The 56,124-nt window shown below is 58.9% G+C and carries 52 protein-coding genes and 6 tRNA genes (2 of these 58 cut by a window edge); 23 read left to right on the forward strand and 35 right to left on the reverse strand.

Features of this window, described 5'->3' with window-relative positions; genetic code table 11:
* Both ACB031_RS14660 and ACB031_RS14665 read right to left on the reverse strand, forming a co-directional pair.
* A protein-coding gene (locus ACB031_RS14660; protein WP_010636138.1) for a NupC/NupG family nucleoside CNT transporter crosses the window boundary here: on the reverse strand, window positions 1-244 show its start. Its footprint begins 1,031 nt before the window's first position; 244 of the gene's 1,275 nt are visible here — the first part of the coding sequence; its start codon is at window positions 242-244; the stop codon falls past the left edge of the window.
* A 213-nt stretch (window positions 245-457) separates the two neighbouring features.
* Window positions 458-1,246, reverse strand: a complete 789-nt coding sequence (locus ACB031_RS14665; RefSeq protein ID WP_017781074.1) for a TatD family hydrolase — start codon at window positions 1,244-1,246, stop codon at window positions 458-460.
* Between the two features lie 38 nt (window positions 1,247-1,284).
* Here ACB031_RS14665 and tppF point away from each other — a divergent pair, with 38 nt between their 5' ends.
* Entirely contained in the window at window positions 1,285-1,902 is a 618-nt protein-coding gene (gene tppF, locus ACB031_RS14670; protein WP_005305113.1) for a type IVa pilus pseudopilin TppF, read from the forward strand.
* Here tppF and ACB031_RS14675 read toward each other — a convergent pair.
* The 5 genes from ACB031_RS14675 to ACB031_RS14695 all read right to left on the reverse strand — a co-directional run bounded on the left by ACB031_RS14675 (window position 1,871) and on the right by ACB031_RS14695 (window position 6,446).
* The gene (locus ACB031_RS14675; protein ID WP_080631966.1) at window positions 1,871-2,053 is read right to left on the reverse strand and encodes a DUF5363 family protein; all 183 of its coding nucleotides are present in this window, start codon (window positions 2,051-2,053) and stop codon (window positions 1,871-1,873) included. The genes tppF and ACB031_RS14675 overlap by 32 nt on opposite strands.
* A gap of 82 nt (window positions 2,054-2,135) precedes the next feature.
* Window positions 2,136-2,645, reverse strand: coding sequence for a GNAT family N-acetyltransferase (locus ACB031_RS14680; protein WP_010636136.1), 510 nt, complete (start codon window positions 2,643-2,645; stop codon window positions 2,136-2,138).
* A 172-nt stretch (window positions 2,646-2,817) separates the two neighbouring features.
* Window positions 2,818-4,170 (reverse strand): 23S rRNA (uracil(1939)-C(5))-methyltransferase RlmD, encoded by a 1,353-nt coding sequence (gene rlmD, locus ACB031_RS14685; protein ID WP_095591440.1) that lies wholly within the window; start codon window positions 4,168-4,170, stop codon window positions 2,818-2,820.
* A 326-nt stretch (window positions 4,171-4,496) separates the two neighbouring features.
* Window positions 4,497-5,906: an ammonium transporter gene (amt, locus tag ACB031_RS14690; protein WP_010636134.1), complete on the reverse strand. Its 1,410-nt coding sequence runs from the start codon at window positions 5,904-5,906 to the stop codon at window positions 4,497-4,499.
* 454 nt (window positions 5,907-6,360) lie between these two features.
* Window positions 6,361-6,446 (reverse strand) — tRNA-Leu (locus tag ACB031_RS14695).
* Window positions 6,447-6,589: 143 nt separating this feature from the next.
* Between ACB031_RS14695 and ACB031_RS14700 the strand changes: the two genes are divergently transcribed.
* The gene (locus tag ACB031_RS14700; RefSeq protein ID WP_026139162.1) at window positions 6,590-7,111 is read left to right on the forward strand and encodes an RDD family protein; all 522 of its coding nucleotides are present in this window, start codon (window positions 6,590-6,592) and stop codon (window positions 7,109-7,111) included.
* A gap of 167 nt (window positions 7,112-7,278) precedes the next feature.
* On the opposite strand, the gene lptG is transcribed toward ACB031_RS14700, so the two are convergent.
* Together lptG and lptF are read right to left on the reverse strand one after the other, a co-directional pair.
* Complete coding sequence (gene lptG / locus ACB031_RS14705; protein WP_010636091.1) at window positions 7,279-8,349, reverse strand: LPS export ABC transporter permease LptG; 1,071 nt, start codon at window positions 8,347-8,349, stop codon at window positions 7,279-7,281.
* A gap of 141 nt (window positions 8,350-8,490) precedes the next feature.
* On the reverse strand, window positions 8,491-9,603 hold the full coding sequence (lptF, locus tag ACB031_RS14710; RefSeq protein WP_005305138.1) for an LPS export ABC transporter permease LptF: 1,113 nt from the start codon (window positions 9,601-9,603) through the stop codon (window positions 8,491-8,493).
* A 172-nt stretch (window positions 9,604-9,775) separates the two neighbouring features.
* Between lptF and pepA the strand changes: the two genes are divergently transcribed.
* The 6 genes from pepA (at window position 9,776) to pbpG (ending at window position 17,960) form a co-directional block, all read left to right on the forward strand.
* Window positions 9,776-11,284: a leucyl aminopeptidase gene (gene pepA, locus ACB031_RS14715; protein WP_005305141.1), complete on the forward strand. Its 1,509-nt coding sequence runs from the start codon at window positions 9,776-9,778 to the stop codon at window positions 11,282-11,284.
* Window positions 11,285-11,446: 162 nt separating this feature from the next.
* Window positions 11,447-11,902, forward strand: coding sequence for a DNA polymerase III subunit chi (locus ACB031_RS14720; RefSeq protein WP_010636089.1), 456 nt, complete (start codon window positions 11,447-11,449; stop codon window positions 11,900-11,902).
* Between the two features lie 65 nt (window positions 11,903-11,967).
* Window positions 11,968-14,832 carry a valine--tRNA ligase gene (locus ACB031_RS14725; protein ID WP_371139827.1) on the forward strand — a complete coding sequence of 955 codons (2,865 nt, stop codon included), beginning with the start codon at window positions 11,968-11,970 and terminating at the stop codon, window positions 14,830-14,832.
* Window positions 14,833-15,017: 185 nt separating this feature from the next.
* A complete protein-coding gene (locus ACB031_RS14730) occupies window positions 15,018-16,310 on the forward strand; it encodes a hemolysin family protein (protein ID WP_025201157.1) in 1,293 nt (430 codons plus the stop codon).
* A gap of 18 nt (window positions 16,311-16,328) precedes the next feature.
* Entirely contained in the window at window positions 16,329-16,994 is a 666-nt protein-coding gene (locus tag ACB031_RS14735; RefSeq protein WP_005305157.1) for a DedA family protein, read from the forward strand.
* 138 nt (window positions 16,995-17,132) lie between these two features.
* A complete protein-coding gene (pbpG, locus tag ACB031_RS14740) occupies window positions 17,133-17,960 on the forward strand; it encodes a D-alanyl-D-alanine endopeptidase (protein WP_005305161.1) in 828 nt (275 codons plus the stop codon).
* 485 nt (window positions 17,961-18,445) lie between these two features.
* On the opposite strand, the gene ACB031_RS14745 is transcribed toward pbpG, so the two are convergent.
* The 11 genes from ACB031_RS14745 to pncC all read right to left on the reverse strand — a co-directional run bounded on the left by ACB031_RS14745 (window position 18,446) and on the right by pncC (window position 25,972).
* Window positions 18,446-18,522, reverse strand: a tRNA-Arg gene (locus tag ACB031_RS14745).
* A gap of 28 nt (window positions 18,523-18,550) precedes the next feature.
* A tRNA-Arg gene (locus ACB031_RS14750) sits at window positions 18,551-18,627 on the reverse strand.
* Between the two features lie 28 nt (window positions 18,628-18,655).
* Window positions 18,656-18,732 (reverse strand) — tRNA-Arg (locus tag ACB031_RS14755).
* A gap of 99 nt (window positions 18,733-18,831) precedes the next feature.
* Window positions 18,832-18,908, reverse strand: a tRNA-Arg gene (locus ACB031_RS14760).
* A 3-nt stretch (window positions 18,909-18,911) separates the two neighbouring features.
* A tRNA-Ser gene (locus ACB031_RS14765) sits at window positions 18,912-19,004 on the reverse strand.
* 214 nt (window positions 19,005-19,218) lie between these two features.
* Entirely contained in the window at window positions 19,219-19,407 is a 189-nt protein-coding gene (gene csrA / locus ACB031_RS14770) for a carbon storage regulator CsrA (RefSeq protein WP_005305164.1), read from the reverse strand.
* A 93-nt stretch (window positions 19,408-19,500) separates the two neighbouring features.
* The gene (locus ACB031_RS14775) at window positions 19,501-20,748 is read right to left on the reverse strand and encodes an aspartate kinase (RefSeq protein ID WP_005305167.1); all 1,248 of its coding nucleotides are present in this window, start codon (window positions 20,746-20,748) and stop codon (window positions 19,501-19,503) included.
* Between the two features lie 16 nt (window positions 20,749-20,764).
* Window positions 20,765-23,389, reverse strand: coding sequence for an alanine--tRNA ligase (gene alaS / locus ACB031_RS14780; RefSeq protein ID WP_206865878.1), 2,625 nt, complete (start codon window positions 23,387-23,389; stop codon window positions 20,765-20,767).
* Between the two features lie 396 nt (window positions 23,390-23,785).
* On the reverse strand, window positions 23,786-24,295 hold the full coding sequence (locus ACB031_RS14785) for a regulatory protein RecX (protein ID WP_139724933.1): 510 nt from the start codon (window positions 24,293-24,295) through the stop codon (window positions 23,786-23,788).
* Window positions 24,296-24,336: 41 nt separating this feature from the next.
* On the reverse strand, window positions 24,337-25,401 hold the full coding sequence (gene recA, locus ACB031_RS14790) for a recombinase RecA (RefSeq protein ID WP_010636082.1): 1,065 nt from the start codon (window positions 25,399-25,401) through the stop codon (window positions 24,337-24,339).
* 79 nt (window positions 25,402-25,480) lie between these two features.
* Window positions 25,481-25,972, reverse strand: a complete 492-nt coding sequence (gene pncC / locus ACB031_RS14795; protein WP_042006153.1) for a nicotinamide-nucleotide amidase — start codon at window positions 25,970-25,972, stop codon at window positions 25,481-25,483.
* A gap of 1,052 nt (window positions 25,973-27,024) precedes the next feature.
* Here pncC and ACB031_RS14800 point away from each other — a divergent pair.
* Entirely contained in the window at window positions 27,025-28,716 is a 1,692-nt protein-coding gene (locus tag ACB031_RS14800) for an exonuclease domain-containing protein (RefSeq protein WP_371139828.1), read from the forward strand.
* A 211-nt stretch (window positions 28,717-28,927) separates the two neighbouring features.
* On the opposite strand, the gene ACB031_RS14805 is transcribed toward ACB031_RS14800, so the two are convergent.
* Window positions 28,928-29,542 (reverse strand): hypothetical protein, encoded by a 615-nt coding sequence (locus tag ACB031_RS14805; RefSeq protein WP_323582688.1) that lies wholly within the window; start codon window positions 29,540-29,542, stop codon window positions 28,928-28,930.
* Window positions 29,543-29,966: 424 nt separating this feature from the next.
* Here ACB031_RS14805 and ACB031_RS14810 point away from each other — a divergent pair, with 424 nt between their 5' ends.
* Together ACB031_RS14810 and ACB031_RS14815 are read left to right on the forward strand one after the other, a co-directional pair.
* A complete protein-coding gene (locus ACB031_RS14810) occupies window positions 29,967-30,137 on the forward strand; it encodes an AlpA family transcriptional regulator (RefSeq protein WP_232097938.1) in 171 nt (56 codons plus the stop codon).
* Between the two features lie 14 nt (window positions 30,138-30,151).
* Entirely contained in the window at window positions 30,152-30,925 is a 774-nt protein-coding gene (locus ACB031_RS14815) for a hypothetical protein (protein WP_323582689.1), read from the forward strand.
* A gap of 114 nt (window positions 30,926-31,039) precedes the next feature.
* Here the strand turns inward: ACB031_RS14815 and ACB031_RS14820 are convergent, their stop codons facing one another.
* Window positions 31,040-32,338: a tyrosine-type recombinase/integrase gene (locus tag ACB031_RS14820; RefSeq protein WP_371139829.1), complete on the reverse strand. Its 1,299-nt coding sequence runs from the start codon at window positions 32,336-32,338 to the stop codon at window positions 31,040-31,042.
* 190 nt (window positions 32,339-32,528) lie between these two features.
* Between ACB031_RS14820 and mutS the strand changes: the two genes are divergently transcribed.
* Window positions 32,529-35,105, forward strand: coding sequence for a DNA mismatch repair protein MutS (mutS, locus tag ACB031_RS14825; protein ID WP_371139830.1), 2,577 nt, complete (start codon window positions 32,529-32,531; stop codon window positions 35,103-35,105).
* 72 nt (window positions 35,106-35,177) lie between these two features.
* Here the strand turns inward: mutS and ACB031_RS14830 are convergent, their stop codons facing one another.
* Together ACB031_RS14830 and ACB031_RS14835 are read right to left on the reverse strand one after the other, a co-directional pair.
* The gene (locus ACB031_RS14830) at window positions 35,178-36,776 is read right to left on the reverse strand and encodes a BCCT family transporter (RefSeq protein ID WP_017778335.1); all 1,599 of its coding nucleotides are present in this window, start codon (window positions 36,774-36,776) and stop codon (window positions 35,178-35,180) included.
* 9 nt (window positions 36,777-36,785) lie between these two features.
* The gene (locus ACB031_RS14835; RefSeq protein WP_005305191.1) at window positions 36,786-37,313 is read right to left on the reverse strand and encodes a hypothetical protein; all 528 of its coding nucleotides are present in this window, start codon (window positions 37,311-37,313) and stop codon (window positions 36,786-36,788) included.
* Between the two features lie 164 nt (window positions 37,314-37,477).
* Here ACB031_RS14835 and ACB031_RS14840 point away from each other — a divergent pair, with 164 nt between their 5' ends.
* A complete protein-coding gene (locus ACB031_RS14840; protein ID WP_005305194.1) occupies window positions 37,478-37,957 on the forward strand; it encodes a MarR family winged helix-turn-helix transcriptional regulator in 480 nt (159 codons plus the stop codon).
* A gap of 48 nt (window positions 37,958-38,005) precedes the next feature.
* On the opposite strand, the gene ACB031_RS14845 is transcribed toward ACB031_RS14840, so the two are convergent.
* Window positions 38,006-38,587, reverse strand: coding sequence for a YjaG family protein (locus ACB031_RS14845; protein ID WP_005305197.1), 582 nt, complete (start codon window positions 38,585-38,587; stop codon window positions 38,006-38,008).
* Between the two features lie 162 nt (window positions 38,588-38,749).
* Between ACB031_RS14845 and ACB031_RS14850 the strand changes: the two genes are divergently transcribed.
* The gene (locus ACB031_RS14850) at window positions 38,750-39,694 is read left to right on the forward strand and encodes a D-2-hydroxyacid dehydrogenase (RefSeq protein ID WP_017778336.1); all 945 of its coding nucleotides are present in this window, start codon (window positions 38,750-38,752) and stop codon (window positions 39,692-39,694) included.
* A 66-nt stretch (window positions 39,695-39,760) separates the two neighbouring features.
* Here ACB031_RS14850 and mepM read toward each other — a convergent pair whose 3' ends face one another.
* On the reverse strand, window positions 39,761-41,098 hold the full coding sequence (gene mepM / locus ACB031_RS14855) for a murein DD-endopeptidase MepM (RefSeq protein WP_005305203.1): 1,338 nt from the start codon (window positions 41,096-41,098) through the stop codon (window positions 39,761-39,763).
* A gap of 259 nt (window positions 41,099-41,357) precedes the next feature.
* Between mepM and ACB031_RS14860 the strand changes: the two genes are divergently transcribed.
* Both ACB031_RS14860 and ACB031_RS14865 read left to right on the forward strand, forming a co-directional pair.
* On the forward strand, window positions 41,358-42,650 hold the full coding sequence (locus tag ACB031_RS14860; protein WP_206865879.1) for a LapD/MoxY N-terminal periplasmic domain-containing protein: 1,293 nt from the start codon (window positions 41,358-41,360) through the stop codon (window positions 42,648-42,650).
* Window positions 42,650-43,591, forward strand: a complete 942-nt coding sequence (locus ACB031_RS14865; protein ID WP_268037541.1) for a TAXI family TRAP transporter solute-binding subunit — start codon at window positions 42,650-42,652, stop codon at window positions 43,589-43,591. The genes ACB031_RS14860 and ACB031_RS14865 overlap by 1 nt, the downstream gene beginning before the upstream one ends.
* Here the strand turns inward: ACB031_RS14865 and ACB031_RS14870 are convergent.
* Window positions 43,586-44,260, reverse strand: a complete 675-nt coding sequence (locus ACB031_RS14870) for a transglutaminase-like cysteine peptidase (protein ID WP_017788145.1) — start codon at window positions 44,258-44,260, stop codon at window positions 43,586-43,588. The genes ACB031_RS14865 and ACB031_RS14870 overlap by 6 nt on opposite strands.
* Before the next feature lie 85 nt (window positions 44,261-44,345).
* Entirely contained in the window at window positions 44,346-45,260 is a 915-nt protein-coding gene (gene znuA / locus ACB031_RS14875; RefSeq protein WP_019838978.1) for a zinc ABC transporter substrate-binding protein ZnuA, read from the reverse strand.
* Between the two features lie 94 nt (window positions 45,261-45,354).
* Between znuA and znuC the strand changes: the two genes are divergently transcribed.
* The gene (znuC, locus tag ACB031_RS14880; RefSeq protein WP_019838979.1) at window positions 45,355-46,119 is read left to right on the forward strand and encodes a zinc ABC transporter ATP-binding protein ZnuC; all 765 of its coding nucleotides are present in this window, start codon (window positions 45,355-45,357) and stop codon (window positions 46,117-46,119) included.
* Between the two features lie 21 nt (window positions 46,120-46,140).
* Window positions 46,141-46,920, forward strand: coding sequence for a zinc ABC transporter permease subunit ZnuB (gene znuB, locus ACB031_RS14885; RefSeq protein WP_010636072.1), 780 nt, complete (start codon window positions 46,141-46,143; stop codon window positions 46,918-46,920).
* A gap of 109 nt (window positions 46,921-47,029) precedes the next feature.
* On the opposite strand, the gene ACB031_RS14890 is transcribed toward znuB, so the two are convergent.
* Entirely contained in the window at window positions 47,030-47,920 is an 891-nt protein-coding gene (locus tag ACB031_RS14890) for a LysR substrate-binding domain-containing protein (protein WP_017778342.1), read from the reverse strand.
* A gap of 91 nt (window positions 47,921-48,011) precedes the next feature.
* Here ACB031_RS14890 and ACB031_RS14895 point away from each other — a divergent pair, with 91 nt between their 5' ends.
* Window positions 48,012-48,869: a DMT family transporter gene (locus tag ACB031_RS14895; RefSeq protein WP_005305226.1), complete on the forward strand. Its 858-nt coding sequence runs from the start codon at window positions 48,012-48,014 to the stop codon at window positions 48,867-48,869.
* Window positions 48,870-48,879: 10 nt separating this feature from the next.
* Here the strand turns inward: ACB031_RS14895 and ACB031_RS14900 are convergent, their stop codons facing one another.
* On the reverse strand, window positions 48,880-49,461 hold the full coding sequence (locus ACB031_RS14900) for a uracil-DNA glycosylase family protein (protein WP_017778343.1): 582 nt from the start codon (window positions 49,459-49,461) through the stop codon (window positions 48,880-48,882).
* A gap of 102 nt (window positions 49,462-49,563) precedes the next feature.
* Between ACB031_RS14900 and rarD the strand changes: the two genes are divergently transcribed.
* On the forward strand, window positions 49,564-50,472 hold the full coding sequence (gene rarD, locus ACB031_RS14905; RefSeq protein ID WP_017778344.1) for an EamA family transporter RarD: 909 nt from the start codon (window positions 49,564-49,566) through the stop codon (window positions 50,470-50,472).
* On the opposite strand, the gene ACB031_RS14910 is transcribed toward rarD, so the two are convergent.
* Window positions 50,454-51,188 (reverse strand): ABC transporter substrate-binding protein, encoded by a 735-nt coding sequence (locus ACB031_RS14910; RefSeq protein ID WP_005305238.1) that lies wholly within the window; start codon window positions 51,186-51,188, stop codon window positions 50,454-50,456. The genes rarD and ACB031_RS14910 overlap by 19 nt on opposite strands.
* A gap of 44 nt (window positions 51,189-51,232) precedes the next feature.
* On the opposite strand from ACB031_RS14910, the gene ACB031_RS14915 reads away from it, so the two are divergent.
* A complete protein-coding gene (locus tag ACB031_RS14915) occupies window positions 51,233-51,634 on the forward strand; it encodes a GIY-YIG nuclease family protein (RefSeq protein WP_017778345.1) in 402 nt (133 codons plus the stop codon).
* Between the two features lie 95 nt (window positions 51,635-51,729).
* On the opposite strand, the gene pspG is transcribed toward ACB031_RS14915, so the two are convergent.
* The 4 genes from pspG to ACB031_RS14935 all read right to left on the reverse strand — a co-directional run bounded on the left by pspG (window position 51,730) and on the right by ACB031_RS14935 (window position 53,797).
* Entirely contained in the window at window positions 51,730-51,948 is a 219-nt protein-coding gene (gene pspG, locus ACB031_RS14920) for an envelope stress response protein PspG (RefSeq protein ID WP_010636066.1), read from the reverse strand.
* A 42-nt stretch (window positions 51,949-51,990) separates the two neighbouring features.
* Window positions 51,991-52,197 carry a PspC domain-containing protein gene (locus ACB031_RS14925; protein WP_005305247.1) on the reverse strand — a complete coding sequence of 69 codons (207 nt, stop codon included), beginning with the start codon at window positions 52,195-52,197 and terminating at the stop codon, window positions 51,991-51,993.
* A gap of 2 nt (window positions 52,198-52,199) precedes the next feature.
* Window positions 52,200-52,862 carry a phage shock protein PspA gene (gene pspA / locus ACB031_RS14930; RefSeq protein ID WP_017782532.1) on the reverse strand — a complete coding sequence of 221 codons (663 nt, stop codon included), beginning with the start codon at window positions 52,860-52,862 and terminating at the stop codon, window positions 52,200-52,202.
* Between the two features lie 206 nt (window positions 52,863-53,068).
* The gene (locus ACB031_RS14935; protein WP_005305253.1) at window positions 53,069-53,797 is read right to left on the reverse strand and encodes a 1-acylglycerol-3-phosphate O-acyltransferase; all 729 of its coding nucleotides are present in this window, start codon (window positions 53,795-53,797) and stop codon (window positions 53,069-53,071) included.
* A 177-nt stretch (window positions 53,798-53,974) separates the two neighbouring features.
* Between ACB031_RS14935 and ACB031_RS14940 the strand changes: the two genes are divergently transcribed.
* Window positions 53,975-54,355, forward strand: coding sequence for a hypothetical protein (locus ACB031_RS14940; RefSeq protein WP_371139831.1), 381 nt, complete (start codon window positions 53,975-53,977; stop codon window positions 54,353-54,355).
* A gap of 54 nt (window positions 54,356-54,409) precedes the next feature.
* A protein-coding gene (locus ACB031_RS14945; protein WP_371139832.1) for a protein-disulfide reductase DsbD family protein crosses the window boundary here: on the forward strand, window positions 54,410-56,124 show its 5' portion. It continues 340 nt past the right edge of the window; 1,715 of the gene's 2,055 nt are visible here — the first part of the coding sequence; its start codon is at window positions 54,410-54,412; the stop codon falls past the right edge of the window.

A 56,124-nucleotide genomic window follows, 5' to 3' on the forward strand; every position in this document is an offset into this window, starting at 1 on the left:
CCAGACCACCGAACAGGAATTCGATGCCGTTCTGGCCATAACCGATGACGCTGGAAACAGCATCGGATACACCTACCAGGATGTCACGACCAACCGGGACGTACAGCACGAAGGCACCCAGGCCAGCTTGGATTGCAAAGGCACCGGCAACGGTGCGCACTCTTATTGCTTTGCGATTGCTGGAGAACAGCACCGCGATAAGGACGAGCGTTGCCATCCCTACCAGACCCATTATTAGATTCATTATTTACACTTCCTCTTTAGTAGCACCTTCCAGCTTGTTAACAACTTGTATCTCAAAGCCATCAATCAAGGGTGCGCATTATACTAATTACGGTGCGACAAAGTAGAACGCTGGTCACATTTTATAAGCATGAAATGCGCTAGAGGTCGTCAAATTAGACCGCAAACGATTTTTACTCCCCCCATTTTTTATCATGTCGCTAGCAACAGTTAATCAGGTGTTAATTTTCGACTTGCCCAACTGGAAGGTATGCAGAGTGGATTCATGTAACACCGAGGCAACATGTGCCAGCGGTTGCTGCCGCAAATCGGCCAGCAGTTGCGCAATGATTGGCAGATTGGCGGGGGTGTTGGGCGCCCCTTGCTGACCCTGCAGCGGCATGTCGGGGGCGTCCGTTTCCAGCAGCAGGGCCTCCAGCGGCATGTCGCGCACCGCCTCCCGGGTCTTGTTGGCCCGCTCAAAGCTGATGACCCCGCCGATGCCGAGCCGAAATCCCAATTGCCAGAACGCTTCTGCCTGCTGCAGGGAGCCGCTGAAGGCGTGGATGACGCCCCCGCAGGCAGGGCGCAGACGTCTGAGGATCTTGGCCACCGTGTCGTTGGCACGCACCGAATGGACAATAAGGGGCAACTCATGCTCCTTGGCCAGTTCGACCTGGGCCTCGAACATCTCGAGCTGTCCCTCCTGCGGCACGTGGGAGCGCAGATCCAGCCCGCATTCGCCCACCGCCACCAACCCGCGGGGGCGCTCCGCCAACCGTTGCTGCAACCGGGTCAGCACCGCCGGCGTCTGACCGCCCACATACCAGGGGTGCACGCCAAGGGCATAGGAGATGCCGTCATGTTCTGCCGCCAGCGCCATCACCCGGCCCCAGTTTTCCTCTCCCACCGCGGGAATGATATACTCGCCCACCCCCAGCTGACGGCACTCGGCCAGCAGCGCCGCCCGATCGGAATCGAAGACCGGAAAATCGAGATGGCAATGGGTGTCGATCAATTGCATGTCACTCACCTGTTTGTCGTAATTAATGGGTCCATATCATGATGAAACGCACAAGCCACGGCTTTACCCTGATAGAACTGGTGCTGGTCATCATAGTGCTGGGGATCCTGGCCGTGACCGCCCTGCCCCGCTTCATCAATCTCAAGGATGACGCATTAAAGAGCACGGTCGCGGCAACGGCGGCCAGCTTTGCCAGCGCGGTCCAGCTGGCTCATGCCGGCTGGGCGGTCAAGGCGCAGGATCAGGCGCTCTACAATCTCGGCAGCATGGGGCAACGCAATCTCGACATCAACCGCTATGGCTGGCCCGCCGGCACGGATGAAGATCAGGGGCGCAAGGGGATCGACGAACCCTATGTCGCAGGTCAGGGCGACTACATCTCGGTGAGCAACCAGTCAGACTGCCGTCTGCTGTTTCAGGGACTGCTGGACAGCAGCTACACCGTCGCCTCGGTCGATCAGGATCCCGATCAGCAACTCAACGCCGACTACCTGTCCAGCGAGCTGACCGCCAACCAGATAGATGAAGAGGGAGAGCCGCACAGCAACTGCCGCTACACCCTGCGCGACTCCATCGGCCGCTTCCCCGCCTATCCCGACGGTCTATCCTTCGACTACAACAGCGTCACTGGTGCCGTGACCCGCAATTTCCAGTGAGCGGATCCGACTCGGCTTGCGGCTCTGCCTGCGGAGCCTCATCCTGTTCCCGGCGCACCGGCACGCAGCAGCGCCGGTTCTCCGGCGTGAGCCCCCACTCCTCGCACCAACCATCGTAGCGAGCCAGCCAGCGTAACAAGATACCTTTCATCCGCGCGTTCCCCTCTTCATCAAGTCGACGGTTGCTCCGTCATATACCCGCTCGCCGCCAGGAGCAAACCGGGCCCGCCGCATCATGGCGCCCCGGGCGACAGCAGCAACCCCATGCTGATCTCGTCCACGTAGCCATCGTCCAGCCGATAGGCCTGTCGCCGCAACCCCTCGTCCCGGAAGCCGCACTTGCGATAGAGGGCGTGCGCCACCTCGTTGTGGGCCATCACCCCCAGCTCCAGCCGCTGGATCCCTAGCTCGCCGGCGGCCGCGATCAGGGTGCGCAGTAACCGCTCACCCCATCCCAACCCGCGTGTACTCGACCGCAGCCCCATCACCACCAGGGCGCAGTGGCGGTTGCGCGCTAGGCCACCGCCGATGAGCACGGCAAAGCCCTGCACCTCCCCGGCCAGCACCAGCAACCACATGGCCTGATTGGGGGCAGCCACCATGGCCTCGAGCCGCTGGCGCTGCCCCTCGATGTCCGAGGGGCGCTCCCCCGCCTCATACAGCATGAAGCGGGTCTCCCTGTCCAGTTGCCCAAAGAAGTGATCCAGCGCCGCCGCATCCTCCGCACTCGCCAAACGAATCATCACCCTCGCTCTCCCTGCCTAGTGGTTGCGCCGATCCACGGCCATAAAAAAACGACTCCATTTGGAGTCGTTTTTATCAGAGCCATCTGGCTAATTCAATTCACGCCTGGGTGGGCAGGCTTAGACGAGCAACCGCTTCGACGTCCATGGCGCGAGTGGGGACCAGCGACGATCAGGCCTTGGCAGGCAGGCTCAGGCGGGCGACAGCCTCTACGTGCATCGAGTGCGGGAACATGTCCACCGGCTGCACCTCGTCCAGCACGAAGCCCTGCTTGACCAGCCAGGCGAGATCACGGGCCAGGGTCTGCGGGTTGCAGGAGACATAGACCAGCCGGCGCGGCGCCATGGCCACCAGGGTCTGCAATACCGCCTTGTCGCAGCCCTTGCGCGGCGGATCCATCACCACCACATCGGCGCTCACCCCTTCGGCGTGCAGGGCGGGCATCAGCTGCTCCGCCTTACCGACGTGGAACTCGGTCTGCTCGATTCCGTTGAGGGCCGCATTGCGGCGGGCGTCGCTGATGGCGCTCTCCACCGATTCGATCCCCACCACCTTGGCGGCCTTGCCCGCCAGGAACAGGGAGATGGTACCGATACCGCAATAGATGTCGAACACCGTCTCGTTGCCGGTCAGCTCGCAATACTCCAGCGCCTTGGAGTAGAGCACGTCGGTCTGGCTCGGATTGTTCTGGAAGAAGGAGAGCGGCGAGATCTCGAATTCGAGCTCGTGGATCTTGTCGCGGATCACCCCGCTGCCCAGCAGCACCCGGTTGTTGTCACCCAGGATGCGGTTGGTGCGCGCCTCGTTGATATTCTGTACCAGAGTCGTGACCGGCAGATCCTGCAGGGCGGCCAGCAACTCGGCTTCGAACGGCAGCTCTTCGCCCAGAGTCACCAGCACTACCATCAGCTCGCCGCTCTTGAACCCCTTGCGGGTCATCAGGTTGCGCACGCAGCCGGTGTGGGCCACTTCGTCATAAGCCGCGATGTCGTACTCGCGCATCCAGTTGCGCACCCGGGCGTTCAGCTCCACGTGCAGAGAATCTTGCACCGCGCAGTCATCGGCGGTGATGAGATCGTGGGAGTGCTTGCGGTAGAAGCCGATCTCGGCGCCGGCCTCGCAGCCACGCACCGCGTACTGCGCCTTGTTGCGATAGGCGAACGGCGTCTCCATGCCGAGGATGGGATTGACCACAGCCTCACCCAGCCCGACCTGCTCCAGAGCGCTCTGCACCAAGCTCTGTTTGAGCTTGAGCTGGGCCGGATAGGCCAGCGGGCGCACCTGGCAACCGCCGCATTCTGTGTTGGGGCAGAAGTCGGCAACCCGGTCGGCGGAGGGCTGGAGCAGCTCGGCCACCTTGCCGTGCAGGTAGTTGGGCTTGACCTCGGTCAGTTCGACCAACGCCTGCTCACCCGGCAGCAGACCTTCGACAAACAGGGGGCGGTCGAACAGGCGTCCTTTGCCATCTCCTTTGTCGGTCAGTTCCAGGATCTCGATCTGGTGTTGATGTCCCACTAGCGGCATGAGCGGCTCCAAAAGTACATATATAAGAGGGTGATGAGCCGGCCCAGCCGACCCATCAAGAAAAGGTGGCAGAGTTTAGCGGAGATCCGTCCAAATTGCAGGCATAAAACAGCAACAAGACAGAGGACATTGCCGCTGCCCGCCTTGTCTGCCGAAAAATGCTATCGCCGGCGACGATCTCGGGGATGCGCTCTATCGGGGGTGATGGCGTCAGAGGCGAGCCGCCCCACCACAGGCAAGGACATCAGAGTTGGTCCCCGGCAAACGGACATAAAAAAAACCGCCGGCATGGCCGGCGGCAATATGGCTGACTAACAGATGGCGGATTACAGGCTGTAGGCCTTCTCGCCGTGGGTGGTGACATCCAGCCCTTCCCGCTCAGCATCCTCTTTCACCCGCAGGCCGATCAGCATATCCACCAGCTTGTAGGCTACTACCGAGATGATGCCGGACCAGAGGATGGTCACCCCTACCCCGATGGCCTGGATCTTGACCTGATCCAGGATGGAGTAGCCCTCCGCCACTTGGTTGGTGACATAGTCCCACACCCCGGTGCCGCCCAGATCCGGGCTGGCGAACACCCCGGTCAACAGGGCGCCGAGAATGCCGCATACCCCGTGCACACCGAACACGTCCAGACTGTCATCGGCACCCAGCAGCCGCTTGAGACCGTGAACCCCCCACAACCCCGCGACACCGCTGATGAGGCCCATTACCAGACCACCACCGACACCGACGAAACCGGCCGCCGGGGTGATCACCACCAGCCCGGAGACGGCGCCGGAAGCCGCGCCCAGCAGCGAAGGACGGCCCTTCATCACCCACTCGGCCAAGGTCCAGGAGAGGGCCGCCGCAGCCGGCGCCACCCAGGTGTTGATGAAAGCCAGTGCCGCCGTGCCGTTGGCTTCCAGCGCGGAGCCGGCGTTGAAACCGAACCAGCCGAACCAGAGCAGAGAGGCCCCGATCATGGTCATGGTGAGGCTGTGCGGGGTCATGGGGTCACGACCATAGCCCAGGCGCTTGCCCACCAGATAGGCGCCGACCAGACCGGCCACCGCCGCATTGATGTGCACCACTGTGCCGCCGGCAAAATCCAGCGCGCCGTGCTGGAACAGATAACCTGCCGTCGCCGTGGCCGCTGCCGCGGCATCGGCCGTGGTATAGGCATCCGGACCCGCCCAGTACCACACCATGTGAGCCAGCGGAATATAGGCGAAGGTGAACCAGATCACCGAGAACAGCAGCACGGCAGCAAACTTGATGCGCTCGGCAAAGGCCCCCACGATCAGGCCACAGGTGATGGCGGCAAAGGCCCCCTGGAACACCACATAGATGAACTCGCTGATCCCGACTCCCTTGCTGAAGGTGGCGGCGATGGAGTCGGGGGTCACCCCCTTGAGCAGCGCCTTGCTGAAGGAGCCATAGACGCTGTTGCCTTCGGTAAAGGCCAGCGAATAACCGTAGATCACCCACAGCACGCAGATGAGCGAGAACAGGGTGAATACCTGCATCAGCACGCTCAGCATGTTCTTGGTGCGCACCAGACCGCCATAAAACAGGGCCAGGCCCGGAATGGACATCAGGATCACCAGGGCTGCCGACAGCAGCATCCAGGTATTGTCCCCCTTGTTGATGGTCACCACCGCAGATGCGGTCACCACCTCTTCGGCCCAGCTGGGGGCGGCCAGCAGGGCAATCAGCGCCAACAGGCCAGTCATCACGAGTCTCTTGAGCATACAGCCATCTCCTTCCCTGTCGTCCCGGCTCCAGGCCGGGTCCATTTCCTGATATGAACATCGACACCGATGATTCACGTACATTTCCATTCGGTACACACTGGTTACCGCTCCCGGTCAGATTCCCTCTACGGAGCGGCATCATGGCGACATAACTGCTTAAAAGCACAAAGCGGGCCAACTTAATAAGTTATTTAAAATCATAATGTTATTCTTATGACAGAGAGGAGGTGCACCAGATTGGCGCATGGGACGCGCTAACATGAGCGAATGCGCACTTCTGCTGTGCAGGCAGAGCAAGCCGCACCGAAATGGAGCAAGGCGGGACATGGCATGACCACAGAAGTGTACCCGGCTTGCCGATATCAGCCGGAGAACAGAAGCGTGACAAGGAAGGGGAAAGGCGGAAAAACAAAAGGCCATCATTGCTGATGGCCTTTTGTCATGAATTTGATGGTGCCCGGGGTCGGACTCGAACCGACACGGTTATTCACCGGCGGATTTTGAATCCGCTGCGTCTACCGATTTCGCCACCCGGGCAACTGCGAGGGATTATACGAATGGCGCTTGGGCATGCAAGGTGTTTTTCTTGTGCCCACAGTCGTTTGCTCATTTATTCAACGCCTTGCCGAGGCAAGGTCAGTTACATAGAATGCCCGCATCATATTAATGGAATAAGAACGATGGCCAAGCGTAAACCCGTCCAACCGACCACTCCCCCTCCTCCCACCCAGCGTCACCCCTCCGCCGGTCTGCTGCGCCGGCTCGGCGCCCTGATCTATGACTATCTGGTGGTCATCTCATTGCTGATCATCGCCGGCTTTATCGGGATGGGGGTGGCCCATCTGCTGCTGGCAACCGGCATGGCAAGCGTCCCCGAGGGTAAAGACGCCGCCTGGCTGCTGACCAGTCCCGTCTACAGTGCCTGGCTCGCTCTCGTCATCTGCGGTTTCTACACCTGGTTCTGGACCCGCGCCGGCCAGACCATCGGCATGCGGGCCTGGCGTCTGCGCATCCAGAATGCCGATGGCAGCAACATCCGCATCACCCAGGCGCTGATCCGGCTGGCAACGGCGGCCTTTGGCCTCGGCAACCTGCTCTGCCTGTTCAACCGCAAGTCACCCCGCGCATTTCAGGACATCTGGTCCGAGTGCGAAGTGATCGTGCTGGGCAAACAGGAAAACCTGGAACAGCTCAATCGCTGATCCCAAAAGGCGGCAACGAAAAAGGGCACCCCAGGGTGCCCTTTTTGCTGGCCGATGCGCTTGCTGCTTGCGGCTCAGAATCTAGAAGGAGATGCCGCCGAACAGCAGGCTGGGCGCGATGGCCGCCTTTGTCAGCAGCGCCACCGCCCTCACAACCCTTCAGGCAGCTACTGCTTGCGGCTCAGGATATAGAAAGAGATGCCGCCAAACAGCAGGCTGGGCGCGATGGCCGCCAGGATCGGTGGCACCGCGTACACCAGGCTGATGGGGCCGAACACCCGATCGCTGACGTAGACGGCGAAGCCGGTCATGATCCCCATCAGCATCCGCGCGCCCATGCTGACCGAGCGCAGCGGGCCGAAGATGAAGGAGGAGGCCAGCAGGATCATCGCCACCACCGAGAGCGGTGACAGCAGCTTGCGCCACATCTCCAGCTTGTAGCGCCCAGCATCCTGCTTGTTGGCATCCAGATAGCCGATGTAATCCAGCAGTCCCGCCACCGGCAGGTTTTCGGGATCGACGCTCACCACCCCGAGCTGTTTGGGGGTGAGCTCGGAGCTCCACTCCATCTGGGGCTGGGTCTCGCTCAGGATCTGTTTGGGATCATCAAAACGGGTCACCTGCACCTGCTTGAGCAGCCAGTGATGCTGCTCGAACACCCCTTCCTGCGCCTGCAGGATATCGATCAGCTTGCGCTCCGGGGTGAAACGGTAAAGGGTGATGCCGGTCAGCGCGCCATCGTTGCGCACCCCGTTGATGTTGACGAAGTTGTTGCCATCCCGCGCCCACACCCCGTAAGCCGACACGGTCAGCCGCCCTTCCGACAGGGCCCCCGCCTTGATGTCATCCGCCATCCGCTTGGCGATGGGCGCCACGTACTCCCCCATCAGCCCCACCAGGATCATCAGCGGGATGGCGGTCTTGAGCGCCGCCATCACGATACTGATCTTGGAGCGGCCCGCCGCCTGCATCACCACCAGCTCCGAGCTAGTCGCCAGCTGGCCCAGACCGATGAGGCCGCCCAGCAGGGCCGCCAGCGGGAAGAAGAGCACCGCCTCTTTCGGCATGGAGAGCAGCACATAGTAGAGGGCGCTGAGCATGTCGTAGTTGCCTTCCCCCACCGACTTCAGCTGCTCCACGTACTTGATGAGCGCCGCAAGGCCCACCAGCGTGATCTCACACAGCAGGACCGACATGAAAATGATCCGGCCGATATATCTATCGAGAATGCCAAACATCAGCAGAAACTCCCCGGTTGCAGCATCATGCTGATTTTTTCCTCAAATACAGACACATGGAGCGGGGGCGACAGCAAAATGACCCGGTCGCCATGTCTATCGAGAATGCCAAACATCAGTAGAGACTCCCAGATGACAACATCATGCCGATTTTCTCTTGAAATAGAGGGTCTTGACCCCGTTCCACCAGCTGGTGCCCTGCAGGTTGAGCGGCAACCCGATCAGCAGCAGATAGACCAGCGGCACCAGGAACATGCCGGGCCAGTGCGGCAGCCGGCCGCTGTCGATGGCTGAACGGGCGGCGCTGAGCAGCAAGAAGTAGGAGAGGTAGAGCAGGATGGCCGGCAACAGCTTGGCATAGCGGCCCTGACGGGGGTTGACCCGCGCCAGTGGCACCACCAGGAAGGTCAGCACCAGAATGGAGAGCGGCAGCGACAGGCGCCACTGCAGTTCGGCCATCAGCTGGTTGTCCTGGGTGCCCAGCAGCTCCATGGTCGGCTTGGCCGCCGCCTTGCGGTTGGAGCGCTCCATCTCCTGCTGGCGGATCACCAGGCTGTACTCGTCGAATTCGGAGATCTGGAACTGGCGGGTATTGAAGTGCCCCTCGTAGCGGGAGCCATCCTTCAGGGTCAGCCACTGCAGACCATTGCTGTCGACCGTGACCACCCCTTCGGTCGCCACCACCACCGACGGCGGTTTGCCATCCTGGGAGCGCTGCAACACGAAGATTTTCTGCAGTTTGGAGCCCTTGTCGTTCAGGTCCTGGATGTAAGCTACCAGGCGCCCCTTGTCGAGCTCCATGAAACGGCCGGCCTGCAGGAAGGAGATCCCCGGATCGGCCTTGAACTCGTCGATCACCTGGTACTCGCGCTCCTTGGCCTGCGGGGCCACCCAGCCGGTGTTGAAGGCGGCGACGGCCGCCGTCAGCAAGGCCAGCACCATGGCGCTGCGCATCACGAAACGGTGGCTGAAGCCCACCGCATGCATCACCGTCATCTCGCTTTCGGCGTAGAGGCGCCCGTGAGCGAACAAGATGGCCAAAAACAGGCTGATGGGCAGCATCAACAGGGCCATGTTGGGCAAGTTGAGCAGCAGCAGGGTGGAGACCAGGCGCGTCGGCACCTCACCATCGGCGGCATCGCCGATGATCTGGATGAATTGCTGGCTGACGAAGATGAGCAGCAGCACGAATAATACCGCCAGCTGGGTTTTCAGGGTTTCCCTGAACAAATATCGGAAAACGATCACAGTCATTCCCAAGTAAACTTGTGTTTTTAGTCGAATGCCTGAAAAATAGGGCCGTATATTGGATTTTTACCAGTTTGAACTGCGGGGCCAGTGCCTGTTCGCTCCGCCTCTGATACCCCAACAAGCACCGCATTATTCAATAAAAGGTGCCTTTTGTCTTTAGGATGTAGGAGATTCCATGGAGTTCAGTGTAAAGAGTGGCAGTCCTGAGAAGCAACGCAGTGCCTGCGTCGTGGTCGGCGTATTCGAGCCGCGTCGCCTCTCTCCGGTTGCCGAACAGCTGGACAAGATCAGCGATGGCTACATCAGCTCGCTGCTGCGCCGTGGCGACCTGGAAGGGAAACCAGGCCAGATGCTGTTGCTGCATCAAGTACCGGGCGTGCTCAGCGAGCGCGTGCTGCTGGTCGGTTGCGGCAAGGAGCGGGAACTCGATGAACGCCAGTACAAGCAGATCATCAACAAGACCATCACCACCCTCAACGAAACCGGCTCCATGGAAGCGGTCTGCTTCCTGACCGAGCTGCACGTCAAGGGGCGGGATACCTATTGGAAGGTGCGCCAGGCGGTAGAAACCACCAAGGCGGGCCTCTACAGTTTCGACCAGTTCAAGACCAACAAGGCCGAGCCGCGCCGTCCGCTGCGCAAGCTGGTGTTCAACGTGCCGACGCGTCGGGAACTGACCATTGGTGAAAAAGCCATCGCCCACGGCCTGGCCGTGGCGAAAGGGGTGCGCGTCTGTCGCGACGTGGCCAACATGCCGCCCAATGTCTGCAATCCGGCCTATCTCGCCTCCCAGGCCCGTCGTCTGGCCGATGCCTTCGACAACATCACCACCAAGGTGATCGGCGAGCAGGAGATGGCCGAGCTCGGCATGAACTCCTACCTGGCGGTAGCCCGTGGCTCCGACAACGAAGCCATGATGGCCATCATCGAATACAAGGGTCATCCGGATGCCAAGCCCATCGTGCTGGTCGGCAAGGGATTGACCTTCGACTCCGGCGGCATCTCCATCAAGCCGGCCGACGGCATGGACGAGATGAAGTACGACATGGGTGGTGCTGCCTCCGTGCTCGGTACCATGCACGCCCTGGCCCAGCTGCAGCTACCCATCAACGTCATCGGCGTGCTGGCGGGCTGCGAGAACATGCCGGGTGGCAACGCCTATCGCCCGGGTGACATCCTCACCTCCATGTCCGGCCAGACCATCGAAGTGCTGAACACGGATGCGGAAGGCCGCCTGGTGCTGTGCGATGCGCTGACCTACGTGGATCGCTTTGATCCGGAAACCGTGATCGACGTGGCCACCCTGACCGGTGCCTGCATCATCGCCCTGGGTCACCACACCACGGGTCTGCTGGCCAACCACAACCCGCTGGCCCACGAGCTGCTCAATGCCTCCGAGCAGGCGGGTGATCGCGCCTGGCGTCTGCCGCTGTTCGACGAGTATCAGGAACAGCTGGAGAGTCCGTTTGCCGACATGGCCAACATCGGCGGTCGTCCGGCCGGTACCATCACCGCCGCCGCCTTCCTGTCACGCTTCACCAAGAAGTACAACTGGGCCCACCTGGATATCGCCGGGACCGCCTGGAAGAGCGGCAAGGAGAAAGGCTCCACCGGGCGTCCGGTGCCCTTGCTGACCCAGTTCCTGCTGAACCGGTCAGGGGTGGACATCGAAGAGAAGGAGTAATTTCCGCACCTCGCCCGGCGATGCCATCGGGCGAGCGGAAGTTGCCCTACACCACAAGGAAGAGGCCCGCCTCTTCCTTGTTTCATTGAGGGTGGGCAGGAATACCCCCTGCCCGTCCTTACCGGCGGTCAATTATCCGTCACCGCAAACGGGATCAACCTGATGAGCCAAGTGACCTTTTACCTGATGAGCGAACAGGATGACGCGCAGGCCTCTGCCGTCGAGCGACTCGCCTGCAGCCTTGCGGCCGAGTCGTGGGGGGCGGGCCACCTCTATCTGTTCTGCGACGATGAGGCTCAGGCCCTGCGCCTCGACGAGCTGTTGTGGCAGCTGCCGCCGGAGCGCTTCGTGCCGCACCAGTTGCAGGGGGAGAGCGGTCAGGCACCGGTGGAGATCGGCCACCAGCCGCCACGGCGGCGCTACGCCCGCCTCATCAATCTGGCCAAACAGACACCTTTGTTTGCAGGACACTTCGCTCAAGTGGTAGATTTTGTCCCCACTGACGAAACGCAAAAGCAGCAAGCCCGCGAGCGCTACAAGCACTATCGCCAGGCAGGCCACACCCTCGAGATGAGGGATCAGCCCGTCCTTGCCGCACCGGATCCGGCGCAGCCCTGACTGCGCCGCCTGTGATCCACCACGAATCAACACCAGAATCCATCCATCCAGATTACGGCGAGACCATGGAAAAGACTTTTAATCACAACGCCATCGAACAGGCGCTCTACCAGCACTGGGAAGCTCAGGGCTACTTCAAGCCCCACGGCGACACCAGCAAAGACTCCTTCTGCATCATGATCCCGCCGCCGAACGTCACCGGCAGCCTGCACATGGGTCACGCCTTCCAGCAAACCCTGATGGATACCCTGATCCGCTACAACCGCATGCAGGGCAAGAACACCCTGTGGCAGGCGGGTACCGACCACGCCGGTATCGCCACCCAGATGGTGGTTGAGCGCAAGATCGCCGCAGAAGAGGGCAAGACCCGCCACGATTACGGCCGGGAAGCTTTCATCGACAAGATTTGGCAGTGGAAGGAAGAGTCCGGCGGCACCATCACCCGCCAGATGCGCCGTCTGGGCGACTCCGTGGATTGGGAGCGCGAGCGTTTCACCATGGATGAAGGCCTCTCCGCCGCCGTGCAGGAAGTGTTCGTCCGTCTCTACGAAGATGGCCTGATGTACCGCGGCAAGCGCCTGGTGAACTGGGATCCCAAGCTCAATACCGCCATCTCCGATCTGGAAGTGGAAAACCGCGAGATCAAGGGTCACATGTGGCACCTGCGCTACCCGCTGGCCAACGGCGTCAAGACCGCCGAAGGCCAGGATCACCTGATCGTCGCCACCACCCGTCCGGAAACCATGCTGGGTGATACCGCCGTCGCGGTGAACCCGGAAGACCCGCGCTACAAGGCGCTGATCGGTCAGCACATTCTGCTGCCGCTGGTGAACCGTCTGATCCCCATCGTCGCCGACGAGCACGCCGACATGGAGAAGGGCACCGGCTGCGTGAAGATCACCCCGGCCCACGACTTCAACGACAACGAAGTGGGCAAGCGCCACAACCTGCCGATGATCAACATCTTCACCCTGGACGCCCACGTGCGCGCCGAGGCCGAAGTGGTTGACTCCAACGGCAACCCCAGCACCGCCTATGACGCCACCCTGCCGACCGAGTTTGCCGGGATGGAGCGCTTTGCCGCCCGCAAGGCCATCGTCGCCAAGCTGGACGAACTGGGCCTGCTGGCCGAGATCAAGGATCACGTGTTGCAGCAGCCCTACGGCGATCGCGGCGGCGTGCCCATCGAGCCGATGCTGACCGACCAGTGGTACGTGCGCGTGGCCCCCATGGCCAAGACCGCCATCGAGGCGGTGGAAGATGGCCGTATCCAGTTCGTGCCGAAACAGTACGAAAACATGTACTTCTCCTGGATGCGCGACATTCAGGACTGGTGCGTCTCCCGTCAGCTGTGGTGGGGTCACCGCATCCCGGCCTGGTATGACGACGCCGGCAACGTCTACGTGGGCCGCAACGAAGATGAAGTGCGCGCCAAGCACAGCATCCCGTCCGTGACCGTGCTGCGTCAGGACGAAGACGTGCTCGACACCTGGTTCAGCTCCGCCCTGTGGACCTTCTCCACCCTGGGCTGGCCGAATAACACAGAGGCGCTCAAGACCTTCCACCCGACCGACGTGCTGATGAGCGGCTTCGACATCATCTTCTTCTGGATCGCCCGGATGATCATGATGACCATGCACTTCATCAAGGACGAAAACGGCCAGCCGCAAGTGCCGTTCAAGACCGTCTACATCACAGGCCTCATCCGTGACGAAGAAGGCCAGAAGATGTCCAAGTCCAAGGGCAACGTGCTGGATCCCCTCGACATGATCGACGGCATCTCGCTGGAAGATCTGCTGGAGAAGCGTACCGGCAACATGATGCAGCCGCAGATGGCCGAGAAGATCGGCAAGCGTACCGCCAAGCAGTTCCCGGAAGGGATCGAGGCCCACGGTACCGATGCCCTGCGCTTCACCCTGGCGGCGCTGGCCTCTACCGGTCGTGACATCAACTGGGACATGAAGCGCCTGGATGGCTACAACAACTTCTGCAACAAGTTGTGGAACGCCTCCCGCTACGTGCTGATGAACACCGAAGATCAGGATTGTGGCTTCTCTTCGCAAGGGAATGGTGGCGAGATGCAGTTCAGTTTGGCGGATCGCTGGATCCAGTCCCAGCTGCAGGTGGCCATCCGTGACTTCCGTACCGCCCTCGATACCTACCGCTTCGACATCGCGGCTGGCGTGCTGTACGAATTTATCTGGAACCAGTTCTGTGACTGGTATCTGGAGCTGACCAAGCCGGTGCTGACCAAGGGTTCCGAGGCCGAGCAGCGCGCTGCCCGCCACACTCTCGTGACCGTGCTGGAAACCCTGCTGCGTCTGGCACACCCGATCATCCCGTTCATCACCGAGACCATCTGGAAATCGGTCGCCCCGCTGGCCGGCGTACACGCCGACACCATCATGATTCAGGCCTTCCCGGAGTTCGACGCCGCCAAGGTGGACGACGCCGCGATGGCGGATCAGGAGTGGGTGAAGGAGTTCATCGTCAGCATCCGCAACATCCGCGCCGAGATGAACGTAGCGCCGAGCGTCCCGCTCAACGTGCTGCTCCAGTGCGATGCCAAGGATGCCGAGCGTGCAGCCGACAACGAGGCCTTCCTCAAGTCGCTGGCCCGTCTGGAATCCATCCGCGTGCTTGGCGAAGGTGAAGCCGCGCCACTGTCGGTGAAGAAGCTGATCGGGGCCACCGAGCTGCTGATCCCGATGGCCGGTCTCATCGACAAGGATGCCGAACTGGCCCGTCTGGCCAAAGAGGTTGCCCGTCTGGTAGGCGAGTGTGGCCGTATCGAAGGCAAGCTCGGCAACGAGGCCTTCGTCGCCAAGGCACCGGAAGCGGTCATCGCCAAGGAGCGCGAGAAGCTGGAAGATTACCGTCTCCAGCTGACCAAGCTCGAAGCCCAGCAGGCCGAGATCGCCGCGCTGTAAGCCGGCATCCGCCTCGCAAAGCCCCCTCCTGCAGGGGGCTTTTTGTTACCCGCCCGCCACCATTCCCCCTCATTTCGCGCCTTGTCATACAAAATTAGCGAGCCAAATCACCCGCTTTCACAAGCGCAGCGCCCCCAAATTCATTACACTGCCAGCGATCTTTCTACTAGGAGTGCTGCCGCAGTATGGAAATATTGATCCTGTTTGGATTGATTTTGCTCAATGGCGTTTTCGCCATGTCGGAAATCGCCATCGTCACCGCACGCAAGGCACGCCTCAGCAAGATGGTCAGCGAAGGGAGCCGCTCCGCCGCCATTGCGCTCAAGCTGAGCGAAGATCCCACCCATTTTCTCTCCGCGGTGCAGATCGGCATCACCAGTATCGGTCTGCTCAACGGTATCTATGGCGAATCCCTGCTGGCCCAGCCGCTGGCGCTCTGGCTGCAGGAGTGGGGCATGACCCCCAAGAGCAGCGGCCTCATCGCCACCGTGCTGGTCATCGTAGTGGTCACCTATCTCTCCATCGTCATCGGCGAACTGGTGCCCAAGCGGCTCGGCCAGATCAGTGCCGAGCGCATCGCCTGCCTGGTGGCCCGCCCCATGTTGTGGCTGGCCGCCCTTACCCGTCCCTTCGTCTGGCTGCTGTCGGCCTCCACCAAGGCCAGCCTGCGACTGCTGAGAGTCAGCCAGGATGCCAGCGCCAACGTGACCCAGGAGGAGATCCACGCCATGCTGGTGGAGGGTTCGGAAGCCGGGATCATCGAGGATCATGAGCACACCATGCTGCGCAACGTGTTCCGGCTCGACGAACGCAGCCTCTCCTCGCTGATGGTGCCGCGCAGCGACATCCGCTATCTCGACCTCGCCCTGCCGCTGGAGGTCAACCTGCAGCGGCTGGTGGAGTATCGCCACAGCTTCTTCCCGGTCTGCGACGGCAACCTGTCGGAACTGGTGGGCATCATCAACGTCAGCAAGGTGCTGCACGCCTATATCAAGGGTGAGCCCATCGATCTGGCGGCATTGACCCAGGATGGCAGCCTGCTGCCTGAAACCCTCAACGGCCTCGAGCTGCTCAACCACTTCCGCACCCACTCCGAGCACATGGTGCTGGTGGTGGACGAATATGGCGAGTTGCAGGGACTGGTCACCCAGCAGGATCTGCTGGAGACCCTGGCCGGCGACTTCCAGCAGGAAGATGGCGACGACAACTGGGCTTTTCAGCGTACCGACGGCAGCTGGCTGCTCGACGGCCTCATTCCACTGCCGGAATTGAAGGACTGTCTGGGACTGGTTCGGCTACCGGAGGAAGAAAAACATCACTATCACACCCTCGGAGGGCTTATCATGCTGCTCCTTGGTCGTGTTCCCCAGACGGGAGACCTGGTCACCCTGGAACAGTGGCAACTGGAAATCGTTGACATGGATGGTTTGCGCATCGACAAGGTGCTTGCCATGCCCTTGCTTGATCAACCCAGCTAACCTGCGGAGTTTGCAACTATGGAACAGTTTTACCAACTGGCCCACGCCTTTATGCATCAGGATCTGGTGACGCTATCCGATCCCAAGATGGCCTTCATGGTCTGCGGTGTGTTATTGACCTTTCTGGTGCTGGAGAACGGCTTCATTCCCACCGCCTTTCTGCCTGGCGACAGCCTGCTGATCCTGACCGGCGTGCTCATCTATCAGGACGTGCTCTCCCTCGGGGTGATCCCGCTGCTGATCCTGGCCACCTTCGTCGGCACCTGGCTCGGCTACATGCAGGGGCGTTTCCTGGGCCATACCCAGCTCTACCACCGGCTGCTGTCTCATGTGGAAGAGAAGCACCAGCAGAAGGTTTACTACCTGCTGGACAAATACGGCATCGTGACCCTGATCACCGCCCGCTACATCGCCTTCGTGCGCACCGCCTACCCCTATATCGTCGGTGCTACCGAACTGCCCCAGGGGCGCTTTCTCATCGTCAATCTGGTCAGCTCCATCATGTGGATCTGCCCGCTGGTGGGTTTCGGCTACTTCCTCAGTCACACCAAGCTGGCTGCAGAGTACCAGTCCCAGTTCCTCAGCATCATTCTCTGCCTGCCGATCGTGCTGCTGGTCGGCGGTTTGATTGCGCTGATCTGGCGCTGGCTGAGCAAACGCAAAGCCAGTGCGCCACGGGATTGAGGCAAAGAGAGAGGGTCATCGAGAGATGGCCCTTTTTTTAGCGAAATAATGGTGATTTACCCGCTGGCACTCTTGTCAAGCGAGGGTAAAAATGAGTGAATCTAGCGCCTTTTTTTCCATGTGAACGGAGTCGGTAGTATGCGGTGTCGGGTTAGCGCTATGGCGCTGGTTTATGCATTGGTTGGACTGCTGGGACTGCCAGCAGCATTGGCTGCCCCCAACCCGGCCAAACTGCAGCTGCAATCGAGCAGCGCACTGGTGATGGATGTCAGAACGGGCAAGACCCTCTACCAGAAGAATCCCACCCAGGTGCGTCCCATCGCCTCCCTCACCAAGCTGATGACGGCGCTGGTGGTGCTGGATGCCCGCCAGGATCTCGGCCAGACCCTGACCATCGACCAGAACGACAGAGACGCCATCAAACACACCTATTCGCGGGTTCGCATGGGCACCCAGGTGACCCGCCGCGATGCCCTGCATCTGGCGTTGATGTCCTCTGAAAACCGCATGGCCTCGGCGCTTGCCCGCCACTACCCAGGGGGCCGTCCCGCCTTCATCCGAGCCATGAACAACAAGGCCAAACAGCTGGGCATGCGCAACAGCCGCTTCTACGACTCCACCGGCCTGTCGACCCGCAACGTCTCCACCGCCCAGGATCTGGCCAAGCTCATCGCGGCGGCCTACCGCCAGCCGCTGATCCGCGAGTTCACCCAGGACACCAGCAAGGACATGCGCTTTCGCACGCCGGCCTACAGCCTGATGTTCAACAACACCAACCCGCTGGTGAAGAACCCGGATTGGGACGTGCGCCTCTCCAAGACCGGTTATACCGACGAAGCGGGCCGCTGCCTGCTGATGCGGGCCAAGCCGGACAATCAGGAGCTGGCCATAGTGCTGCTCAACTCGGTGGGCAAACGCACCCCCATCGGCGATGCCAACCGCATTCGCAAATGGCTGAAAAGCTGACACCCGGACTGCGGGGATGAAAAAGGATGCCGCGGCATCCTTTTTTATTGCCTGCAAACCGCCTCTGCCCGCCTCTGAGCGGGTTTATCAGCGGAAAGGGGCGTGGGTTGACCGAGAACCAAGGGATGCACACAGGACGCGATAACGCGAAAGTCGGCGCAGTGGGCCGCAGGAGGCAAAGAGAGGCGCCAAGCGCCCGTCATGCTGGCTTGGAAGCCCTTGTGTCACAGGGCTGCAGGTTGCCGGATGGGTGAGCGCGATCTCAGCAGCGAAGCCACAGAACTGAAGCAAAGAAGCGAAGAGGTGAAGAGACGAAGAGACGAAGAGACGAAGAGACGAAGAGACGAAGAGACGAAGAGACGAAGAGACGAAGAGACGAAGAGACGAAGAGACGAAGAGACGAGTATCAAGCCACCCGGGTCGTATCCCATACCTGGAGCGGCCATATAAAAAAACAGCCCCGACCGAAGTCGAGGCTGTCTGTATGGTGCGCCCGAGAGGATTCGAACCTCTGACCACCTGGTTCGTAGCCAGGTACTCTATCCAGCTGAGCTACGGGCGCTCATCAACTTTTGGTACTGCTTTCAAAATGGTGCGCCCGAGAGGATTCGAACCTCTGACCACCTGGTTCGTAGCCAGGTACTCTATCCAGCTGAGCTACGGGCGCTCACAAACTTTTGGTATTGCTTTCAAAATGGTGCGCCCGAGAGGATTCGAACCTCTGACCACCTGGTTCGTAGCCAGGTACTCTATCCAGCTGAGCTACGGGCGCCCTGATTTAAAGCGATAAAAAAAGCTTACTCAACAGTAAGCCTTTTTCAGTTGTACCGGCTTGCTGATTGCCAGTACATGACTCATCGTGAGTCTAATATGGTGCGCCCGAGAGGATTCGAACCTCTGACCACCTGGTTCGTAGCCAGGTACTCTATCCAGCTGAGCTACGGGCGCAAATGGCGGAGAAGGGGGGATTCGAACCCCCGATGCGGGTATAAGCCGCATACTCCCTTAGCAGGGGAGCGCCTTCAGCCTCTCGGCCACCTCTCCGTTTGCGGGGCTGATAATACTTCACAGGGATTTTTAGTCAAACACTTTTTTGGAGAAAAAAGTGCGTTCGCTCGGTATTTGGCCAAAGCGTGGAATATTCAAGCAATATCGACACTTATCCCGCTCTTTCGCCCCCTGCGACACCATTTTCGGCGCTCCGAAAAAACAAAAGGCGACACATGAGGTGTCGCCTTGTCACAGCCATTGATGCCGCTTAGAAGCCGGATTGACCCGGTACTTTCTCGGCCTGGATGCGCTGATAGATCTCTTCGCGGTGCACGGAAACTTCTTTCGGTGCGTTCACGCCGATACGAACCTGGTTGCCTTTCACGCCCAGCACGGTGACAGTCACTTCGTCACCAATCATCAGGGTTTCCCCTACACGACGAGTCAAAATAAGCATTCGCTTGCTCCTGTATCCTGTTTTGTATTTATATCGATATGCGACATTATCTTACAAAGATACCGATATGGTAAATGGTTGAAACTAAATCAATCAGGGATTGTTTCCCAAGGGCTGCTCATGAGGCTCCTGATCCAGCCCAAAAGCGGAGTGCAAAGCACGCACTGCCAGCTCCAGGTACTTCTCGTCAATCACCACGGATATCTTGATTTCAGAGGTGGAAATCAACTGCATGTTGATCCCCTCCTCGCCCAATACCTTGAACATGGTGCGGGCGACGCCAGGATGGTTCCACATCCCGACTCCGACGATGGAAACCTTGGCGATCTCACCGTTGCCCTGCACGCAGGCGGCCCCCAGCTCGCTGGCGGTCTCCTCCAGCAGGGCGCGCGCCCGGCGATAGTCATCGCGATTCACCGTGAAGGTGAAATCGGCGGTGCCATCGCCCAGCGTGTTCTGCACTATCATGTCGACATCAATGTTGGCGTCGCTGATCGGATTCAGGATCTGCGCTGCCACGGTGGGCCGGTCCGGCACACCCAGAATGGTCAGGCTGGCTTCGTTGCGATTGAACGCTATCCCGGATACCAGGGGAGCTTCCATCCTCTCACCTCCATATGTGATTAACGTTCCCTCTCCCTCGACAAAGCTCGACAGCACCCGCAGCGGCACGCGGTACTTGCCCGCGAACTCCACCGAACGGATCTGCAGCACCTTGGCGCCCAGGCTGGCCATCTCCAGCATCTCCTCGAAGGTGATGGTGTCGAGACGACGCGCCTTGGGTTCGATGCGCGGATCCGTGGTATAGACCCCGTCCACGTCGGTAAAGATCTGGCACTCATCGGCCTTGATGGCCGCCGCCACGGCGACCGCCGTGGTGTCGGAGCCACCGCGCCCCAGGGTGGTGATGGCATTGTGCTCGTCACGACCCTGGAAGCCCGCGATCACCACCACCTTTCCCGCGCCCAGTTCAGCCTGAACCCGGTCGGTGTCGATGTGGGTGATGCGCGCCTTGCCATAGGCGGAATCGGTATGAATGCGAACCTGATCACCGGTCATCGAGACCGCGGGGCAACCGCGTTTGTTCAACGCGATGGCCAGCAGCGCTATGGTGACCTGTTCACCGGTGGAGACCAGCACATCCATCTCGCGCCGGTTGGCATCAGGATCCAGCTGCTGGGCCATGCCCAGCAACCGGTTGGTTTCGCCCGACATGGCGGAGACCACCACCACCACGTCATGTCCCTGGGCGCGGGTCTGTTCGACCCGCTCAGCTACCGCCTCGATCCGCTCCAGCGTGCCGACCGAGGTGCCGCCGTACTTCTGTACATAGAGTGCCACAGATCACCTCGCCCGCTTACAGGCGCTCTTCCAGCCAGGAGTGTACGGATTGCAGGGCCGCCGGCACTGCCTCAGGCTGGGTACCACCCGCCTGGGCCATGTCGGGACGACCACCGCCCTTGCCACCCACCTGCTGGGCCACCAGATTGACCAGCTCACCGGCCTTGACCTTGCCGGTCAGGTCGTTGGTGACGCCCGCGATCAGGTTGACCTTGCCCTCGCCGCTGGTTGCCAGCAGCACCACACCGGACTTCATCTGGTTCTTCAGTTCGTCCAGCATGCCGCGCAGGGATTTCGGATCGGCCCCTTCCAGCGCTGCAACCAGAACCTTCTGACCCTTGATCTCGATGACCTGACCCAGCAGGTCGTTACCGGCCTGAGCGGCCAGCTTGGCCTTGAGCTGCTCCAGCTCGCGTTCCATCATCTTGGCCTTGTCCAGCACCTGGCGAACCTTGTCAGCGATGCTGAACTGATCGCCCTTCACCAGCGCGGCAGCCTCTTCGATCTGTTCACCGACCTGATGCATGAAGTCGATGGCGGCCTTGCCGGTCACCGCTTCGATGCGGCGCACGCCGGCGGCGATGCCACTCTCGGCGATGATCTTGAAGAAGCCGATGTCACCGGTGCGCTTGGCGTGGGTACCGCCGCACAGCTCAGTGGAGTAGTCGCCCATGCGCACAACGCGCACGTCGTCTTCGTATTTTTCACCAAACAGCGCCATGGCGCCGGCCGACTTGGCCTCTTCCAGGCCCATCAGCTGGGTGATGATTTCGTGGTTGGCGCGGATCTGGTTGTTGACCAGCTCCTCGACCCGGCGAATGGTCGCCATGGTCATCCCCTCGAAGTGGGAGAAGTCAAAGCGCATGCGCTCGGCACCCACCAGAGAGCCTTTCTGGGTCACGTGCTCGCCCAGCGCCTGACGCAGGGCCGCGTGCAGCAGGTGAGTCACCGAGTGGTTCAGGGCGATGGCCTGACGCCGGTCGCCATCGACCACAGCCTCGACCTCGGCCCCTTTCTCCAGGGTGCCCAGCTCCATGTAGCCCTTGTGGATGATCGCCTTGCCCGCTTTAACGGTATCGGTCACGGCAAAGATGCCGTCATCCACTTTCAGGGTGCCGCTGTCGCCGATCTGGCCGCCGGATTCGGCGTAGAAGGGGGTCTGCTCCAGCACGATGACAGCTTCGTCACCGGCGATAAGACCGCTCACCTCGTCCACGCCCTTGTAGATGCCGACCACACGGGTGCGCTCGGTCAGGGTCTTGTAACCGGTGAAGGGGGTCTCGAAGTCGAGCTTGAGCATCTCGTTGTAGTTCACGCCGAAGCTGGATGCTTCCTTGGCACGAGCACGCTGCTTCTCCATCTCGGCCTTGAAGCCCTCTTCGTCGATGCCGATCTCGCGCTCGCGCACCACGTCGGCAGTCAGGTCGGCCGGGAAGCCATAGGTGTCATACAGCTTGAACACCACTTCGCCCGGAATGACCTTGGCATCGCCCAGGTTGGCCAGAGCGTCTTCCAGCAGCAGCAGACCGCGGTCCAGGGTGCGGACGAACTGCTCCTCTTCGATGCGCAGCACGCGCTCGACCAGCGGCAGCTGGGCGATCAGCTCGGCAGCGACATCCTTCATCTGCACGGCCAGCTCGGCGGCCAGTTTGTAGAAGAAGACATCGGTGGCGCCCAGCTTGCGACCGTGACGCACGGCGCGGCGGATGATACGGCGCAGCACGTAGCCGCGACCTTCGTTGGAGGGCATGACGCCGTCAGCCACCAGGAAGGCGCAGGAGCGGATGTGGTCCGCGATGACGCGCAGGGACTGGTTGCTCAGATCGGTGGTGCCGACAATCTCGGCCGCTTTCTTGATCAGCGCCTGGAAGATGTCGATTTCGTAGTTGGAGTGAACCCCCTGCATGATGGCGGAGATTCGCTCCAGACCCATGCCGGTATCCACGGACGGGCGCGGCAGCGGCTCCATGGCGCCGTCAGCCTGACGGTTGAACTGCATGAACACCACGTTCCAGATCTCGATGAAACGGTCGCCATCCTCTTCCGGTGAGCCGGGACGGCCACCCCAGATGTGATCGCCGTGGTCATAGAAGATCTCGGTGCAGGGACCGCACGGGCCGGTATCGCCCATGGCCCAGAAGTTGTCGGAAGCGTACGGGGCGCCCTTGTTGTCACCGATGCGCACGATGCGATCGGCCGGCACACCGACCTCTTTTTCCCAGATGTCGAAGGCTTCATCGTCAGTCGCGTAGACGGTCACCAGCAGGCGTTCTTTCGGCAGTTGCAGCACCTCGGTCAGGAAGCCCCATGCAAACTTGATGGCATCCTGCTTGAAGTAATCGCCGAAGCTGAAGTTGCCCAGCATCTCGAAGAAGGTGTGATGACGAGCGGTATAGCCGACGTTTTCCAGATCGTTGTGCTTACCACCGGCACGCACGCAACGCTGGGAGGTCGTCGCGCGGTTGTAGGCACGCTTGTCTGCGCCAAGGAACACGTCCTTGAACTGGTTCATACCCGCGTTGGTAAACAACAGGGTCGGGTCGTTATGCGGTACCAGCGAGCTGGAGGAGACAACCTGGTGCCCCTGGGAACGGAAATACTCGAGAAACGCAGCGCGTATCTCAGACGTGGACATATACATGGAAAATCCTGCTTGATTCGAATACGGACTTTTAACCGCATTAATGTAAGTTTTCTGCGGGGTAAAGTAAAACGGACAGGGCCGCCACGGGCGAAAAAGCGCACATAAACGGGCCGGAAAAGCGCCCCGCTGCCAACCGCGGCTTTTTTCACCGTCAACAGGAGAAAAAGCGGCATGAAAAGAGGATCAAGACGGGGAGAACCCGGCTTTCGTCAATCTGAGCTGACAAGCCTATGAACAGGCAGGGAAAATCTTGCACAGGTGTCATAATGGCCTGGTCGGCCGGTGGAAACCGGCGACCAGGCGCCGGCAAACCGGAAATGAAGAGAGCGGGTGTGCGGCGATGGGGCCTCGTCTCTCGAATCATCTCAAGATCCCAGCACAAACATCGCCGTTCTACTTCTCCCGCTCCTGCAGGGCAGAGATGGCGTAACGGGCCTGATCCTGGCTAAAGCCACGCCCCAGCAGATACTTGAGCCACTTCATCCGCAGCTTGAAGTCGGCCAGGTCGGCTAGGTTGGCCCGTCGTTCCAGCAGCGCAAAGGCGAGTTCGAACCAGTCCAGCTCGGGTTGCTCGAAGGCGGCATCGATCTGGCCATCGTCCAGCCCCTTGCGGCGCAGCTCGAAACGGATCTTGAGCGGGCCATGCCCCTTGGCGGCGCCCGCCCGCACCGCCATGGCACCATAGCGCTCGTCATTGACCCAGTTGTAACCGCGGCAGTAGTCGAGCACCGCCTCAATCACCTCTTCCTGATAGCCCTGCTGACGCAGGCGTCTGGCCAGCTCCGACTCGGCACTCTCGCGACGGGCCAGACTGCGCATGGCGTAGGCACGGGCGGCCGCCAGCTGCTCTGCAAAGCTCGGTTCGGCGGGCTCAACCGGTTCGGTAACAGATTCATCGACCATAAATGACAAGGCCGGGTATCAACCCGACCTTCCTTTCGCTCTTATTCGAACTCTTGTTCGTTTTCGGCTTCAAACTCGTCGTACTCGGCAGCGGAGGGCTTCTCCTCCACCGGCGCGGCGCCGGAGAGCAGCAGCTCGCGCAGTTTGGCTTCCACTTCGCCAGCCAGCGCCTTGTTTTCGGAGAAGAGCTTCATCACGTTGGCCTTGCCCTGACCGATCTTCTCGCCGTTGTAGCTGTACCAGGCACCGGCCTTGTCGATCAGCTTGTGCTTGACGCCCAGATCCACCAGCTCGCCCTCTTTGGAGATGCCAGCACCGTAGAAGATCTGGAATTCGGCCTGCTTGAAGGGAGGGGCCACCTTGTTCTTCACTACCTTGACGCGGGTCTCGTTACCGACCACTTCGTCACCTTCCTTGATGGCGCCGGTACGACGGATATCCAGACGCACGGAGGCGTAGAACTTGAGCGCGTTACCACCGGTAGTGGTCTCCGGGCTGCCGAACATGACGCCGATCTTCATCCGGATCTGGTTGATGAAGATGCATAGGCAGTTGGCGTTCTTGATGTTGGCGGTCAGCTTGCGCAGCGCCTGAGACATCAGACGAGCCTGCAGGCCGACGTGGGAGTCACCCATTTCGCCTTCAATTTCCGCTTTCGGGGTCAGGGCCGCCACGGAGTCGACGATGATGACGTCAACTGCATTGGAGCGCACCAGCATGTCGCAGATCTCCAACGCCTGTTCACCGGTATCCGGCTGCGAGATGAGCAGGTCGTCGACGTTGACACCCAGCTTGGCGGCATAAATGGGGTCGAGTGCGTGCTCCGCATCGACGAAGGCACAAGTCTTGCCCTTCTTCTGGGCTTCGGCGATCACCTGCAGGGTCAGCGTGGTTTTACCGGAAGATTCCGGGCCGTAGATCTCGACGATACGACCGCACGGCAGACCACCGATCCCCAGCGCAACGTCCAGAGAGAGGGAGCCGGTGGAGATGGCTTCGATATCCATGGTCTTGCTGTCGCCCAGACGCATGATGGAACCTTTGCCGAACTGCTTTTCAATCTGACCCAGCGCAGCCGCCAGTGCCTTCTGTTTGTTCTGATCCATGCCAATCTCCGCTGGAAATCGTGAGTAAAAATGAAGTTGGGCTAAGTATACTGTCTATTCATACAGTATCAAGCCCAATTTATCTGAGCAGGGCCAACAGACCCGACAAGGCCTGTCTCACCGCTTGCTGACGCACCTGCCGGCGATCCCCGTCGAAACGGGCCAGCAGGGAGTGGTGGCGGCCGTTGCAGTCGGCCCAGGCAAACCAGACGGTGCCGACCGGTTTCTCCTCGGTGGCGCCACCGGGGCCGGCGATGCCACTGATGGCGACACTGATGGAAGCCGACGAGTGAGCCAGCGCGCCGCGGGCCATCTCCAGCACCACCGCCTCGCTCACCGCTCCGTGTTGCTCCAGGCTTTCGTCACTCACCCCCAGCATCTGCTGCTTGGCCTCATTGGTGTAGGTGACAAAGCCACGATCGAACCAGCCTGAGCTGCCCGCGATGTCGGTGATGGCCGTTGCCACCCCACCGCCGGTACAGGATTCGGCGGTGGCCGCCAGCCAGCCTCGCTGGCCAAGGGCTCGCCCCAGCTCGATGGCGAGGTTCTCTATCTCTGCGTCCAGTTTCATCGCGACTCCCTCTGATGCGTGCAAGAGCACATTATGCGATCCCGCCGCCGCCTGCCGCAACTGAACGCCGCTCACCAGGCTGATGCCTCTGCCTACACGGAGGGTCGTGATCCCCGACCTCCCCCGCCACGCCGCTTATGTGTAGAATGGCGCCATCAAGCTCAAGGCTCATCACCGCAGACACAGGCCCGCAGAGGCCCCTTCTGGAATAGCACATGACCGCACAACACCAAGCCACCGGCGCCACGCCAGGCGCCAACCTCAGCGCCCACACGCCCATGATGCATGAGTATTACAACGTTGAAATGCAATGATTTTTTATTGAAAATCAAAAAAAGATACGCTATTTAATACGCTTATAAGACTTGCTAGCCAACCTTCATCTATCTCAACCCTCCTACACCACGTCTTTCCCCTCACTTTACTTGAGCCCCTCCTCCCCTGATTACATAGTTGAATCCGCAAAGGGGCTGGCACGATCAAAGTGGCATATTGGCAACCTTCCAAAGAGCGAGTCACCGACTTAGCCATCGACTAGGGCAACCCCAGCAATTTGCTATAAGCGAAAGGAGAGGTATGCCAAACGACACAGAGAAAGTGAGGCTCAAACGCCAGAAGCATCTGGCAGTAAGCTCCGCGGCTAAGGAAATCGTGGCAGCCACGAAATAGCTGTTCCGCATAGTAGATCATTGCTCTCGTATAACTATTTTTTTATGAGAGCTAGCGTCTTCTTGACTGGATATTTCCAATGATGGATCCTGCGTTGAAACAATTCATGGTGAAGGTATATAACGATGTTCAGAAAAATAAAGGAGTGGTGGTGCGGTGAGCTTTATTTTATAAATGGCGTTTATCCGGGTTGCCGTTACAGAACTCATTGGACAGCCAAGGTAGCACATGTAGTTGTGAACTTTTTTATAAAGCACTGGAAATGGCACTTAAGTTTTTTGTTTACTTTAGTAGCCTTTATCACCAGCACATAAACCCTTACAGCTTCTTCATTCAGCCTCAGAAGTATTATTTAAAAAAGATGTTTATAGTGGGTCATTAGTATGAGCGATGGTAAACTTTTTGTTTTTTGTATAGCTATGATTGCAATCCCCATTATTCTATTGATGTTAATTAAGATTGCTAACACTATCAGATGTTCTTCACGTAGAGTCCAAGTGAATGGGCAACGTCAAAATACGCATCATGTTGAACTAAACAATAAGGATCATGAATCATGTAAAGAACGCCATTCAATCAAAGACGCAAAGCCTATTGATATCAATACCTTATCACCACATAGCACCGCTCGTGAAGCTCAAAGCCCCATAAAAAATCTAGAGACAACTCAACGACAAGCCCAGCTAAATCCTTTGCCTTCTGAAAAGGCCTTATTGGAGTTAAAACATATTAATTCAGTGTTAACTAAAAATGCTTTTATATCAACTTCCACAGCAACACCAAATGCTCTCTATGCTAATAAAAAACTGCATCTGTTAGATTCAACCAACATTGGAATAAGCGAAGATAAATTCGGTGAGAGCATTTCAATAAGTGAAGCGCTTGAGGATATAAAACTCAATAATTGTTTATGGTTGGACACTGAAACTACGGGCCTATCTAATACAGATCAGATAATTGAAATATCAATATGCACATATGATAAAAAGGTGGTATTTAACTCAATCTTAAACTCAAAAGTAAAATGCAGTGAGCAGGCTCGCGCCATACACCACATAACAGATGAACAGATTGCTGATGGCATGCCAATACAATCAGCAAAAGCTATCTTACTGACTTTGTTAGAAGGCAAAACGATCATATCGTTTAATGCCGACTTCGACTGTAGAATGCTATATCAAACATTTGGGTTTATAGATATAAAAAGATTCTGTGTCATGAAGTGGAGTAAATCGGTCCTTGATTACGAAAAATGGCCTCGACTTGAAAAAGTATGTACGCAATTAAACATTAAGCAAACAGAAACTCACCGCTCACTTGTTGACACAATGACAACAATTGAATTATTCAACAAGTTACTTGATTTAACAAGTAATCATAAATCTCTTCTACGAGACTTCGCCTCCATTGACCTCAACGCAATCGATAAATTGGAAGATGGAGAAACTCTATTTTTATCCCCTAATGGTAATGTATTCAATTTTGATTGTCTCATAGACAGATATGGAAATGACATAATAAAAATAAGGTCAAACGCCTTAAAAAGAATGCTCAAAAAAGAAGGGACAAGAATTTTTGTTAAAAACAATAAAAAAGGGAAGACATTAAAAACTCAATATATGGATCAAATTGATTTTCAGTTACCAATATCTACAAGTGAATTAAAAAACAGATTGCACGAGCTAAAACTCAAACACACAAAACCAAATAAATATTTGAGTTTAAGAGCAACTCTCACGCCATCTGATGTAATCAAAGCCACAAAAAATACTATTGATGGCACCTACTACTTTCCTTCAATCGCTATTAATCCACAGATATATGATGTTTTAGAAAACCTCCCGATCTTCTATAACAACAGCAGAAAAAGCGTTGCATTTACTATTATATGCCCCAAGAACACACTAAAGAAAATGTTTGCCTTGGGATTGCAAGGATACTCATCAATCATAACCGCTGTTGAACAAAATGATACAATAAGCATTACGGCTTACCACTTGTTAGATGCGCAACAAATATCTATTTTACGTAGTTGGGAAATCGATGGAGAAAAATCGTGGTCTGGTGATTACTAGATCTGTACATTCAATATATACTATAGCCTAGAAACAAGCATTACATTGACATGTAGACCCAAGGCACTATGATAAAAAATCAATATTTCATATGTTTTGGGGTGATAATTTTTCATTTTACTTCGCAACGACTCAAGACAGTGACACCCCCATAATGATGGGCTGGTGGTCAATATATCCATGTATATTGACCACCAACACATTCTCATATTTATCTTACTTTCTTCTTATGACGAAGAACCCGCCGTTTCTTTTCTGCAAGCGTCGAGATGATGCTAGATACCTCCTCACTTTCATAAAAGATCTTTATATTATCTTCGTTCCATTCGTCACCGTATCGCTCTCTGTATGTCAGTTTATTAAAAAATTTATATTTCCTTTTGTTTAAAAACTGACATATTGATTCACTTCTATCTCCAAGCTCTTTTTTTCTGTACTGTATTATGGAATACATACTATATAGGTATGTTTTATATCCGAATAACGAATCGAAACTTACATTTCCAGAATTGACGAAGAGAAAATATGACAAGGCAGCAGATAAATCTGCTGTTTTGAAACTGTCTCCATCACCTCTATCTATATATTCAAACCCTGCCTTTTCATAAATATTCTTCAAGTGTTCATGAAGAACGGAGTCAACATTCAGCTTTATTGTCTTCATCCCAGATTCGACAATCTTATTCACTGAATTCTGCTTTCTCAAGGTAGCAGCATAGCGGTCTATTGATTCAGGTGATTCGATACCAGAAAAATCATCACCAAATGTCTTATCTAACGCATCAAATACCTCATCTAAAGTTCCCTCCGATTTTATTCCTTTCATTCCCCATTCCCCATGTGAAAAGGCGCACAACTAGAAAGATGTCACCTTACCTCACGGGACTGATGAGATCCAAGAAGATGTAACAACAGTGATGTGAACATCACAAAAGGCATCCTCCTTGTAAGAGAGGCAGTAGTTTGTGAGCCTCACAAACCAGATTCGTAATCTGCCGTGACGTACATATCAAAGCACTCTGCCATCTTAATTTGTGAGCATCACAAAAAATTTCACATCAACAAAAGACGGCAAAAAACACATTAAGGCATTGAATTATATGAGAAGTATCTCCACCCCCCATATCTAATTACCACTCTGGCGATAGAGAAAACCCGCTCTTTGTGAGCATCACAATCACTAAAAGACTCCATCTGTAAAGGGGACATGAACTCTGCAAAGGAGAAAGTTCATGCTCTCAGACAAAATCATGCGGATCAAAGAAGTTAGCCAAGTATGCGGCATATCCATCCCGACTATTTACCGGAAGATCAAAGCAGGCACATTCCCCTCTGGCCGAAGACTCAGTAGTAAAACCACAGGATGGCTTTCTTCCGAGATCTCCGAATGGATGCAGTCACTACCTAAAACGGATGTTTAGAAAGAGGAATAGCCATGAGAAATGACAGATATATAAATGAGAATTGGGATGAGCTTAGCCATAAAATAAGTTGGAAAGAGCTTATGTTTAGAATAAATGCCTTGCGGAACTCCAAGAGTGATGAGGCAGAAAAACTCATGCATAAGCTTCTAGATTGCTCCCCTGAAGAGCGCTGTTGCAGCCTAGCGTGCCCTATATGCATATCAATTGATAGAGAAGAATATACCAGAAACATAGTAGAGCTATTTGCTGACTCTCCAAATATGTTGTTTGTAACTTATATCCCCTATCCCATTCTGTCCTCTGACAAAAGGATATACGATATAAACTTTAAATTTGTCAAGGATAAGTTTCGATGCTACCTAAAGAACTCTAACATAACCTCATGTGCTGTAGGTTGTTTAGAGGTAGATTATGATTACGAAATTGGAATGTGGATTCCTCACATTCATGTGATCAGCGAACAAATTTCAAAGTCAAAATTTAAACACATGCGTGGCAAAATTAATAAAAAACATATTCCAGCCAGAACGGAGGCTAAAGGAAGACCATTATTAAAAAAGAAAATATATAACTTACGTAAGCTATGTAACTACGTTTATAAATTTATGTGGCAGAACAAACCAAAGAAAAACAACCGAGATTTAATGATAGATAAAACGAGAATCCCACATGATTTATTTATAGAATACTTAGTATGCATAGATGGATTAACCATGCAAGAACTGGAGTTTCGCTATCGGTTAAGAAGGAATAAAAATGGCCTGTATAAAATTCCTCGAAATTAACTATAATTCTCTATTCTTATATGATTCTTCATACTATCTGCTTACTACTAAGCTATATCCATAGATACTAACTAACAACACTGGTGAGTTGGAAAGGGAGGTTCTCCTCCCTGTTTAACCTGTAGTTTCTATTAGTTCATCTAAGTGATTTGCCCATTTCTGGAGCCACTCGCGACATTCTGAGTTATATCTATGAAGATTATAAGTCCCAACGATTCCTTTAGGCGCATGCCCCAAAACAGCCTCAGCTATTTCAGATGGACACCCCATTTTTGCCAATCCCGTTCTAACTGTCCTTCTTAGGTCATGCGCCGTCCAATCTGCAATATCGATCATTCGGCCTTCAGACCTTAATCTCCAAGCTGTTTCACTTAGCGATTTTTGTAAAATGGGCTTTTTGGTTGATAATGAAGGAAAAACACAAAGATTATTGTTTAACTTTAACACCTTTAAGTATGCCACTGCTTGGCTGCACAACTGCACATCGCGTGACGTACCATTTTTAGAGTCTTTAATATGAAATACATTATTATTTAAGTCGATATCTTCCCAAAATGCCTGACATAGCTCTCCAGTCCTGCATCCCGTCCACAGGGTCATTCTAAGAATACTTTTTTGGGTGTCAGGAAAACCCGAACTTGGTAACCATTCTAAAAACCTCTTAAGTTCATTATCATCCAAGACTCTTGAGCGTTTCTTTGAGGTGATTTTCACATTTGCAAATTTTATAACTCTCTTGGCCAAGAATGCTGGGTTTACGAAATCATCATTTAACTTACCAACCCCAATAGCATAATCATAACTGGAACATAGTTCTCTTAGAACAGCACCAGCCTGAACACTAGCACCACGGTCAATTATCCCGTGAATTAACTTCACAATGTTTTTACTATTAACTGATTCAACAGGAAAATCGCCTAAGACTTCAACAACGTCACGGTACAACATTCTCCTTACTTCCAACTGCCCTTTCTTTTTCCTTGCACCGGCAATAACTTCACCTGATGCGGTATACCGATCCTCAATTCTCCCTGAAAGGTAGAGCTCAACCATATCACCAACAGTAAACGTGTCTGCGGGCTTTACCTGTGTCTCATTTCTTCTTAGAGACCGTTCTTTGGTCTTTTGTTCACGAACGAATGTTGCTGGACAGATCCCTTGGGCTCTTAATGACTTTAATTCAGCCAGCCTGACCCTAGCTTCTGACAATGTTAGGGAAGGGAAGGCGCCTATAGGTGCATTCTTTTGCTTCCTAGGATCATCCAAGCTATTGAATCTGTAGAAAAATGTCTTTTTACCGCTTTTACCACATCTAACCCTTAAGCCGCGAGACTCCCCTGTATCAGACTTCTCTGCATCCCCAGGCTTCATTGCCTCAATTGCTTTGGTAGTCAGCGGTTTGTTACCCTTCATAAATGCACCTCTATGAATTGATCTTTAGCCGTCACGTCACTCACAAACGTATCTTTTTCTGTAACACCTAGATTATACGCTAAAAAAGATACGCCAAAAACTACGCTTTTAAGTAAGAAGCTCTGACATGCGATGACATGAACTGACATGGCTAGACACACACAACAAACAAAAAGCCCTTTAAAAACATATGAATACAGAAGAAAACTCAATTAAAATCATAGGAAACCTATCATCTCACACCCCTATGATGCAGCAGTATCTGACCCTCAAGGCCGAGAACCCGGAGATCCTGCTGTTCTACCGGATGGGCGACTTCTACGAGCTGTTCTATGACGATGCCCGCAAGGCCTCCCAGCTGCTCGACATCTCCCTGACCAAGCGTGGCCAGTCGGCCGGCAGCCCCATTCCGATGGCAGGCGTGCCCTATCACGCCATCGAAGGGTATCTCGCCAAGCTGGTGCAACTCGGCGAATCGGCCGCCATCTGTGAACAGGTGGGGGATCCCGCCACCAGCAAGGGACCGGTGGAGCGCAAGGTCATTCGTATCATCACCCCGGGCACCGTCTCCGACGAGGCGCTGCTCAGCGAGCGGCAGGACAACCTGATCGCCGCCGTCTACCACGATGGCCGCAGCTTCGGCTATGGCACCATGGACATCGGCTCCGGCCGCTTCTTCATCAACCAGTTCGAGAGAGAAGAGACGCTGCTGGCCGAGCTGCAGCGCACCAACCCGGCCGAGCTGCTCTACCCCGAATCCTTCGCCTTCCTGCACCACGTCGAGGGTCGCCGCGGTCTGCGCCGCCGCCCGGAGTGGGAATTCGAGCTCGGCACCGCCCGCAAGCTCTTGTGCCAGCAGTTCGGCACCCAGGATCTGGTGGGCTTCGGGGTCGAGCAGAGCGAGACCGCCCTGTGCGCCGCCGGCTGTCTGATGCAGTACGTGAAAGACACCCAGCGCACCGCCCTGCCCCACATTCGCAGCGTGCGCCTCGAGCAGCCCGATCATGCGGTCATCATGGATGCCGCCACCCGCCGCAACCTGGAGCTGACCCAGAATCTGGCCGGCGGCCATGACAACACCCTCTCCGCCGTACTGGACTGCACAGCTACCCCCATGGGGAGCCGGCTGCTCAAACGCTGGATCCATCAGCCGATCCGCGACCGGGTGATCCTCAAAGGGCGCCAGAGCACCATCAAAGAGCTCATCGAGCAGAACCTTTACGACGAGCTGGGCGGTTTGCTGCGCCAGGTCGGCGACGTGGAGCGGGTGCTGGCGCGCCTGGCCCTGCGCTCGGCCCGTCCGCGTGACCTCACCCGGCTGCGCCAGGCCTTTTCCCAACTGCCGGAACTGCAGCGCCTGCTTGCGGGCAGCGAGCACGAGGCGGTGCAGCAGCTGCGCGAGCGGGCCAGCACCTTCCCCGAGCTGTTCGACCTGCTGGAGCGCGCCGTGATGGAGGTGCCGCCTGTGCTCATTCGCGATGGCGGTGTCATCCGCGAAGGGTTCAACACCGAGCTGGACGAGCTGCGGGATCTGGCCAACGGCGCCACCGCCAGCCTGGCCCGCATCGAGGAGCGCGAGCGGCTGCTGACCGGCATCAATACCCTCAAGGTGGGTTACAACAAGGTGCACGGCTTCTATATCGAGGTGAGCCGTGCCAACAGCCATCTGGTGCCGGCCCACTACATCCGTCGCCAGACGCTGAAAAACAACGAGCGCTACATCATCGATGAGCTGAAGAAGTACGAGGACAAGGTACTCACCGCTCAGGCTCAGGCGCTGGCGCTGGAGAAACGCCTCTACGAGGAGCTGCTCGATGCCCTGCTGCCGCACCTCGGCGATCTGCAGGAATCCGCTGCCGCGCTGGCGGAGCTGGACGTGCTGGCCAACCTGGCGGAGCGGGCCGAGACCCTCGACTACCGCTGCCCGACGCTCATCGACGAGGATCAGATCCTGATCGAGGCGGGCCGCCATCCGGTGGTGGAGCAGGTGATGACCGACCCCTTTATCGCCAACCCGATCCACCTCGACCGTGATCGCCGCATGCTGATCATCACCGGCCCCAACATGGGCGGTAAATCCACCTACATGCGCCAGACTGCGCTCATCGTGCTGTTGGCCCATATCGGCGCCTTCGTACCGGCCGACAGCGCCCGTATCGGCCCCATCGACCGTATCTTTACCCGCATCGGGGCGTCGGACGATCTCGCCTCCGGCCGCTCCACCTTTATGGTGGAGATGACCGAAACCGCCAACATCCTCAACAACGCCACCGCCCGCAGCCTGGTGCTGATGGACGAGATTGGCCGCGGCACCAGCACCTACGACGGCCTCTCGCTGGCGTGGGCCTGCGCCGAACAGCTGGCGAGCAAGATTGGCGCCTACACCCTGTTTGCCACCCACTACTTCGAGCTGACCCGGCTGCCGGAGCTGATGAGCGGGCTCGCCAACGTCCACCTCGATGCGGTAGAGCACGGTGACACCATCGCCTTCATGCACGCGGTGCAGGAGGGGGCGGCCAGTCGCTCCTACGGCCTGCAGGTAGCGGCGCTGGCGGGGGTGCCGAAATCGGTGATCCAGCAGGCCCGTCACAAGCTGCACGAGCTGGAGAGCGCCACCCCGGTGGCCGCCGGCGAAGTACGCCCTGCCCCGGTCGCCCTGCCGCCCCAGAGCCATCCGGTAGTTGATGAGCTGGAAGCGGTGCGCCCGGACGAGCTGACCCCGCGCCAGGCGCTGGATCTGCTCTATCGCCTCAAGCAGATGCTTTAAACCGTCACCAACACAGCAATAAAAAGGGGAACCGTGAGGTTCCCCTTTTCGTTTTCATGGTTCGGCCTGTCGTCAGGCAGGCCCTATCCTGTCCATCAGGCTCATGTGGCTGGAGCCCTCGTGGCGCTTGAGCTTCTGACGATACTCGAACTGGTGCTGACTCTCCTGCTTGAGGCCCAGCATCAGGGAGTAGCACATGGCCAGCATGATCACCGAGAAGGGCAACGCGGCTATGATGCTGGCGGCCTGCAGGGCGGCCAGTCCGCCGGATACCAGCAGAATGGCGGCCACCAGCCCCTGACCCAGCCCCCAGACGGCGCGGTGCAGCACGGGGGGATCCTGATCCCCGATGGAGAGCAGAGTCGTAATGACCAGGGTGCCCGAGTCGCTGGAGGTGATGAAGTAGGTGCAGATGAGCAGGGTCAGCACCCCCTTGGCGATCCAGCCGAAGGTCTCCCAGTGCAGCAGCTCCACCGTCTTGTAGAGCGCCAGGGTGACATCCTGATTGACCGCGGCCACCACACCACCACTGCCGAACAGCTCCAGATTCATGGCAGTACCGCCGAACACGGTGAGCCAGAACATGCCGAGCAGGGAGGGCACCAGCAAGACACCGAGCACGAACTCGCGGATGGTACGCCCCTTGGATATGCGTGCGATGAACATGCCGACAAAGGGCGCCCACGCAATCCACCAGCCCCAGTAAAACGCGGTCCAGCTCGACTGCCAGGCCGAGGTGCCGTTGGCCTCGGTGTTGGTCCAGAAGCTCAGCTTGACGATGTTCTGCAGGTAGTCACCTATGTTCTGCACATAGGCGTTGAGGATGTAGGTGGTCGGCCCCAGTACCAGGAAGAGGCCCAGCACGAACACGCTCAGCCAGATGTTGAGCTCGGAGAGGATCTTCACCCCGCGTCCGACGCCGGAGACGGCCGACAGGGTGGCGATCAGGCTGATGCCGCCGATGAGCCAGAGCTGGTTCGCCTGCGAGACTTCCATGCCGAACATCTGGTTGAGGCCGGTATTCATCTGGGAGACCCCCAGGCCAAGGGAGGTCGCCACCCCGAACACGGTACCAAACACCGCCAGCACGTCGGCGGCGTGACCCCAGAAACCGTAGATGCGATCGCCGAGCAGCGGATAGAGCACGGAGCGGATGGCCAGCGGCAGCTTGCGCCGGTAGCTGAAGAAGGCGAGCGACAGGCCGACGATCACGTAGATGGCCCAGGGGTGCAGGCCCCAGTGGAAGAAGGTGAGACGCATGGCGATCTGGGCCGCCTCCGGGGTCATCCCTTCGGTGACGAAGGGGTTGCCCTGCAGGTGGTACATGGGCTCGGCGATGCTCCAGAACACCAGTCCTATTCCCATGCCGGCGCTGAACAGCATGGCGAACCAGGCGAAGTAGCCGAATTCCGGTACCTGGTCGTCGTCACCCAGCCGGATGCTGCCGAAGCGGCTGAACATCAGATAGATGGCGAAGAACAGGAACAGGGCGACCACCAGGATGTAGTACCACTTGAACCCGGCAATGATCTTGTCCTTGGCCCCCACGAACCAGGTGGCGGCGGTTTCGGGGACGAACATCCCGAACAGCAGGAACAGGGTGATGACGGTGAGCGCCGTCATGGCCATGGTCGGGTTGAGGCCTTTGAACAGCCCTTTGTTTGCTCTCATCTGGCCTCCTTAGTCGTTGTTGAAAAAGTCTTCACCCACGTGATCACCGGCGCCGCCGATGGCGCGGTAGACCAGCTTGCCGGCCGTCTGCACCCGATGATCCACTAGGCTGACGGAGGGCTGACCGTTCACCGCGTGGCGCTTGCCGAGGAAGATGGCCATGGGCACGCCCAGGTTGGAGATGCCGCTGGTGATCCAGAGCCGGTTGAAGTCGTAGGAGCCGCCGATGAACTCCAGCTGGGCCAGACCGGTATCAAGCCCGGTCAGATAGAAGTTCATCGCGCTCTCGTCCGGAAAGAGGTGCACCAGCACATAGGCATAGCGCAATTCGTTCACCAATTCCTTTAGGTTGAAAGAACCTGTCTCACTGCAGGAGAGCGGCAACTCACCGTCGTAGTGATGCACCTTGAGGTTGTTGGGATCTTCGTCATAGGCGGGCTGGTAACGCACGAAAGCCGAGGTGTCAGGCAGTTCATAGCGGACTCTGACCACTCGAAGGTCGGCCACCAGCGCTTTGATGTCCAGTTCGTCACTCATCATCTTGCTCCTCGAAACAGCAGGGGAAAATAGGGGGAAAGCTCATTACCCTAACACAAAATAATTAGAGCAGAAAAGATTACAGTAAAAACCATATTGACCTTGTGACGAATTAGGCGGAGAATTTTGCGCCTCCCAATCACCCCTCGACGATTTCATACCCCATGGAAAAACATGATGAAGTGTTGGTCGCCCTGCGCCAGATCATTCGTGCCATCGACATGCACTCCAAGCGCTTGATCAAGGAGGCAGGCCTGACCTCGCCCCAGCTCTTGCTGCTCAAGGGGATCGACGAGCTGGGTCAGATCTCCATGCGTCAGCTGGCGGATCACACCAACATGAGCCAGGCCACCGCCACCACCATCATGGACCGCCTCGAGAGCCGCCAGCTGGTGCAACGCATCCGCAGCGAAACCGACAAGCGCAAGGTGCATGCGACACTGACTGACGCAGGCCGAGCCCTGCTGGCCCAGGCGCCGACCCCGCTGCAGGAGCGCTTCATTCAGCGTTTTCAAGCACTTGAGACTTGGGAGCAGACCCTGCTGCTCTCCTCTTTGCAGCGTATCTCCACCATGATGAATGCCGATGAGATAGACGCGGCCCCGGTGCTGAGCGTCCGGCCCCTCACCGAAGAGCGGGCATAAAAAAAGCTCCCGAACGGGAGCTTTTTTTATGGGCCGAGACGAGCGGGATCACTCTTCCAGGCTGATGCCGATATTGGAGACGCCGTCCTGGGCGGCGAAGGCACGCACGGCCAGGATGCGGTCGCTGTCACGCTCGTGGGCAACCCGCTTGAGCAGCTCGACCTGGAACTCCAGCTCGGCCTCCATGTATTCGTGCTCGTAGAGCTCTTCGTCGGTGAGGTCGCGCTCTTCCAACATCTCGATGAAACCGGCGACCGTACCGACCGACGCATGGCTGGCGTCGTTGGCCTCTTCCCCTACCCGGCAGATCACCGAGTTGTAGGCGCAGCCCAAGGCGACACAGGCATCCAGCGCCGGATAGGCACCGTAGGATTCGAACTTGCTGGGTTCCGGAATGTAGACTTCGAACGCTTCCAGAATCGCCCCCAGATTGACCCGGGATCCTTTCACCGTCAGGTAGTTCCACATCTGATCCAGGGCGTGACGAAATGCCTTCGCATCCCCGAAACCGGAGGCCTGGGAAAACAGCGCATAGTTGGGGTACATGCGCTCTGCCAGCGCCAGGGTGTAGACCGTCTGTTGCCAAGGCTGTAGCTCGGCCAGTCGCTTATAAAACTTGTCACCAAACACTGGAGTCGGATCCTTTGCAAAATGTGGGGCAGATTGTAGCCCACGAGGGGCCGCGCGAAAACGAAAAAGCGGCCTGGTCGGCTATGTTGGCCGGTCAACTCGGGTAAGATGAAGGCAGAGCGGCCTCTCTCCCGCGCCGCAAATCTGATAAGGAACAAGAGTATGAGTCAACGTACCCTTCTTTTGCTCAGCCAGGACAATGCTCACTACGAGCGCCTGCTCAAGGCGGCCCACCTCCCTCATCTGCGCATTCTGAGAGCCGACAACCAGAGCGACGCCGAGAAAGTGATCGGCGAGGCCCACATCCTGATGGCCGAACCGGCGCGGGCCAAGCCGCTGCTGGCCAAGGCCGGCAAACTCAGCTGGCTGCAATCCACCTACGCCGGGGTCGACGTGCTGCTGGATGCCAGCTGCCGCCGTGACTACCAGCTCACCAATGTGCGCGGCATCTTCGGCCCGCTGATGAGCGAGTACGTGTTCGGTCATCTGCTCAGCCTGATGCGCCAGATCCCCCTCTACCGGGAACAGCAGAAGCAGCGGCTGTGGCAGAGCCACCCCTATCACGGTCTCAAGGGACGCACCTTGCTGATCCTGGGCACCGGCAGCATAGGCCAGCACATCGCCCACACCGGCAAGCACTTCGGCATGAAGGTGCTCGGCGTCAGCCGCGGTGGTCGCGAACGGGCTGGTTTCGACCAGGTATATCAGCTGCCCGCCCTCAACAAGATGCTGGCGCAGGCCGACGTCATCGTCAGCGTGCTGCCCGCCACCCGCGAGACCCATCACCTCTTCACCGCCGCCCGTTTCGAGCACTGCAAGCCGGGAGCCATCTTGTTCAACGTGGGGCGCGGCAACGCCATCCACGAAGGGGATCTGCTCACGGCACTGCGCACCGGCAAGCTGGGGATGGCGGTGCTGGACGTATTCGCGCAGGAGCCGCTGCCCGCCGACAGCCCGCTCTGGGGCCAGCCCAACCTCATCGTCACGCCGCACAACAGCGCTTACAGCTTCCCCGAGGACGTGGCCCAGATCTTCGTGCGCAACTACATCCGCTTCATCGATGGCCAACCGCTGGACGGCAAGATCGACTTCGATAAGGGCTATTGATGGCCGCCAGCCAACAAAAAGGCCCCGCCAGCGTGGCGGGGCCTTTTTATGTCGGCGAGAGAGGCATCAACCGGCCTCCATCTCCTTGCGATAGCTCTTCACCTTGGCGAGGAACTGGCGTTTCTCCTTGCCGGAGAGCGGCTCCGCCATCGGCAGCTTGACCTTCATGGCATCCACCGGGCGGTTGTTGATCCGCACTTCGTAGTGCAGGTGAGCGCCGGTGGAGCGACCCGTGTTGCCGGAGAGGGCAATCTTGTCACCCATCTTCACCTTCTGGCCAGGTTTGACCAACAGCTTGCTCAGGTGCAGGTAACGGGTCATCAGGGTGCGACCGTGTTTGATCACCACATAGGTGCCGGCCAGCGGGTGGCTGGTCGCCTTTAGCACGACACCGTCACCGGTCGCCATCACGGGGGTGCCGACCGGCAGGGCAAAGTCGGTGCCCTCGTGAGGCCGCACCTGGCCGGTGATCGGGTGACGGCGATTCGGGTTGAAGCTGGAGCTGACCCGGTAGCGGCTGTGGGTCGGGTAACGGCGGAAACCGCGCTCCAGGCTGTTGCCCTGCCCATCGTAGTAGTTGCCATCTTCGGACAGCCAGGCGGAGACGTTCTGACCCTGACTGAACACTTCCACCCCGAGCAGCTGGGTGTTGCCTGTGCTCTTGCCTTCGACCGTCTCCTGGCGCACCAGCACCTTGAACTTGTCGCCCTTTTTCAGATCCTTGGCGAAGTTGAGCCGCCACTGGAACAGGTTGGCAATTTTCTGGATATGGTTGGCCGGGATCCCCGCATTGCGGGCACTCACGTAGAAGCTGCCATTGATGACGCCGTCATAGCTCTTCTTCTGCCATTCCACCTCTTCATTGAGCATGTTGGCGCTGTAGGTGTCGTCGGTACGCTCCAGCACCAGGGTCTGCTTGATGTTCAGACGGATCTTCATCTGCTGCAGTATGTTGTCCTGATCGATCAGCAGCTCGATGGTCTGGCCCGGCTTGAGCCGCGCAAGATTGTTCTTGGTGTCGGCATCCAGCACCTTGTAGAGGGTGGTGGTGGAGAGCCCCAGATTGTTGAAGATGGTGGTCAGATTCTCGCCATTGCGAACCCGGTAATCCTGCCACTGGGGGGTGGCGTCGGCCGGGATGTCATCTTCCGGCGTCGCGGCTTCTACCAGCTCGTGATCCGGGATGTCGTTGAAGTCCGTATTGTCTTCGTTGGTTGCGGTGCCATTGGTGGCGATCGGCAACTCCAGTCGCAGCGGCCGCTCCAGGATGTCACCCGGGGCTGGCAATATGGCTACCGCCGACAGCGTCATGGCCGTCAGCAGTAGCATGGCGTAAAAGTGTTTGCGGGGAACCGGGGGTTCCCAATTGGCGGCCTGCGCTACCAAGGGACGGAGACGTTTCATCCGCTATCCTGTCATTAGATCCAAGGGTGTTAGTGGTCAGTCTGCTTGTTATGAAACCGTATAAAACTGATTGTTTGACCTAAATACTCACAATTAGTTCATAGCAATCTGCATGAACCTCACATTTTATGCATAACATTCCTTCATGGGCAGAAATGATCGTCTTTTTTAACCATTTTTTCCTATTTTTAAGAGCCGGGTCAGCTCACCTCCGACCCCAGGTTTCAACATGTTGCGATAACTTTTCCATGGAGTGGATATGTCGTTAGCGAAACTGTTAAATCGAATCATCCTGATTTTGTTCCTGATTGGCGCCGTCCTGCTGTTCATGCTGGAAGTCACCACGGTGCGGCAATCCATCCTCGATCAGATGTCCGCCAACCTGGAAACCGCCATCACCGCCCTCGGACTGGTGCTGCAAGGCACCCTGCTCAACGATGACAAGGTACTGGCCGAGACCATAGTCAACGCCATGTTCGATGGCGGCTTCGTCAGCGCGGTCACCCTGCTGGATCCGGATGGCCAGGTGCTGTTTCAGAAGATCTTCCACACCGCGCAACAGAACGTGCCGACCTGGCTCCCCTCTGTTATCGACATGCCGCCGGTGAAAATTGAGCAGGAGCTGACCGATGGCTGGCGCATGCTGGGCACCCTCACCCTGGAAGGGCACACGGGCTATGCCTACCAGCATCTGTGGAATGCGATCAGCCGTACCGGCACGGCCCTGCTGGCAGGTCTGCTGGTGTTCACCCTGGTGATCTCCTGGGTCTGCAAACGGCTGCTGCGCCCGCTCGAGCAGATCAATCTGCAATTGGTGAAGATCCGCAAGCGCCAGTTCAGTGGCACCCTGGACGCTCCCTGGCTGCAGGATCTCAAAGAGCTGGCCGGCTCGGTCAACCAGCTGGTGTCCGAACGCAAGCGGGATCTGCTGCAGCAGCGGCTCAAGATAAGCCAGCTCGGCAAACAGATCCCCATGGTCAATGAGCCGCTGCAGACCCTGACCTGCGCAGGAGAGGGGCTGTTGCAACAACACTTCTTCTCGACCCAGGGCAGCATTCGTCTTTACAGCCGCCTCATTCCGGAAGTCATCCCGTCACTGAACAGTTCACCGGACGAGATCCGGCACCTGCTCGATCTCTGGCTGCACCATGCAGTCGAGGGATTGCAGCTGCCGCTCAGCCTGCTCGGCCACCCCGACTGGGCTCAATTCGCACCTCTGCTGGCCAAGGGCAGAGGCAAGACCCTCGATTGGCGCTGGGATCAGGAACATGTGCCACCCCTTGCCCAGGAGCGGCTGGCCGCCTTGCAGGAACAAGGGGTGGAGATGGCCTTCAGCGCCATCCCGATGACCAACGAGACCTTCAATCAGCTCGACCCCATCAATCCCGTTTTCATCAGCTGCCAGCCGACCCAGGCTCCGCTCTATTGGAACCTGGTGGCCCAGTGCCTGCACAGTGCGGGCTACACCCTGCTGGCGGAGGCCGGCGACATTCAGGATATCGACACCCTGCGCAACTGGGGCATCGATGGCTACGCCGGCAAGGAGGCATGATGAACAGGACCGGATTGTTGCTCGCCCTGCTGTGGCCACTGCCGCTGCTGGCCAACCCCACCACCATAGCCACCGGCGGTGAACAGGGGATCTATCACCAGATCGCCAAAGAGTTCTGCCGGCTCGCCAACAAGAGCGATGCCGGACTGCAGTGCAAGCCGCAGGCGACCTCGGGCTCCATCGAAAATCTGCGCCAACTGAAAAGCGGCGAGACAAGCTATGCGCTGGTGCAGTCGGACTGGCTCTATCAGGCCAGTAAGGGCCTGGGTCCGTATGCCAGTCAGCCGCAGCCAGAGCTCAGGGCCATCTTCGCCACTCACGCCGAGCCCTTTACCATAGTGGTGAGGGCCGACGGCGACATCACCAGCCTTGAGCAACTCACGCTGGCCCCCATCGACATGGGGCTCAAGAGTTCTGGTACCCGCCAGACGGCGCTCGCCCTGTTCAACGTGCTGGGCGCCAAGGAGCAGGATCTCGATCTCAAGAGCGTGGCCAATCTGGCCGAGTCCCTGTGCAGCAAACAGATCGACGCCTATGGCCTGGTGATGGGTCACCCCAACCGCATCGTGCTGGATACCGCCAAACGCTGCCCCGTGCGTTTCCTGCCGATCGAGGGGGCAACCCGGGATCAGCTGCTCAAGGGGGTCAAGTATTACCAACGCAGCCAGATCCCTGCGCGTATCTATCCGGGCAACCTCAAGGCGACGCCGACCTTTGCCATCGCCGCCACCCTGGTAACCACCGCCAGCACGCCACAGGCCGACGTTTACCGCCTGACCCGGGCCATGCTGGCCCAGCAAACCAAGTTCAATGAGCAAACCTACGGTTACGCCAACTTGTTTCACCAGGCGCGCAATAAAACCGGCCCGGTGCTGAGCATCGAACAGCATCCGGGTGCGGCAAAATATTTCGAGGAGCTGAAAGCGGCGGGCAAGCTATAGCTGACGGCGGGGGGAGCGCAACTGCTCGCTGGAGAAGCGGGTCTTCATCGAGGTCCACTGCGCCAGCCTGTCGGCACTGCCTGCCAGGGTCCCTTCCCGGCGCGACTTCATGATCCAGATGCTCTTGGCATCAAAACTGTAGACGGGGATAAGATCGGTCCGCTTGCTGCCGGGCAGGATCCGGTTGTTGATGTTGTCGAGCACCATCGGATCCGACTTGGGGGTCGCGAAGTAGAGCGTCACCATATGAAACTGGTTGTACTTGACTGCCTTGACGTAAGCCAGCCGCAGCTTCTTCTCGTCCACCCCAAGCTCCATCAATGTGTAGTACTTGGAGATGCTGTAATCCTCGCAGTCGCCACCACGGGCACCGATAAACTCCAGCGGGTTGGCCCAGTAATCCGTTTCTCCCCACAATCTGGGATCATCGCTGTAGGTCAGGTTGTTGAAGTAGTTGTTCACCAGCTCGATCTTCTGCTGATCCGTGGTGCCGGCCCTTGGCGTCAGCAGGCGCGAGAAGGCCTCCGCCCGCTGGAGGGCTCGACCGCCATAGACCTCCTGCAATTTTGCCTGCAGTGCAGGGCTGGCCATGTATTCGGAGAGGCGGGAAGCCTGCACGCTGGCACAGCAGAGCGCCAACGTGCAGGTGGGAACGAGCAGCCATTTCATACAAGACACTCCCTGTCAGATGCTGGAGGTCAGTATAGTTGCCCCTGGCTGCCCCAGTGGCAAGCACGCGGGTGCTGCGACGCGGTCAACGGCACTCGGCGAAGGCGTCGGCCAGCTGCTGCATGAAGCGGGGATAGCCATCCGGACCGAGTGGCACCTGTTCACCGACTTCGTCCAGCAACAGCACCTTGGCGCCGGTATTGCGGGCGACCGACTCAATAACCGCCGGCGAGAACTGCGGCTCGGCATAGATGCAGCTCGCTTTTTTCTCTTCCAGCGCCTTGCGGATCTCCACCAGGGTCTTGGCGCCGGGGCGTCGCTCCGGGCTCACGGTGAAGTGGCCCTTGGAGCTCATGCCATAGTGGCGCTCCCAGTAGCCATAGGCTTCATGAAACACGAAATAGCCCTTCTGGTTCACCGCCTTCATCTGCTCGGCGATCACCTTGTCCTTGGCCTCCACCTTGGTCTTGAAGGCGAGCAGATTGGCGCGATAACGCTCGGCGTTGGCAGGATCCTGAGCGCTCAGGGTTTCGCTCAGGGCATTGGCGATGACCAGCGCCTGGGTCGGACCCAGCCAGATGTGGGGGTCGACGCCCTCGTGGTGGTGCCCCTCATGACCGTCGTGGTCATGGCCTTCATGCGCTTCGTCGGCGTGCTCTTCATGACCGACCTGCTTGCTGTAGTCAAACAACGGCATCCCTTCGACCCGGGTCAGGGTCAACACATGGAGATGTTTGGCCAGCGGCTTGGCCATGAAACCTTCCAGCTCGGGGCCGACCCACACCACCAGATCGGCCTCGTTGATGCTGCGAATATCAGAGGGGCGCAGGGAGAAATCGTGGGGCGAAGCGCCGGTCGGCAGCAACACCTTGGGCTCGCTCACGCCGTCGGTGATGGCGGCGGCGATGAAACCCAGCGGCTTGATGGTGGTCAGCACCTCGAGGGCGCGGACAGGCAGACTCACCGCCAGCAGGGCAGTGATCAGGGCAAGAATTCGCATAGAGATCTCGTCAGGAAGTGTGTGTGTGATAATATAACAAACCAACGTTATTGTTATATTATAACTCTCACAGGCTGTAAACCCCGGAGCTGTCATGACCCAACTGGTGGAGCTGAAAGAGGTATGTCTTTCATTTGATGGACGACTCGTGCTCGACAAGGTCTCCTTTACCCTGAACAAAGGCAAAATCACTACCCTGGTCGGCCCCAACGGGGCAGGCAAGAGTACCCTGAGCAAGCTGGTACTGGGCCTGCTCACGCCGGATTCGGGCCAAATCACCCGCAGCCGCGACCTGCGGGTCGGCTATGTGCCCCAGCGCCTCTATCTGGATCCCACCCTGCCGCTGACGGTGCGTCGCTTCCTGCAGCTTGGCAAGAATGGCCGCCTCTCCATCGAGGAGGCACTAAACCGGGTCGGTGCGGAAGATCTGCTGGACAACCGGATGCAGAAGCTCTCCGGCGGCGAAATGCAGCGGGTCCTGCTGGCCCGCGCCCTGCTGGTCAAACCCGAGCTGCTGGTGCTGGACGAACCGGTGCAAGGGGTGGACATCAACGGCCAGATCGAGCTCTACGCCCTCATCAGCCAGCTGGCCGCCGAGTTCAACTGCGCCGTGCTGATGGTCTCCCACGATCTGCATCTGGTGATGGCCAGCACCCACGAGGTGATCTGTCTCAATCGCCACGTCTGCTGTCACGGCGAACCGGAGAGCGTGGCCCGCCACCCCGAGTTTGCCCGTCTGTTCGGCCGACCGGAGCAGGAGGTGCTGGCGGTCTACACCCACCATCACCACTGCGACGGCGAACACCATCATCATGAACCGCAGGCCCCCGTCATTCGCCTGCCCTCCCGCAATCAATAACGTACCCGACAGGATCATCAAGTGGACAGCTTTCTGTTATACGCCCTCGCGGCCGGCCTCGGCATCGCCCTGCTGGCCGGCCCCCTCGGCAGTTTCGTGGTGTGGCGCAAGATGGCCTATTTTGGCGACACCCTCTCCCACGCCTGCCTGTTCGGCATCGCGCTCGGCATCCTGCTGCAGGTGGATCTCACCCTGGCGGTGGTGGTCTGCTGCCTCGCCATGGCCATGCTGCTGGTGATCATGAGCCGCAACCAGCAGGTGGCCACCGATACCCTGCTCGGCATCCTGGCCCACAGCGCCCTGTCGCTCGGTCTGGTCACCTTGAGCTTCATGGACAACGTGCGGGTGGATCTGATGGCCTACCTGTTCGGTGACCTGCTCTCGGTGCAGCCGATGGACTTGATCTGGATCTACGGCGGCGGCGCCCTGGTGCTGCTCACCCTGTGGCGGCTGTGGGATCCCCTGCTCTCCATGACCATCTCGGAGGAGCTGGCCCGGGTGGAAGGGGTGAGGGTCGATGTGCTGCGCTGCGTGCTGATGCTGCTGATCGGATTGGTGATCGCGGTGGCGATGAAGTTCGTCGGGGCGCTGATCATCACCTCCTTGTTGATCATCCCTGCGGCAACCGCCCGCCGCTTCAGCCGGACACCGGAGCAGATGGCCGGCTTCGCCGCCCTCATCGGCTGCCTTGCCGTACTCGGCGGGCTGTTGCTCTCTTGGTATCAGGACACGCCGGCAGGCCCGTCTGTCGTGGTCTGCGCCACCAGCCTGTTCGTATTGAGCCAGTTCAAGAAAGCCTGAGCCTAAAGTGGCCTGATCCTTGTAATCAGGTCACTCCACATCCCAGCCCGTCGGTGGTGGTCTGCGCCACCAGCCTGTTTGTGCTGAGCCAGTTCAAGAAAGCCTGAGCCTAGAGAGGCATGCTCTGGCGTGTCTCCATCATCAGCCATTGGCGCAGCCGGCTGATGGCGGGCTCATGGGCCCGCGAGCGCTTGCAGGTGAAGTAGAAAGCATCCCCCGTCTCCAGCTGGTGTACCGGCAAGGCCACCAGCTGGGGATCATCCGGTCGCAGCATGTAGTCGTTCACGAATGCCACCCCCTGATCCCAGGCCGCAGCCTCCATCGCCAGCAACACATGGCTGAAGTGGTGCATCCGTGCCTCCGCCGGGATCACCAATCCCCCGGCCTTGGCCCAACGCTGCCAATCCTCTCCCCGCGCCTTGTAGATGGACTGCACCGACAGCAGCGGCAGTTGCCAGATGGCGTCCGGCCACTCCCCCTCCACCTGTTGCAGCAAGCGGCGACTGCAGACCGGGAAGAGCCGCTCCCGGTAGATGAGATCGTGACAATAGCCCCGACCGTGGGGCGAGACGGTGATGAAGCAGTCCGCCACTCGATCGGAGAGTTCGGGATCCTCCGCCACCATCTCCAGGCTGAGATCCAGCTCGGGATAGAGCTGGCGCAGCCCAGCCAGGCGCGGGATCAGCCACTTCACCGCAAACGAGCTGTAGACCGCGAGCCGCAGCCGCATCTCGCCGCCGCCACGCAGTTGCTCGCTGCTCTGGGCAATCTGGCCGAGCCCGGCGGAGATCCCCTCGAAATAGACCTCGCCCTGCGCCGTCAGCGACAGCAGCCGCCCCTGACGCAGCAGCAGCCGTTCCCCCAGAAAATCCTCCAGCAGGCGGATCTGATGGCTGACCGCGCTCTGGCTGACGTTCAGCTCAAGGGCCGCGCGGGAAAAGCTGAGCAGGCGGGCAACCACTTCGAAGTATTGAACGGCACGCAGGGGAGGCAGCTTCATTATCCAAAATTCTCATGCATGGTGATTTTTTATCATTTTACTGGATAACGAAGCGCGGGCTACCCTTCCCTCATCTGACGCAGGAGGTAGCATGAACGCAGTGGGGATCGGCATCCTTTATCTGGTGCTGGGCAATATGGTGGCAGTCTTTTCCGACGCGCTGGTCAAGGTGCTGGAGCCGGATCAGCCGGTATTTCAGTTTGTCTTCTTCCGCCAGCTCTCCGCCGCCATCCTGCTGACCCCCTGGCTGCTCTGGTCATGGCGTCGCAACCCGCCGGTGGCGCTCAAGTGGCACCTGCTGCGCGCCCATATCTGGGCCATCGGCGTCTGCCTGATGGTGATCGCCCTCACCCGGCTGCCGCTGGCCACCGCCAACGCCCTCTTCTATGCGGCGCCGCTGATGATGGTGCCGCTGGCGGTGTGGCTGGCAGGGGAAGCGATCTCGCGCCAGAAGGTGCTGACCGCCTTCATCGGCTTTGTCGGGGTGCTGATCGTGCTGCGCCCCACCGAGGTGAACTGGGCGGCGCTGGCCGCACTCGGGGTAGCGCTCTCCATGGCGCTCAACAATCTGCTGATCAAGCGGATCCCGCTCCAGCAGCCCATCGCCCAGACCCTGTTCTTTACCAACGTGCTGAGCATGCCCTTCATCCTGGCGCTGGCCTGGTGGGAAGGGGGCGACTGGCAGTGGCAGATGTGGTGGCCCGCCTTCGGCTCTTCGGCGCTGATCATGGTCTATGCGGGGTTGTGCGTGGTGGCCTATCGCAAGGCGGAGGCGAGCAAGATCGCCTCCGCCGAGTACACCGGCCTGCTGATGGCGGTCGCCATCGGGGTATGGCTGTTCGATGAGCAGCCGGGCCTGCCGCTGCTGCTGGGGTGCCTGTGCATCATACTGCCGCTCATAGCCATGGCCCGCAGCAAGCCCAAACCACAGGCCGAACCGGCGCTCTAGCCAACGAGGGTCACCCCAGCAGCGGGGCGACCCTTTGTTGCAGATGGGGGACCACATCCTGCTCGAACCAGGGGTTCTTCTTGAGCCAGAAGGTGTTGCGCGGTGACGGGTGCGGCAGCGGCAACCAGGCCGGACCGTAGTCCGCCCAGCTGCGCACCGTCTCGGTCAGCGACCCTTTCGCCGCATCCCGCAGGTAGTGGCCTTGCGCATACTGGCCGATGAGCAGGGTCAGCTCGATGTTGGGCAGCAGCATCAATACCTTGTCGTGCCAGGTGGAGGCACATTCGGGGCGCGGCGGCAGATCCCCCGACTTGCCCTTGCCGGGGTAACAGAGCCCCATCGGCATGATGGCGATGCGGGATTCATCGTAGAAGGTGGCCTTGTCCACTCCGAGCCACTGGCGCAGGCGATCGCCGGAAGGATCGTCCCAGGGGATGCCGCTGGCATGCACCCGGGTGCCTGGCGCCTGGCCGATGATCAGCAGGCGAGCGTGCTCGCTGCCACGGATCACCGGTCTGGGCCCGAGCGGCAAGTGTGCCTCGCACAGGCGGCAGGCACGGATCTGTGCAAACAAACTGTCGAGTCGGTTCATGGGCCCGATAGTAACAGAGTTTTCCCCCGGATCCTGCTTGTGAAAGATTCAGCAGATACTTATTATGCAGCCACATTTGTTTAATTTAATAAACGGAGCGAAATGAAGAACTGGATGGGCACCGGCAGCGCGGCCCTCTCATTCGTGCTGTGGGGCATGCTGCCCCTCTATTACCAGTTCATGCCCGCGGTCAACATGTGGGAGCTGCTCTCCCACCGGGTACTCTGGTCGGCGGTGCTGCTGGGGATCCTGTTCCTCGTCGTCGGCTACCGGGTGCCCTGGGCGCGGCTGCGCAGCGAACCGCACCAGCTCGGCCTCATCCTGCTGGCCGGCCCCGTCATGTCCATCAGCTGGTGCATGTTCACCTGGTGCCTCACCACCGGCCAGGTGCTGGCCACCAGCCTCGCCTTCTTCATGACGCCGCTGTTCAACATCGTCTTCGCCGTGTTGTTCCTCAAAGAGAAGCTCACCCCGCAAAAACACCTGGCGGTGGCGCTAGCCCTGGCGGGGTTGGCCTACATGCTCTTTTCTTACGGCCAGCTGCCCTGGTTCTCCCTGGTCATGGGGGCCAACTTCGCCCTCTATGGCCTGCTCAAGAAGAAGGTGCACTATGACGCCGGCGTCAGCCTCTACCTCGAGGCGCTGGTACAGCTGCCCGTCGCCCTGCTGATCATCGGCGCTCTGGCGGTGAGCGGCGCCAGCCAATTTATGGCCGGTGACTGGACCGAGCGACTGCTGCTGATGGGCAGTGCCCCCGCCACCCTGCTGCCGGTGGGGCTGTTCTGCTATGGCATGATGCGCACCCGCATGAGCACGGTGGGTCTGCTGCAATATATCGAGCCCAGCCTCGCCTTCCTGCTCGCCATCTTCTGGTTTGGCGAGACGCCGGATCCGGTGAAATCGGTGGGGTTTGCCTTCGTCTGGGCCGGCCTGCTGGTGAGCCTGCTGCCGCTACACAGGCTCGGGCGCCATCTGCGCCGCAACGCCGACGCTCAGGGTCTGCCGCGGTAGGACTCCAGGATGGCGTGCCACTTGGGATCCCGGTCCATCTGCTCGGCGATGTCGTTCAGCCTGTCATGCAGATCGCTGCGGGATTTGGGCAACAGTATGTGGCGGGTATAGCTGGACTGGGCGAAGGGCGAGACGAACAGCTTGCCCTCAAAGGCGGGGTCGTGAGTAAAGAAGGTGAGCGCCGAGCCCGGCACCAGGGTCACGTCGATGCGGCCGCGCACCAGCAGGCTGAAGTTGGTCTTGACCTTCTTGGCATCCACCCGCACCAGATCGCCTCTGGCCGACGCCTCGTCGATCCCCTGATAGTGGTACCCCTCGATGCCGCCGAAGGTCATCCCTTTGAGCGAATCGGGCCCGCGATAGGTGACCGGTCTGTCGGCACTCGAGATGAGCTCGTTGGTATCGCGCATGATGGGAAAGGTCCAGAGGTAGCGCTCGCGCTGGGGATCCCCCACCCAAGCGGGATTAACCCAGGCCACCAGACCATCAAAGCCAGGATCCGACATCTCCAGCGCCAGTCTGGCACGATTCACCAGCCAAAGTTCCAGCTTGGGTTCTCCGCCAAGCTTTTCATTGAGATACTTGACCAGATCCCGGCTCAGACCGCTCTGCTCCCCGGTCATGAAAGGGGGGTGCTGATGATAGTCGTAGAGACGCAGCGTCTCGCCATGAGCCGATATCGACAGCAGACACCACAACCACCACCATGCTCGCATCGCACCTCCTTGGGCTGCTCTTGAGTGTGGCACAGAGAGATCGAATGAGAAAACCCCCTAGCGGCGCCAAACCAACTGCCAGCCCGCCCACCCGCCACTGGTTCATCTACATGGTGCGCACCGCCGGCGGCCTGCTCTATACCGGGATCAGCACGGATCCGCTCCGCCGCCTGCGCCAGCACCAGAGTGGCAAGGGAGCCCGCGCCCTGCGCGGCAAGGGGCCACTGACCCTGGCATGGCAGCAGGCCGTCGGTGAGAAAGGCACGGCGCTGCGCCTCGAATACCGACTCAAGCAGCAGAGCAAGGCCTTCAAGGAGCAGCTGATCAGCCAGCCGGAGCGCTGGCTCGCCTGCAGCGAATCATGGCTGGCCGCCGCCCGGCCACAGAAAAGGCCGCTGCATGCAGCGACCAGGGAAGGATCCGATAACAGGGAGTGTCAACGGTAGGCATTAACCTGCTTGCGCCGACTGCTAATGAGCCAGCAAACGCAAAAAAGGCCGCTGCATGCAGCGACCAAGGAAGGATCCGATAACAGGGAGTGTCAACGGTAGGTATTGGCCTGCTTGCGCCGACTGCTGATGAACCAGCACACCACCAGCAGCACCAGCAACCAGGGCGCCAGCTTGATGATGAGGGCAAACATGCCGGCCAACGCGCCAAACAGCACGAAGACGCCGCTCACCAGCAACATGGCCAGCACGGTGAATCCGGCCAGCGCCATGCCGACCAAGACCAGCATCAAGACGATAAATTCCAGCATGTTGTGCTCCTCACTGGGTTGATGCGGCCAGATGACCCGGGGTCAATCCAGCCAACGCTTCAATTCACGACGGGGCGGCATGATCAGCACCGCCAGCAGATAGATGGCCAGGGCCAGGGGCGGCATCAGGATCAGCGCCATCAGGGCCGCGACCCGCACCGTCACCCTGGAGAGCCCCAGCCCGTTGGCGATGCCGGCGCAGACTCCGGTCAGCTTGCGATGGGCAAGATCCTTCGGCCAGGGCGTCATGGTTATGCCTCCACCTTTTGACCCTTGAGGCGGGCCAGTTCCCGTTCAATCTCGTCGTTCAGCTCCAGCTCGCGGAACTGGGCCTCCAGCGAGGGGTTCTGCCCCAGGGTTGCCGCCTCCAGCTGAGCTTCCAGCTGATCGACTCTGCCCTGAAAGCCGTCAAAACGGGCCATCAGCTCGTGCATGCGCTGGTTGTCCACCTGGGCACGGGCTCGCAGCCGGCTGTGGGCGGTCTGCTCGCGCAGGGTCAGCAGCTTCTGCTTCTCACGCGCCTCGGTCAGCTTGGCGGCCAGCCGCTCGCTGTCGGCGGTGAGCTGGGCCAGCACCTCGGCGACCCGCGCCTTGTCCTGCTCCAGCTGTTCGCATTTTTTGACCTCGGCCAGCTTCTCGGTCAGCGCGGCCCGGGCCAGATCCTCGCGTCCCTTCTGGATGGCGAGCTCGGCCTTGGCCGACCACTCCAGGATCTGGTGTTGCAACGCCTGCTGATGGCGCTCCAGCTGCTTCTGTTCGGCGATGACGCGGGCGGCCTGGGTTCTCATCTCGACCTGGACCTGCTCCATCTCCTCAATCATCAGCCGCAGCATCTTCTCCGGCTCTTCGCTCTTGTCGAGCAGGCTGTGCAGGTTGGCATTGATCACGTCGGTCAGGCGGCTAAATACGCTCATGGTCTGGCTCCTTGTTGATGGGATGGCTATCTCTTCCCATAACATTACAAGAGCCGTGCCAAAATTATTTTTCCTTTACTTACATATAGATGAGGTTTTATCAGATATTTTCAACACCGTCTTGGTGGCGAAAAATACCGATCTGGTGGTGATTTTCACCAATAAAAAAGGGAGCCAACGGCTCCCTCATGCAATCAGTGACAGGCTCAGGCGGCGCGGGTATGGCCAAGCTTGCTGTCCAGTTCGACCAGCTTGGCCTCCATCCGGCTGCGGCAGATTTCGGACAGCTCGCGGATGCCGGCGGCGCCATGCTCCTTGCTGCAGACAGGGGCCATCACTTCCAGCAGCACCTCGCCGTTGTCCCAGCGGTTGAGATCGATCTGGCCGAAGTAGCTGGAGCAGACGATGGGTACCACCGGCACCTCAGCCTGCACCGCGGTATGGAAGGCACCCGCCTTGAATGGCAGCAGGCCGCGCCCCTTGGAACGGGTTCCCTCCGGGAACATCCAGATGGAGGTGCCACGCGCCTTGATGCGATCCACCACCTGGCCTATGGTGCCGATGGCACGGGAGCGGTTGGAGCGGTCGATCAGCACGTTGCCGGAGAGCCAGAAGATGAGGCCGAAGAAGGGCAGCCACAGCAGGCTCTTCTTGCCCACCGCCACCACGCCGGGCTGCACCGCGCCGGTCACGGTGAAGATGTCGTAGTTGCTCTGGTGGTTGCAGACGTAGACGGCCGGCCCCACCGACTTCACCTCGTCGGCCACCGTCACCCGGACCTTGAGGCCGATGAGCGGACAGACAGCGTGATACATGCGGGCAAAGACATAGACGTTGTTGGGATGGCGCGGACGCACCAGGCACAGCAGCAGACCGAACAGGAACCAGAAAATGAGCAGCAGACCAAGCAGCAGCACACGGGCAATTTTGAGCATCGAACACCTCGGATTTTGACTCGGCGCAGTATACTGGTCCCCCTTTTAGCGAACAAGCGTTCGCCAGACAGAACCGACCACCCTTCGCCACTCGCCCCTGAGCCATAAAACGGACGGCGGCTTGCCCCACCCGGCATTGGCCGTTAGGATGTGGCCATCTTGATGAACGGGGCGAGCATGATTCACCAACAACGCGTGGCGAAACGACTCCTGCTGCTGGTCTGCCTGCTGGTGCTCAATTGCGCTGCCCAGCCGCTGGCACGGCTGGCCCTGCTCGATCACGCTCTCAGCTGTCAGGCTCTGCCCTCCTTCGTCACGGCCGACGACCAGGCCGACAAGGGCACGCCCGCCAGCCCGCAGCCCAACAGCTGCCAGCTCAACGGCAAGTGGCTGAGCGCCGCCACCCTGCTCTGCCTTGAGCAACTGTTCTTTGCGGTGGCCCTGCTCATCGCGCTGCTGGCCCCGCTCTGGCGCTACACGCCGCCACTGCCGCCGCCACGGGCCGTGTCGCCCCCCGAACGACGACTTCACCTCACCCTCTGTGTCTGGCGGGAATGAGTTCAGCCACGCTTTTTCAGCCTGCTGTCATTCATTTTTTGCGAGACAACATCTATGTCAACTCTCTTCAAGGCGAGCCTGCTGCTGGGCTGCCTGCTGTGGCAATCCACTGGATTGGCCAGCGATACGGGCTGGCTCACCAGCCCCCAGAACGATCACGCCAAGGTCAGGCTGCAAGCCGACCGCAGCGCCCCTGACCAGACCCGCATCCTGCTCGAGGTGGCCCTCGAATCCGGCTGGAAAACCTACTGGCGCAGCCCGGGTGAAGGGGGCATAGCGCCCCAGATCCTGTGGGAGCAGCCGGTCGGCAACTTCCAGTGGCACTGGCCCACGCCGCGCCCCTTCGAGGTGGCCGGGCTGAGCACCCAGGGCTATCAGCAACAGGTGCGCTTCCCCCTGAGCCTGAACTACCCCGCCGGGCAGCCGCTCAAGGGCACCTTGCGCCTCTCCACCTGCAGCAACGTCTGCATCCTGACCGACTACCCCTTCACCCTGGCGGCGGATGGGCAGGCGCCGGCCGGTTTCGACTTCGCCTGGGCCCAGGCCATGAGCACCCTGCCGCAAACGCTGCCCGCCGATACCCGGGTCGAGCTCGGCTACCAGCACAACCAGCTGCAGCTGCGCGCCGAGCGGGCAGAGGGCTGGCAGGCGCCTGCGCTCTTCATCGATGCCCTGGAGGGGGCCGAGTTCGGCAAGCCGGCGCTCGAGGTGAGCGGCAACACCCTGATCGCCCGGGTGCCGGTCAGCGACGGCTGGCAGGGGGATGCGCCTGACTTGCGTGGCCAATCCCTCGGCCTGCTGCTCGGCAGCGGCGATGAAGCCTGGCAGACCAGCGCCACCATCGCCGGACCTCTCGCCCTGCCGGCCCCAGGCCAGCCACTCATCTGGCTGCTGGGGGCGGCGCTGCTCGGCGGCCTCATCCTCAACCTGATGCCCTGCGTGCTGCCGGTGCTGGCCCTGAAACTGGGTACCGTGCTGCAGCAGCAGGAGCGCGAACAGCGACAGGTACGCAAGCAGTTCCTCGCCGCCAGTGCCGGGATCATGGCCTCCTTCTGGGTGCTGGCGGCCATGAGCAGCCTGCTGCGCGCCCCTAGTTTTGGAATGAGTGGCGCGGTCGGCTGGGGGATCCAGTTCCAGAGCGCCGGCTTCATCGGCTTCATGGTGGCGGTGACCCTGCTGTTTTGCGCCAACCTGTTGGGCTTGTTCGAGATAAGGTTGCCCAGCAATCTCAACACTCGCCTCGCCACCAGCGGCGGCAAGGGGCTCGGTGGCCACTTCCTGCAGGGGAGCTTCGCCACCCTGTTGGCCACCCCCTGCTCGGCCCCCTTCCTCGGCACCGCGGTGGCCTTTGCGCTGGCGGCACCGCTCGGCCAGCTCTGGCTCATCTTCACGGCGCTCGGCCTTGGCATGAGCCTGCCCTGGCTGCTGGTGGCGGCCCTGCCGCGCCTCGCCCTCTGGTTGCCCAAACCGGGCCGCTGGATGGGGCGGCTGCGCATCCTGCTCGGGTTGATGATGCTGGGCTCCAGCCTCTGGCTGGCGAGCCTGCTTGGCAACCATCTGGGCAGCACGGCTACCGGCTGGCTGATGGCCGCCATGCTGCTGACGCTGCTGATTGGCATCCTCTGGCGCTATGGCATGCGCGGTTTCACGCTGGCCCTCTCCCTCTCGGCCCTCATCGGCGGCGCCCTGTTGCTGGGTGGCGCCCTCACGGCGCAGGGGTCGGGCAGGGTCGATCGCATCGCCTGGCAGCCGCTCACCGAGCAGGCCAT

It is taken from the genome of Aeromonas sp. S8(2024) (genome assembly GCF_041403085.1).
GTDB classification, from domain to species: Bacteria; Pseudomonadota; Gammaproteobacteria; order Enterobacterales; family Aeromonadaceae; genus Aeromonas; species Aeromonas dhakensis.

Excerpts from the sequence above, each read along its gene's own strand:
- ACB031_RS14665 (WP_017781074.1), bottom strand. The coding sequence starts at position 1,246 with ATGCAATTGATCGACACCCATTGCCATCTCGATTTTCCGGTCTTCGAT.
- tppF (WP_005305113.1), top strand. The coding sequence starts at position 1,285 with ATGATGAAACGCACAAGCCACGGCTTTACCCTGATAGAACTGGTGCTG.
- ACB031_RS14675 (WP_080631966.1), bottom strand. The coding sequence starts at position 2,053 with ATGAAAGGTATCTTGTTACGCTGGCTGGCTCGCTACGATGGTTGGTGC.
- ACB031_RS14680 (WP_010636136.1), bottom strand. The coding sequence starts at position 2,645 with ATGATTCGTTTGGCGAGTGCGGAGGATGCGGCGGCGCTGGATCACTTC.
- rlmD (WP_095591440.1), bottom strand. The coding sequence starts at position 4,170 with ATGCCGCTAGTGGGACATCAACACCAGATCGAGATCCTGGAACTGACC.
- amt (WP_010636134.1), bottom strand. The coding sequence starts at position 5,906 with ATGCTCAAGAGACTCGTGATGACTGGCCTGTTGGCGCTGATTGCCCTG.
- ACB031_RS14700 (WP_026139162.1), top strand. The coding sequence starts at position 6,590 with ATGGCCAAGCGTAAACCCGTCCAACCGACCACTCCCCCTCCTCCCACC.
- lptG (WP_010636091.1), bottom strand. The coding sequence starts at position 8,349 with ATGTTTGGCATTCTCGATAGATATATCGGCCGGATCATTTTCATGTCG.
- lptF (WP_005305138.1), bottom strand. The coding sequence starts at position 9,603 with ATGACTGTGATCGTTTTCCGATATTTGTTCAGGGAAACCCTGAAAACC.
- pepA (WP_005305141.1), top strand. The coding sequence starts at position 9,776 with ATGGAGTTCAGTGTAAAGAGTGGCAGTCCTGAGAAGCAACGCAGTGCC.
- ACB031_RS14720 (WP_010636089.1), top strand. The coding sequence starts at position 11,447 with ATGAGCCAAGTGACCTTTTACCTGATGAGCGAACAGGATGACGCGCAG.
- ACB031_RS14725 (WP_371139827.1), top strand. The coding sequence starts at position 11,968 with ATGGAAAAGACTTTTAATCACAACGCCATCGAACAGGCGCTCTACCAG.
- ACB031_RS14730 (WP_025201157.1), top strand. The coding sequence starts at position 15,018 with ATGGAAATATTGATCCTGTTTGGATTGATTTTGCTCAATGGCGTTTTC.
- ACB031_RS14735 (WP_005305157.1), top strand. The coding sequence starts at position 16,329 with ATGGAACAGTTTTACCAACTGGCCCACGCCTTTATGCATCAGGATCTG.
- pbpG (WP_005305161.1), top strand. The coding sequence starts at position 17,133 with ATGCGGTGTCGGGTTAGCGCTATGGCGCTGGTTTATGCATTGGTTGGA.
- csrA (WP_005305164.1), bottom strand. The coding sequence starts at position 19,407 with ATGCTTATTTTGACTCGTCGTGTAGGGGAAACCCTGATGATTGGTGAC.
- alaS (WP_206865878.1), bottom strand. The coding sequence starts at position 23,389 with ATGTATATGTCCACGTCTGAGATACGCGCTGCGTTTCTCGAGTATTTC.
- ACB031_RS14785 (WP_139724933.1), bottom strand. The coding sequence starts at position 24,295 with ATGGTCGATGAATCTGTTACCGAACCGGTTGAGCCCGCCGAACCGAGC.
- recA (WP_010636082.1), bottom strand. The coding sequence starts at position 25,401 with ATGGATCAGAACAAACAGAAGGCACTGGCGGCTGCGCTGGGTCAGATT.
- pncC (WP_042006153.1), bottom strand. The coding sequence starts at position 25,972 with ATGAAACTGGACGCAGAGATAGAGAACCTCGCCATCGAGCTGGGGCGA.
- ACB031_RS14800 (WP_371139828.1), top strand. The coding sequence starts at position 27,025 with ATGAGCGATGGTAAACTTTTTGTTTTTTGTATAGCTATGATTGCAATC.
- ACB031_RS14805 (WP_323582688.1), bottom strand. The coding sequence starts at position 29,542 with ATGAAAGGAATAAAATCGGAGGGAACTTTAGATGAGGTATTTGATGCG.
- ACB031_RS14810 (WP_232097938.1), top strand. The coding sequence starts at position 29,967 with ATGCGGATCAAAGAAGTTAGCCAAGTATGCGGCATATCCATCCCGACT.
- ACB031_RS14815 (WP_323582689.1), top strand. The coding sequence starts at position 30,152 with ATGAGAAATGACAGATATATAAATGAGAATTGGGATGAGCTTAGCCAT.
- ACB031_RS14820 (WP_371139829.1), bottom strand. The coding sequence starts at position 32,338 with ATGAAGGGTAACAAACCGCTGACTACCAAAGCAATTGAGGCAATGAAG.
- mutS (WP_371139830.1), top strand. The coding sequence starts at position 32,529 with ATGAATACAGAAGAAAACTCAATTAAAATCATAGGAAACCTATCATCT.
- ACB031_RS14830 (WP_017778335.1), bottom strand. The coding sequence starts at position 36,776 with ATGAGAGCAAACAAAGGGCTGTTCAAAGGCCTCAACCCGACCATGGCC.
- ACB031_RS14835 (WP_005305191.1), bottom strand. The coding sequence starts at position 37,313 with ATGAGTGACGAACTGGACATCAAAGCGCTGGTGGCCGACCTTCGAGTG.
- ACB031_RS14840 (WP_005305194.1), top strand. The coding sequence starts at position 37,478 with ATGGAAAAACATGATGAAGTGTTGGTCGCCCTGCGCCAGATCATTCGT.
- ACB031_RS14850 (WP_017778336.1), top strand. The coding sequence starts at position 38,750 with ATGAGTCAACGTACCCTTCTTTTGCTCAGCCAGGACAATGCTCACTAC.
- mepM (WP_005305203.1), bottom strand. The coding sequence starts at position 41,098 with ATGAAACGTCTCCGTCCCTTGGTAGCGCAGGCCGCCAATTGGGAACCC.
- ACB031_RS14860 (WP_206865879.1), top strand. The coding sequence starts at position 41,358 with ATGTCGTTAGCGAAACTGTTAAATCGAATCATCCTGATTTTGTTCCTG.
- ACB031_RS14865 (WP_268037541.1), top strand. The coding sequence starts at position 42,650 with ATGAACAGGACCGGATTGTTGCTCGCCCTGCTGTGGCCACTGCCGCTG.
- ACB031_RS14870 (WP_017788145.1), bottom strand. The coding sequence starts at position 44,260 with ATGAAATGGCTGCTCGTTCCCACCTGCACGTTGGCGCTCTGCTGTGCC.
- znuA (WP_019838978.1), bottom strand. The coding sequence starts at position 45,260 with ATGCGAATTCTTGCCCTGATCACTGCCCTGCTGGCGGTGAGTCTGCCT.
- znuC (WP_019838979.1), top strand. The coding sequence starts at position 45,355 with ATGACCCAACTGGTGGAGCTGAAAGAGGTATGTCTTTCATTTGATGGA.
- ACB031_RS14890 (WP_017778342.1), bottom strand. The coding sequence starts at position 47,920 with ATGAAGCTGCCTCCCCTGCGTGCCGTTCAATACTTCGAAGTGGTTGCC.
- ACB031_RS14895 (WP_005305226.1), top strand. The coding sequence starts at position 48,012 with ATGAACGCAGTGGGGATCGGCATCCTTTATCTGGTGCTGGGCAATATG.
- ACB031_RS14900 (WP_017778343.1), bottom strand. The coding sequence starts at position 49,461 with ATGAACCGACTCGACAGTTTGTTTGCACAGATCCGTGCCTGCCGCCTG.
- rarD (WP_017778344.1), top strand. The coding sequence starts at position 49,564 with ATGAAGAACTGGATGGGCACCGGCAGCGCGGCCCTCTCATTCGTGCTG.
- ACB031_RS14910 (WP_005305238.1), bottom strand. The coding sequence starts at position 51,188 with ATGCGAGCATGGTGGTGGTTGTGGTGTCTGCTGTCGATATCGGCTCAT.
- ACB031_RS14915 (WP_017778345.1), top strand. The coding sequence starts at position 51,233 with ATGAGAAAACCCCCTAGCGGCGCCAAACCAACTGCCAGCCCGCCCACC.
- pspG (WP_010636066.1), bottom strand. The coding sequence starts at position 51,948 with ATGCTGGAATTTATCGTCTTGATGCTGGTCTTGGTCGGCATGGCGCTG.
- ACB031_RS14925 (WP_005305247.1), bottom strand. The coding sequence starts at position 52,197 with ATGACGCCCTGGCCGAAGGATCTTGCCCATCGCAAGCTGACCGGAGTC.
- pspA (WP_017782532.1), bottom strand. The coding sequence starts at position 52,862 with ATGAGCGTATTTAGCCGCCTGACCGACGTGATCAATGCCAACCTGCAC.
- ACB031_RS14935 (WP_005305253.1), bottom strand. The coding sequence starts at position 53,797 with ATGCTCAAAATTGCCCGTGTGCTGCTGCTTGGTCTGCTGCTCATTTTC.
- ACB031_RS14940 (WP_371139831.1), top strand. The coding sequence starts at position 53,975 with ATGATTCACCAACAACGCGTGGCGAAACGACTCCTGCTGCTGGTCTGC.